The sequence below is a fragment of the Vibrio tasmaniensis genome (assembly GCF_024347635.1).
GTDB classification, from domain to species: domain Bacteria; phylum Pseudomonadota; class Gammaproteobacteria; order Enterobacterales; family Vibrionaceae; genus Vibrio; species Vibrio tasmaniensis.
In genome coordinates this window covers 1,960,019-2,017,689 of sequence record NZ_AP025510.1, presented here as the reverse complement: position 1 = coordinate 2,017,689, position 57,671 = coordinate 1,960,019, and the positions used below count along the sequence as shown (strand labels likewise).

Sequence of the window (57,671 nt, the reverse complement as noted above, 5' to 3'; positions counted from 1 at the left end):
GAATTGAAAGCGTTAATTGAACAACAGAAGCAACACCGTGTCGGACGTGCAGAGATGATTGCTCAACGTCTTGAGAAAGCGACCCGTGAAGGTGTGTTAGAAGAGGTTAAGTTGATTGCAGGTGATGCACCAATTACTCGAGCACACTTTGCGAAATGGTTAGTCGACAATGGCTACGCGAAAACCATGCAGCAGGTGTTTAAAAAGTTTCTTACGCGCAACAATCCAGGTTATGTGCCGCCAACATGGTGCTCAATGAGTGATGCTGTAACGGCTATTCATGCGGCTGGTGGTCAAGCGGTATTAGCTCACCCTGCGCGATATGGCCTTACAGCCAAGTGGGTTAAACGTCTGCTCGCTGCATTTGTTGAAGCAAATGGTGACGCCATGGAAGTGGCTCAACCTCAGCAAGCGCAACAAGAAAGACGCACACTTGCGGATTATGCTATACAATACAAACTATTAGCCTCCCAAGGCAGCGACTTCCATTACCCATCCCCATGGATGGAACTTGGACGTAATCTCTGGCTACCTTCTGGGGTCGAAGAAGTATGGAAAGATTGGGAGTTTCAAACGGTTTCACCATCTGATACCGATGACAGTATTTAGGTGAGCCAGCTCCTTCTGATGATAGAGTCGAGAGATTCGATAACGAGGATCAACAATGAGCCAGTTTTTTTATGTACACCCAGATAACCCACAAGCACGCTTAATTACTCAAGCGGTTGCGATCATTCGCAATGGCGGCGTTGTGGTTTATCCAACAGATTCAGGTTATGCACTGGGTTGTCAGCTTGAGAATAAACAAGCACTCGAACGCATCTGTAAAATTCGTCGAATCGATGATAAGCACAATTTCACTTTGTTATGCCGTGACCTTTCTGAGTTGTCACTGTATGCGCGAGTAGATAATGTGGCTTTCCGTCTGCTTAAGGCGCACACGCCCGGTGCTTACACGTTTATTTTCAAAGCAACCAAAGAAGTGCCGAAGCGTTTGATGAACGCGAAACGTAAAACGATCGGTATTCGTGTACCAGACAACAAAATTGCCCTAGACCTTCTAGAAGCAATGGGCGAGCCATTGATGTCGACGTCTCTGATTCTTCCGGGTAACGAGACAACTGAATCAGATCCTGAAGAAATTCGTGACAGCTTAGAGCATGCGGTTGATGTCATTTTGAATGGCGGCTACTTAGGTGAGCAACCTACTACGGTTATTGACTTCAGTGACGATGACGCCGTTGTTTTACGTCGTGGTGCCGGTGATCCAGCGCCGTTTGAATAATAGCGTTACTGATTAACAGTCTGTAACGAAACAGCAAACCTGCCAGAGTAAATAACAAGTGCTTTTTGGCAGGTTATTTGCGATAATACGCGACCGCGATTTGGTCGCGAAAAATTCATTCGACGTCTGTGAAGACGACAATTAGGTAGAAAAGAGTAAATGAGCGAAAAATTACAGAAGGTTTTAGCGCGAGCTGGTCACGGTTCTCGTCGTGAACTAGAAGGTTTAATCAAATCTGGTCGTGTAAGTGTTAACGGTCAAGTTGCGAAATTGGGTGAGCGTCTTGAAGACGAGAACTCAGTGATCCGTATCGATGGCCACACAATTACAGGCAAAGCCTCTGAAGAAGTGGTTTGTCGTGTACTTGCTTACTACAAACCTGAAGGTGAGCTTTGTACTCGTCACGATCCTGAAGGTCGCCGTACTGTTTTTGATCGTCTACCTAAGATCCGTGGTTCTCGTTGGATTTCAGTTGGTCGTCTTGATGCAAACACATCAGGCCTGCTGTTGTTCACAACCGATGGTGAACTAGCAAACCGCCTAATGCACCCAAGCCGTCAGGTTGAGCGTGAGTACCTAGTACGTGTATTTGGTGAAGTAACTGAGCAAAAAGTTAAGAACGTGACTCGTGGCGTTCAACTTGAAGATGGTATGGCTCGTTTCGAAGATGTGGTTTACGCTGGCGGTGAAGGTATGAACCATACTTTCTACGTAGCAATTAACGAAGGTCGTAACCGTGAGGTTCGTCGTCTTTGGGAATCACAAGAAACAACAGTAAGCCGTCTGAAACGTGTACGTTACGGTGATATCTACCTTGATAAGAAACTGCCTCGTGGCGGTTGGAAAGAGCTAGATCTTCAAGAAGTAAACTACTTGCGTGAGCTTGTTGAACTTCAGCCAGAAAAAGAGACGCTGTTGGATCTTGATCCTGCAAACACTTCTCGTAAGCGTGAGCGTTCTCGCAGCCAGAAAATTCGTCGTGCTGTTAAGCGTCACGAAGAGCGTGCAAATGCTCCTAAAGGCCGTAGCAATCAGACTAAGCGTAAGAAGCCTGCAACTCGCGGTACAACAACACCTGATTCAGGTCGTAGCGCTCCAGCGGCAAATGGTAAACCTCAGTCTACCAAAAAGCCTAAACTGAACAACGGACGCCCGGCTAAACCGGCTAAGCCAAGATCACGTAAGTAATTACACCAGTAGTTGCTACAGTTCTTAAGCTTAATCCAGCGTTTCGAATACTAAAAAACCTGCTAACTTAGCAGGTTTTTTTTCGTCTTGAATATGGCGCAGTTCAAATCATGTAGAAGTGCTTACCAAGTAGAAACGATTAACCAAGTAGAAACGATTAACCAAGTAGAAACGATTAACCAAGTAGAAACGATTAACCAAGTAGAAGTGAATAACTAGATAGAAGCGCTCAACCAACTCGGCTGACTAGTTATTTACTACGCTAGTTATTTATTACGATTGGTTTAGGTCACTTTCAAATGATTCGAGAAGTTGTCACCCTTTGCCATGCGGTCATACAAAATAACATTAACCGCGGCAGCAAGGTTCATGCAGCCATTAGTCGGAACGTAGATGGTTTCACGACAGAAGTCGGTGATCTCTTTTTTCAGAGTCCCATCTTCAGGGCCGAAGATATAAAAAGCACGAGGTGGGTGCTTATAATCAGGCAAAGGCTTAGCGCCTTCTATCAAATCAACCGCGATGGGCACGCAGCCAACAGGAATAATGTCTTTAAGAGCTTCAACACCAATCAAAGGCAATTCAAGATGCTTTTCTTTGGTGTCGGTATGAAATTGTCGAGCGTGGTCATAACGGGTGCCAGTATAAAATACAGAGTTTGCTCCGTAGCAACCAGCAGCTCGCATTACTGAGCCAACATTTTCAGGTGTTTTGGGGTTTACTAATCCAACACAGGCATAGCCTTTGGATAGGGTATCTGTCTTTGCTTTGGTCATAATTTTGTAGAGTTGCAGTTTGGTAAAGTGATGAGGCTATGAAGTCGTAAGAAAATCAGCTCAGTACTCTGAGCTGATTTAAGAAGAGCCTAGTCGCGTTTCCACAACATGTGACAGAACTTGTGTTCAGGGTCACGGCTGATCAGTAGACGAGCGAATACGTCATCTAAGACATCATCAGCTTCATTTACAAGACCAATGCGTACTTCAGCGTAGATCTCTTTGTCGACTTCAAAGCCAACATGTTCAACCCAATCGTCACCAGTTTCAACAAGTTCTGCAGCGCCACGATCTTCAAACTGAGCCGTGAATAGGATCACGTCTGCAGGTTCAAGATTATCAGCAGCCATCTCTAGAAAGATGTCGTATGCAGTGTCAATTGCGTCGTCGTAAGACATTAGGTCGTTAGCTTCGGTCATAATCAGTATCTTAGCTTGCGCGGTTCATGTATTTACGTTCAGCTGTGTTCACAACAACTTTGTCGCCAGTTGCAATGTACTCAGGAACTTGAACAGTCAGGCCTGTAGACAGACGAGCTGGCTTAGTACGAGCTGAAGCAGATGCACCTTTGATTGAAGGGTCTGTTTCTTCGATTACTAGCTCAACTGAAGTTGGTAGTTCAAGAGTCGCCGCAGTACCGTCGATAAGAATCGCGTACATACCTTGCGTATCTTCGTTGATGAACAGCAGTTCGTCTTCGATCATTTCACCGTTGAAGATGAATTGTGTGTAATCTTCGTTATCCATGAAGATGTACTCGTTGCCATCAACGTAAGAGAACATTACTGCACGCTTAGTTACGTCGATAGTTTCAACGATTTCGTCAGCCTTGTGACGAACTTCTGTTTTAACGCCAGTTGCTACATCGTGACCACGGAAGCGGTAAATCTTTTGACCGCCACGGCCACCTGGTGTTGTTACTTCGATATCTTTAACTAGTACTGTTTTGCCATCAACATTGATCGCAAAACCTTTTTTAATCTCACTTGCTCTAGGCATTTTGTGTTTGTCCTTATTGGGTCTATCCGGTGATTATATCTCGTAGACGCTATAAATAGGAATAGCTTGAATCATAAAGTCACCTAAGCGATCATAGAGAGACAGTTAAATCATTATTTTATTTACCGAAACGACCTATGCAGCTACCTGTTATTGACCCAACACAGCCATTTCAACCTGAATTTCAACCTGTGGTTAACGATCTGATTACCTTTCTAAAAGGTGGGTTAGGTTCTAATCTGCACAGTGTCTATGTTTATGGCAGTGTGGCACGTAAGCAAGCCGTTGTCGGTCGCTCGAATCTAGATGTGGTTGTGGTTACCCATCGTTCTTTCCCAGATCAACGAACCACACTGCTGAATACCATTAAATGGCGCTTCCAAAAGAGCTTCCCTCAGGTCACACAAGTGGCGATTAAAACTACCTTAGTGAGTGAAATAGTTGATTTCGACAACATCTTTACATGGGGCTTCATGCTCAAGCATTTAGCTGTGTGTGTACATGGTGAAGACTTATCAGACTGCTATGGTGATTTCGAAACGAGTTGGGAAATTGCTAAGCACTGGAATATGGATGCAGAAAATTGGTTAGCGGTTTATCGTAATAAGATTGCCCGAGCAACAACGCCAGAACAACAAGTCGCCGCGCAGATGATTATTGCCAAGAAGCTTCTGCGAGCCAGTTACTCTTTGATCATGTACCGAGACAAGAACTGGTTCGATGCGCCTATGGAGTGCGGTCAACAGTTCTTGAGATATCACCCAGAGAAAGAAGTTGAGATTCAAAGGTTGGGTATTTTGCTGTCTGGGCGTGCGATTCCCAAACGTTCGGTGATAGGGATTCTTGATGGCTTTGGTGAATGGCTGGTTAAGCAGTATCAGAAAACTGAGTTTCGAATCGGGTAGAGATTCGTAAACTCCCAATGAATACTAAAAAGCAGAGCGGGCTGAGTAACACAGCACTCCTCTGCTTTTTTCGTTTTGATGTCTGGTTCGAGTTTTAATAGATATCTCGAGTCTAATGTCGCCTCGAAAAGATAATTCAATCTAGAACAGACCTAGCTGCTGGCCGCTGACTCTTTCAAAATCTAATCCTATAAATGGCAGAATCGCTTCTGCGACCGGTTTAATCTGCTTATCGATGTAATGTTGATAATCGATGCCACTCTTCAAATGCTCTTTGGGCTCAGGGCCACTCAGCGTAATCAAATATTCAATACGTCCTTTATTTTGGTATTGAAGAGGGCGTCCTAGCTGAGCATTGATCTCATCGGCCATTCGAGCTGCGCGAACCTGTGGCGGAATGTTCTTTTGGTATTCGTGTAATTTACGGCGTAAGCGCTTTTGATACACCAATAAATCATCATGCTTGCCAGCAGAGGTTTCATCAACAAACTGTCTGACATAGTCGGTTGGATCTTGGTCGTGAAACACCATCTCATACAGGGTTTGTTGAAACTGCTGTGCGAGGGGGGTCCAATCGGTTCGTGCACTCTCCAGTCCTTTAAAGATGATCTTCTCTTTGTCACCTAGATTGATCAAGCCTGCATAACGTTTCTTCGATCCTGTCTCTGAGCCTCGAATGGTCGGCATCAGAAACTTGCGATAGTGAGTCTCATATTCCAATTCAAGTATTGAGGTGAGGTTGTAGGTCTCTTTGAGATGATTTGTCCACCAGTCGTTGATATAAGTCACGAGAGAGCGGCCAATTTCGTCCGCTTGCTCTTGCTCAAAACTGCCATTCAGAGACACGAAGGTTGAATCGGTATCGCCATAAATCACCTGATAGCCTTTATCTTCGATCAGAAGCTTGGTTTGCTTCATGATCTCATGCCCGCGCATGGTGATTGAGGATGCCAAGCGTGTATCGAAGAAGCGACAACCAGAAGAACCAAGTACGCCATAGAAAGAGTTCATGATGATCTTAATCGCTTGAGAAAACGCTTTTTCGTTGTTCTTCTTTGCGACATCACGCGCTGCCCAGAGGTTTTCGATCATCTCTGGTAGAAAGTGCTTAGATCGGTGGAACTGACCGCCACGAAACCCAGCTACTGCTTGGTCTTCTTCAGAGCCTAACTCTAACTTTAGCCCTTCAATCAGCCCCATGGGGTCAATCAAGAAAGAGCGAATGATTGATGGGTATAGGCTCTTAAAATCGAGAACTAACACAGAGTCATAAAGGTTGGGGATTGAATCCATTACATAGCCACCGGGGCTCGCAATCCAGTTCTCCGGCTCTAAATTAGGCGCGACGTAACCTGCTCGGTGTATTTGAGGCATGTATAAATTAGTAAAAGCCGCAACAGAGCCACCAACACGATCCAGCTCTACACCAGTTAATCGAGAGCGCTCAATCGCGAAGTCGAGTAGGTGAGTGTGTTCGAAGATGCGGTTTACTAGCACGCAGTCTTGAAGGTTGTACTTGGCGAGCGAAGGCTTGTCGAACTTAAACATTCGATTGATTTCATCCATGCGGTCATGAACATTATGTATGTCTTTACCTTCGCCCAGCAACTCTTGTGACACGGACTCAAGAGACCATGAACGGAAATGGTAGGTTGCTGTTTTAAGCATATCGATACCATCCAAGACAACACGCCCTGGAATGGTAATGAAGCCCTGCTGATTTTGTGCGGAGCTGCGAAAGAAGCTCGGTTGATTGTCGCGACCAATACTGAGTTTCACTTCGTTCCATTCTGAACGCTTGTGCAGCAGCCTAAAGTCGAAATCAATGACATTCCAACCAATGATGATGTCGGGGTCAAATTCGGAGAACCAAGCAATCATGGCTTCAAGCAGCGCTTTCTCATTCGCAACCCATTGGATATTGGTGTCTGCTTCTTGTGGTTCGCCGACCATGATCACTCGGCTATCCATTGGGCTGTCTAGGCCGATGGAGTAAAGCACACCTTTTTCTGAACATTCAATATCAAGCGATACCACAGATAAACTGGGTAAGTAATCGCCCGCTCGGCACTTTGCGTTCGAAACTCTGAGGTGCTGTTTTTTTTGAGTAATAGCGCCTGTGAATTCGATGCTGCCTTTGATAAAGCGTTCCATCAAGAAACGATCGGCCAGTCGTATATCGCTTTCAAAGGTTTGGATCTCTTCACCGTTAAAGGCTTGCGCTAAACCAAAGCTACTTCTCGACAGTGAGGTGTAACATGCGGCGAGAGGAGTTTGATCGAATGTAACCAGCTCGAGAGGCTTGAATTGGCAATCGATCGACTCTTTCGCTGCGATAACCTGACATGCTTCGACATCAGATTGAGCGACAAAAAATACAGGTTTTTCATTTTGAATGGTCAGTAGATTAGGGCCTTTAGGGGTACTTAACCACAAGTCGATTTGTGTGCGCCCTGAAAAGTCTCTTGCCTGTCTTGTGAGTACAAAGCCTTGCTGAATATCCAATGTAGTAACCTGTTGAAACTGGGAGTCGAATACTAACATCTAGCGTTCAATTTCGCACAATAGGCTGGGTAAATAGTCACTAATTTATCGTTAACGGGGTTTAATAACGGGACTTAATAAGCAAATAAGTGAATTTGTCACGAATGGTTATTCAATGGTATTGAAAATATCTTTATCTTGTGTAATTTTATTGGGTGTTGTTTTAACTGGTTGATTTTTAGAAAAAGCTTGTTGTTTTAGTTGCCTTATTTGTTAATAAGTCCTTGCTAAAGTTCGTGTTTCAGCACATATTCAACAGAGATTTTTTTTAGCAATTAAGTTAAGATGTACTCAATGCTGCGATTCACTGTTCCTTTATTCAATTGTTTCAAATAGATGAAACGACACAGTGGTTGCAGAGCCAATTAATAGTGTGGAGATACAAGTTTGATAAATGTTTTCCTTGTAGATGATCACGAGCTGGTTCGCACAGGGATACGACGTATTATTGAAGACGTCCGTGGAATGAACGTAGCAGGGGAAGCTGAAAGCGGTGAAGATGCTGCAAAATGGTGTCGTACTAACAATACTGACGTTATTTTGATGGATATGAATATGCCTGGTATTGGTGGCTTAGAAGCAACCAAGAAAATCTTGCGTTTCAACCCTGATGTTAAAATCATCGTTTTAACTGTTCATACGGAAAATCCGTTTCCAACTAAAGTGATGCAAGCTGGGGCTGCTGGTTACCTTACTAAAGGGGCAGGTCCGGATGAAATGGTCAATGCAATTCGAGTGGTTAATAGCGGCCAACGATACATTTCACCAGAAATAGCGCAGCAGATGGCTTTGAGCCAATTTTCTCCTGCGTCTGAAAATCCATTCGCAGACTTATCTGAACGTGAACTTCAAATCATGATGATGATTACCAAAGGTCAGAAAGTGACGGATATTTCAGAACAACTCAATCTAAGTCCTAAAACAGTCAACAGTTACCGCTACCGCTTGTTCAGTAAGCTGGATATCAGTGGCGATGTAGAGCTGACGCATTTAGCGATTAGACATGGAATGTTAGACACTGAGACCCTTTAACACTGAGATCGTATAGTGACCAACTTGTTTGACTCAGTCTCATTCCTCAAGACAGTAACAGAGCAGCCCGGCGTTTATCGAATGTATAACGCCGAGGCTGTTGTTATTTACGTCGGTAAAGCTAAGAACCTCAAAAAACGCCTTTCCAGTTATTTCCGTAAAAAAGTCGACAGTGAAAAAACACGCGCTTTAGTCAGCAATATTGACAAGATCGATGTCACTGTAACGCACACGGAAACAGAAGCGCTCATCCTTGAGCATAACTACATCAAGCAGTACTTGCCTAAATACAACGTACTTTTGCGTGATGATAAGTCGTACCCTTATATTTTTATTAGCGGTCACAAGCATCCTCGTTTGTCGATGCATCGTGGTGCTAAAAAGAAAAAGGGCGAATACTTTGGTCCTTACCCTGATTCCGGCGCTGTGCGTGAGACGTTGCACCTACTACAAAAAATCTTTCCTGCTCGCCAGTGTGAAGATACGGTTTATGCCAACAGAACGCGCCCGTGTTTGATGTATCAGATTGGCCGTTGTGCTGCGCCATGTGTCAGCTCAATCATCTCTGATGAAGAGTACAGTGAACTTATCGACTACGTTCGTCTATTCCTGCAAGGGAAGGATAAGCTCGTCCTTGAAACGCTTATCGACAAAATGGACAAGGCTAGCCAGGAGCTTCGCTTTGAGCAAGCGGCCGCTTTCCGCGACCAAATCCAAGCGATTCGACGCGTGCAAGAGCAACAGTACGTATCTGACGATTCAATGGAAGATATGGACGTGTTGGGTTTTGCTCAAGAGAATGGCGTGGCTTGTATTCATATCTTGATGATTCGCCAAGGCAAGGTTTTAGGCAGTAGAAGTCATTTTCCGAAAATTCCCAACAATACGGTGCGAGAAGAGGTTTTTTCGAGCTTTTTAAGCCAATACTATCTTGCGCATAATGAAGCAAGAACCATCCCAACGCGTTTGATTCTCAATGCCGATTTGATGGAAGATATCACACCGATTCAAGAAGCTTTGTGTGAAGTGGCGGGTCGTAAGATTTACTTCAATACCAACCCTTCAGGTACTCGAGGTCGTTATCTTAAACTCTCGAATACCAATGCATTGACGGCTATTACCACCAAGATTAATCACAAGATGACCATCAACCAGCGCTTTAAAGAGCTTCAAGAAGTGTTGTCGATGGATGCGATTAAACGAATGGAATGTTTCGATATCAGTCATACCATGGGTGAAAGCACAATTGCGTCTTGTGTGGTGTTCAATCAAGAAGGGCCGGTTAAACCCGAATACCGTCGTTACAACATCACCGGGATTACTGGTGGTGATGACTATGCGGCCATGGCTCAGGCTCTTGAGAGGCGTTACTCGAAGCAACTTGATGTCGATAAAATTCCAGACATCATCTTCATCGATGGTGGTAAGGGGCAACTGAATCGCGCTCACGAGATTGTTTCTCAATATTGGGGTGATTGGCCATTTCGACCAAGAATGATGGGTATCGCGAAAGGTGTGACCCGTAAGCCGGGTTTAGAAACCTTAGTTACTCTTGAAGGTGAGGAATTTAACTTACCCAGTGATGCACCAGCGTTGCACCTTATCCAGCACATTCGTGATGAAAGCCATAATCACGCGATAGCAGGGCACAGAGCGAAACGAGGTAAAACTCGCCGAACCAGTGCTTTGGAAGGAATCGAAGGGGTAGGACCGAAACGTCGTCAATCTTTGTTGAAATATATGGGTGGCTTACAAGAACTTAAGCGTGCAACTGTCGAAGAAATAGCCAAAGTGCCGGGCATTAGTCATTCTTTGGCAGAAAACATTTATCAAGCATTGAAACAATAGTAAAAATCCCGCACCATTAAAGCGCAATTAATAAGAGCCCAATAATATGCGTTTGAATATACCTAACATTTTGTCCTTACTGAGACTATTTTTGATCCCAGTATTCGTTGTTGTTTTTTACCTACCTTATCAATGGGCTCCTTTTGCTGCTGCAATGGTGTTTTGGGTAGCGGGTTTTACTGATTGGCTAGATGGCATGCTGGCTCGTAAACTCGGACAAACTTCTCGCTTTGGTGCCTTTATTGACCCTGTGGCGGATAAAGTGCTGGTTGCTACGGCTCTTATCTTAGTTACCGAGCATTATCACTCGATCTGGGTGACTATTCCTGCGGTGACCATGATTGGTCGTGAAATTATCATCTCGGCGCTTCGTGAATGGATGGCTGAAATCGGTAAACGCGCAAGTGTTGCGGTGTCTTGGGTTGGTAAAGTAAAAACCGTTTCTCAAATGTTTGCTCTTTGGGTACTTATCTGGCGCTATGATGATTGGATGGTTTGGGTAGGTTATATTGCACTCTATGTTGCCACCGTTCTTACTTATTGGTCTATGGCGCAGTACTTGATGGCCGCCAAAGACGATTTGTTAGACGAAAAACACCATTGATTAAGAAGCGAGCTGAGGCTCGCTTTTTTGATCTTTAACCTACGGTTAAGTTATCAATAGTGGACATCTAATGTGATATAGATCTCTTTTGAATAACCTACTAACAGTGTGTTTTGCACATAAAGTCAGCTATTTGGCCTGTTTCGTATGAAATCTATTCAAACGAATTAAAAATACAAAAATAATATTGACTCAATCGCCTGAATCCGTAGAATGCATCCCGTACCCAAAAGGATGGCAATAAGCAATCTGATTGGAGTTACTAAGGCGCCTTGGCAGAGTGGCTATGCAGCGGATTGCAAATCCGTGGACCTCGGTTCGACTCCGGGAGGCGCCTCCATTATCTCTTTCTCTTTTTAAAAGAAGAGGCAGGAATAATGAAAATGCGATACTAGCTCAGTTGGTAGAGCGCAACCTTGCCAAGGTTGAGGTCATCGGTTCGAACCCGATGTATCGCTCCAAAATTTGTAATGTTGATTGGCGTCTGCATTAAGATGGTGTTTTACTTTTCAGTAATCGGCATCGCAATAAAGAATTGCGTGCCCTGGTGGTGGAATTGGTAGACACAAGGGATTTAAAATCCCTCGGCGTTCGCGCTGTGCCGGTTCAAGTCCGGCCCGGGGCACCATCTATTAAAGTCTACGTCTTAACGGATGTAGCAAATGCGATACTAGCTCAGTTGGTAGAGCGCAACCTTGCCAAGGTTGAGGTCATCGGTTCGAACCCGATGTATCGCTCCAAATTAAAAAGCCCGAACAGAAATGTTCGGGCTTTTTGGTTTCTGCTGTTCTGATTTTTATGCGTTATTCCTCTTTCTGTTTGAACACACCCAAACTTCCTTTTATATCTCAAAATGTTGCTATCAAGTTCGTTTACATTACTTAGCTTTTAAAAGCGAGATTCCCTATGAACTCGTTCCTCGTGCTAGGGAATGACGCCATGACCTCAAAATCACTAACACCGCCTGTATACCTGCCTCGTCATCCTCGGGCATGAGGGACGAATGAACCGGGGATCTCCTTACCTAAAAATTAACTTGACGATATTTTCAGCAATTTGTCAGTTACCGCTCCTATTTATCAAGCGATTATTAAAAACTATTGATCGTTCATTTCACTTTATGTTACTTTCCCGCGCAATCTCGGAATGAACAATGTTCAAGAAGAGCAACGATTGCTTCTGGGGGATACGCGTAGTGACCATTCTTGCTGATTGGGACATTACGTAGGGTAGGTATCAGCTAGCCTTTAGCTGATAGACGGGATACTTATGGCGCAATTCGCCATGCTAATGGGAAACCCAACATTGAACACACTAATAACAACATTGCTAATCAGCTCTGCATTTCCAAAAGGGCCAGTTCTTCATAGCTGTCCGATACTGCACAAATGTCCAATTCTTCAAAACAGTAGCATCACTGAACCTTGAGCTCTCGCTAAATAATTTTTGCTGTCCTAAGACGGCCTAATTTCGTATTTGTCATTTGACTTATGCGAGCATACAGCTATATCTCATTTCTAGACAATACGCGTGCTTCACTATGAATTCTCTCTAAATCAATAGAGAGACGGTGTGCAATTAAGTCTGATGGAGGTGAGTATGAACACATTCAAGGGGACTTTTATGACTACCGCCTTTGAAGTCGATATTAATACTATCGCAAATTCATTTTCAACTATGGTTCCTATCGTAGAGGGAACTTACGACCTAACACCCGACGCTATTTTGCTTGAGCAAGAGCAGCATGAGTCGGATGTTCGCTCTTACCCAAGACGCCTACCGATTGCTATTAAACGAGCATGTGGTGTTTTAGTTGAAGATACTCGTGGCCAACTCTTTCTCGATTGCTTAGCCGGTGCAGGTACACTTTCTCTGGGCTACAACCACCCTGAGATTAACCAAGCACTTAAAGACCAACTCGATTCTGGTTTGCCATATCAGACACTTGATATTACGACTCAAGCAAAAGAGACGTTTATCAAGCGAGTTAAAGCTTTTCTCCCTCAAGACTTTTCAACGAACTCGGTTCTTCAATTCTGTGGCCCGTCTGGCGCTGATGCTGTGGAAGCCGCAATCAAGCTAGCCAAGCAAACCACAGGTCGCAACACCATGTTTGCTTTCCGTGGTGCTTACCACGGCATGACTAACGGCACTATGGGTATGATGGGTAACCTTGGCACTAAAGAACGTCGTAGTGGCTTAATGTCTGACGTACATTTCATGCCTTTCCCATACAACCTTCGTTGCCCGTTTGGCATTGGTGGTGAAGCGGGTGCTAACGCGAGCATTCGTTACATCGAGCGTATGTTGAATGACGATGAATCTGGCATCATGAAACCTGCAGCGATGATCGTCGAGCCTGTACAAGGTGAGGGCGGTGTGATTCCAGCTCCTGCATCTTGGCTACAAGGCCTACGTCGCATCTGTGATGAGCATGGCATCCTACTGATTTTTGATGAAATTCAGTGTGGCGTGGGTAAAACGGGCCATCGATTCGCGTTTGAAGAGTCAGGCGTTAACCCTGATATCTTATGTTTATCTAAAGCGATTGGTGGCGGACTGCCTATGTCGCTGCTTGTGTTCGATAAGAGCATCGATACTTGGAAAGCGGGTGAGCACACTGGCACATTCCGTGGTAACCAATTAGCAATGGTGTCTGGCGCTAAAGCACTGGAAATCATTGAACGCGATGGCTTGGTTGAGCATGCGAACATTGCCGGCCAATACTTACGTCACGGGCTCGAGAAAATTCAAGCACGCGTGAACTGTATTGCTGAAGTTCGTGGTAAAGGCCTGATGCTTGGCGCTGAGATCAAGCAACCAAACGGTGAGCTCAACAAATTTGGCGAGCCGCAATCCGACGGCGAACTGACGTTAGCGATTCAACGAGCAGCATTAGAGCGCGGCTTGATGGTTGAAAAGGGTGGTCGTGATGGTTCGGTTATTCGTTTCCTTCCACCAATGATTATCTCTTTCGAGCAGATCGACTTTGCATTGCGAGTGATGGAAGAAGCCATCATCGCAGTGGGTGGTGGTTTACAACAAGACCAAACACAAAGCGAAGAACCAAATCAGGAATGGAACAAGCATTTCATCCAGACAGGTTTAGGCGGTAGCGACGAATTTGCTAACGTGATGAACCAAACCACTCAGGCGATGAAAGCCGTTTTTGAACAGGTTGAAACTCCTTATTCGGGTTTAGATCCAAAAGTGTTAGAAGCAGCTATCAATGCTGTCGATCTCGATAACAACCAACACGCTTTGGTTGATGTTGTGGATAGCACTGCAGACCTTGTCGCTGCAAACTCCATCTTCGTGCAACACCCAGACTGTATTGCACACCTCCACACTCCACCTCTTATGGCTTCTGTTGCTGCGGAATCGATTATTGCGGCGTTGAATCAATCAATGGATTCATGGGACCAAGCATCTGCTGCGACTTATGTTGAGCAGCGCGTCGTGGATTGGATGTGTGACAAATACCAACTTGGCGCACAAGCTGACGGTGTTTTCACTAGCGGCGGTACGCAAAGTAACTTAATGGGTTTATTGCTTGCGAGAGACTGGGTTGCGGATAAGCACAATGGCCACTCAATCCAAAAACTTGGCTTACCAGAATACGCTAGCAAGCTTCGTATCTTATGTTCAAAGAAATCTCATTTCACAGTTCAAAAGTCTGCCTCGCTACTCGGGTTGGGTGAAGCGGCAGTGTGCTGCGTTGATACCAATGCAAATGGTACCATAAAGCCAGATTTGCTAGACGCAGAAGTGAAAGCACTTAAAGCTCAAGGTTTGATTCCTTTTGCTGTGGTTGGTACTGCGGGTACTACCGATCACGGTGCTATTGATGACCTGGAAGCGATTGCTGACATCGCCAATCAACAAGGCCTTTGGTTCCATGTTGACAGTGCTTACGGTGGCGCGCTTATCTTAAGTAGCCATAAAGCTCGTCTGAAAGGTATCGAGAAAGCGGACTCAGTGAGTGTCGACTTCCACAAGTTGTTCTTCCAAACCATCAGTTGTGGTGCTGTGCTTCTCAAAGACAAAGCGAACTTCAAGTACTTACTGCATCACGCAGATTACTTGAATCGCGAGCACGATGAGCTGCCAAATCTAGTCGATAAGTCTATCGCTACCACCAAGCGTTTCGATGCACTGAAAGTCTTCATGACGATGCAAAGTGTTGGGCCAAAGCAGCTAGGTGATATGTACGATCACCTTCTAGAGCAGACGCTTCAAGTTGCCGATTTGATTCAGAAGCATGACGATTTTGAGCTGCTTGCTGAGCCGTCTCTTTCGACTGTGCTATTCCGTTCGGTTCCTAGTAATGGGCCATCAGCAAACGGTGTTCTTGATTTAGACAAACTGAATCAGACGTTAAGACTGGAGGCGCTGACTCGTGGCGTTGCCGTGCTTGGCGAAACGGTCGTTGATGGCAAAAGTGCGCTGAAATTCACTATCTTGAATCCGTGCTTAACGACATCAGATTTCAAATCTCTAATTAACAAAATTCAAACTTTAGCTATTGAGCTAGCAGAACAACAAGGGTAATTAAAACTATGGCTATTCTACAAATTGGTGCAGGCGGCGTCGGTTGGGTTGTTGCACATAAAGCAGCACAAAATAACGAAGTACTGGGTGATATCACGATCGCTTCGCGCACAATCTCGAAGTGTGAAAAAATCATCGAATCTATCAAGGGTAAAAACAACCTTAAAGATTCAGCTAAGAAACTAGAAGCACGTTCAGTAGACGCTGACGATGTTGATGCGCTTGTTGCTTTGATTAAAGAAGTTAAGCCAGATCTAGTGATCAACGCTGGTCCTCCTTGGGTAAACATGGCGATCATGGAAGCGTGTTACCAATCTAAAGTCTCTTACTTAGATACATCGGTAGCGGTTGACCTATGTTCTGAAGGCCAACAAGTACCACAAGCTTATGATTGGCAATGGGGTTACCGTGAGAAGTTCGCTGAAGCGGGTATCACAGGTATTCTTGGTGCTGGTTTCGATCCAGGTGTGGTATCAATCTTTGCTGCGTACGCGGTTAAGCACTTGTTCGATGAGATTGACTCAATTGATGTAATGGACGTGAATGCTGGCGACCACGGCAAGAAGTTTGCGACAAACTTTGACCCAGAAACAAACATGCTTGAGATCCAAGGCGACTCTTTCTACTGGGAAAACGAAGAGTGGAAGCAAGTTCCTTGTCACTCTCGTATGCTTGAGTTTGAATTCCCTAACTGTGGTTCTCACAAAGTTTACTCAATGGCACACGATGAAGTTCGTTCGATGAAAGAGTTCATCCCAGCTAAGCGTATCGAATTCTGGATGGGCTTTGGTGATGCTTACCTGAACTACTTCAACTGCATGCGTGACATCGGTCTTCTTAGCCCTGATCCGTTAACACTGCATGATGGCACTGTGGTTCAGCCTCTTCATGTTCTTAAAGCACTACTACCAGATCCAACATCTTTGGCTCCGGGTTACACGGGCTTAACGTGTATCGGTACTTGGGTTCAAGGTAAGAAAGACGGTAAAGAGCGCAGTGTCTTCATCTACAATAACGCAGACCACGAAGTGGCTTACGAAGACGTAGAACACCAAGCGATCTCTTACACAACCGGTGTACCAGCGATTACTGCTGCACTTCAGTTCTTCCGTGGTGAATGGGCTGATAAAGGTGTGTTCAACATGGAACAGCTAAACCCAGACCCGTTCCTAGCAACCATGCCGGAAATCGGTCTAGATTGGCATGTTCAAGAACTTGAAGCAGGCCAAGGTCTTCCTGTGATTCAAGAGCTGAAAAAATAAGAACTGATTTCTTGTTTTGATTGCTAATTAAAGGGGACATGGATTGTTCCCTTTTCGATGATGATAGCCTTGAAGCTTTGGTATCATTTATTTTGATTTTGTAACTCACTGCGCTCGGACAGGACAAAATCAAAATAAATCACACCAAAATTGTTAATTTACCTTTCCATCTATAGATGCTGCTTGAGTGTTTACAAAAATGACGTTTAAGAAAGAAGAACTGAAAACCCCATATTTCATGATCAACGAAGACAAGTTGATTGCGAATTTAGAGATAGCTAAACAGTTGAAAGAGATTTCAGGTGTGAAGTTGGTACTGGCACTCAAGTGCTTCTCGACATGGGGTGTGTTTGACATCATCAAGCCTTACCTCGATGGCACGACAAGCTCTGGCCCATACGAAGTGAAGCTTGGCCACGAAACCTTTGGTGGTGAAACGCACGCTTACAGTGTCGGTTACAGCGAAGATGACGTGAGAGAAGTTGCGGATATCTGCGACAAGATGATCTTCAACTCTCAAAGCCAACTTGCTGCTTACCGACACATCGTTGAAGGTAAGGCTTCGCTGGGTTTACGTTTAAATCCAGGTGTGAGCTACGCAGGACAAGACTTAGCAAACCCTGCGCGTCAATTCTCTCGCTTAGGTGTTCAAGCTGATCATATCAAACCTGAGATCTTTGATGAGATTAATGGCGTGATGTTCCACATGAACTGTGAGAACAAAGACGTCGATGCATTTATCGGCCTGCTTGATTCAATCTCAGAACAGTTTGGCGAGCACTTGGATAAGTTAGACTGGGTGAGCATGGGCGGTGGTGTGTTCTTCACATGGCCTGGCTATGACATCGAAAAACTTGGCCTTGCGCTGAAAGCCTTCTCTGAGAAACACGGCGTCCAGATGTATCTTGAACCGGGTGAAGCTATCATCACTAAAACAACTGACTTGGTTGTGACAGTGGTTGATATTGTTGAAAACGTGAAGAAAACCGCTATTGTGGATTCAGCTACCGAGGCACACCGCCTTGATACGCTTATCTATAATGAACCAGCATCGGTATTAGAAGCGTCTGAAAATGGGAGCCATGACTACGTGATTGGTTCGTGTTCATGCCTTGCAGGCGATCAGTTCTGCGAAGCTAGCTTTGACGAGCCACTTAAGATTGGTCAAAAGCTTCATCTGTTGGACAGTGCGGGTTACACCATGGTGAAACTGAACTGGTTCAATGGCCTAAAAATGCCATCGATCTATTGCGAGCGCAGCAGTGGCGAAATTCAAAAGTTGAATGAGTTTGGCTATGAAGACTTTAAACGCTCATTGTCACAATGGTCGGTTAAGTAACGGAACATTGCGTTAGAGCCATATTTAGGACGGTACAGAACAATAAAAAGAGCAGCCGATGAGCTGCTCTTTTTAATTTTTGCTCTTAAATTACTTAAACTCTTTAACTAATCGAATAAGAGGGGAAGGGGCGTTACTTGGATCGGTTATGGTTTCCAGTGCCTCTTCGAAATCGATGATCAAACCATCATAGGCTGTGTTAATTTTGTGTGCATCTGGAGTATTCGTCCAGTAAGGCTCATTGGTTGTCGTTGGGAAATGTGCAAGGTTAATGGCAGGTTTAGTACAGCTATACTCTACGATTGAACTGAGCTCTTTGATATTTGGCAAACGAAAGCCCGTTTGACCAGCAATTGTGGTCAGTTTTGTATCTTTAGTTGCATTAAGTGCATCTTGCCAGCTTTTGTACTTAAACGCTGTTCCATCACACGTATTTTTTGCAGAATTATAGCTTTCACCTAAGTTGCATTTAGACCACAGCAAATTAGTGGTTACGTCCAGTAATGTGCCATCTTTACGGTCAATTAACTGCCCATCTTTAATAGATGCTAGCTGTGTCGTTACACACGTTTGTGCCAATGCGTTGCTGCAAAGTAGGGCGGTCAGTGTCCCTAAACATATATGTAGTTTCATTAGTCTAAGCCTCCGCTCACAGCGACAATACCCGTTGAGCTTGAAATGTTTTTATTACAAAGCTCTAGCTCACCCGTAGTAGTATCAACGCATCGTGCGCTACCATTTTGTTTTACTGAACTTGTCTTCGTAAAGATCTTGCTGCCTAGGTTAGGGAAGTAATCCACATGTCCTGATGGTTTGTTACCCACATTAAAGTTTATGAATGAACGAGCTTCAATAGGAGAGGGCAGGCGCCAATCCGTGATACCGCAGATAGCATAACTGTTTAGGGCATTAATATAGCTACTGGTATTACAGTGGCGATTACCAGACTTGTCATTGGGATAAGCGCATTGAGAAGATATAGGCCCTTCGTTATATAGCAGGTCGTTAGGTGCCCCTGCATAACCGCCATTGGTGGTCGCATCAGAATCGTACCAAGTGTAGGTGTATGAAGCACTTCGCCAAGAGCTTGATTCCGCTCCCCAAGGGTAAGGGTGTGCGTTGGCATTTAGCTTGTGTTCGTTTACCCAAGTGTCGATGGCACTTGTCGTTGGCAGAGCTTTAGCGGCTTGCTTTGTTTCAATGTACAACCCTGTATGTTCGTCTTTTACACAACTCCAGCTAGAAGCTGTTGAAATTAACGGGTTACTATTTGCATCTCTTTTGGTATAGCGGAAGCCATACTCTCCATCAGCGTGCTCACTTCCATCTGTTTTATCTAAACCAAAATCGGCATCTTGATTAGGGTGCGAGGCTGGAGGAGTGACGCTGTCGTAAGCTGTGCCATCAAAATAGGTGACATAACCAGTATCGTTGAAGTTTTTCTGTCCAGGTATATAGAATGCAAGCGCGTTTTTACTTGAGTCAATGGCTGCATTTCCAGCGGTAGCTATGGTGTAGATTACGGATTCTCCGCCTTCATTGAAGCTGTCAGCAATCGCAGAAAACTTGATGCTTGTTGACAGGGTTTCAGCGGCTATCTTGATACTTGAACCAGCGATATCAACACTAAAGTCTTTAGCTGTGGCGATTCCCGTTTGAGCGAGTGTCACCGTAACCTCTTTAGAGGTGTAGTGGCTTAAAGTTGCTTGCTGAACAACGCTGTCACCCTCTACAACGGTACTTAAGTCTTTGCTAAACCGGACAGTTGGCTGAGCGTCACTATCATTAATGGTTACTTCGGTTTGCTTGTTGGTCAGAGTGTAATTTGCACTGTTATCCACACCAATGGTGTAGTGAAAGGTCTTGTTCCCTTCGTAAAGATTATTATGGGTAAGATTCAAAGGAAGAGCTGCACTAGTTGCACCCGCCGAAACCTTGACGTTTTGGCTAGAGATAGCATCGTAGCTTTTAAACATACCAGTAGAGCGTGTTGTGATATCGCTGGTGACGATAGTTAGAATGAGCTCTTGGCTTAAGGCTTTGGAAAAAGAAACTGTAATTGACTCTGTCTTCGACCCTGATTGTGGTTCAGAAAATGAAACACTTTTCGGGATGCTAACGTTAATTTGTGATGATGACGAAGTAGACGTTGTTTTACCATTATTCTCATGACCGCTTTTACAGCCACTGAATAGTGTTATGAGAAGGATTACTGAGATGGTATTGAGCTGCCAACTCGACCTGTTTCTTTCCATGTTTGAACCTAAATCATTAAATTGTATAAGATAATCTATGGTAACAAAAATATTATACGAATGCCTGAATTCATATGGTTAGGTTATGTATTTCGAATGTTTCCATATGGTTTTTTGTAAGTTATGTAAGAGGAGGGGGGCTTTCTGGAGGGGAGCCTCCCAATGATGAATTTATCATCAGGAGGCTAGCTTGTTAGCTTTCAATCATCACTCGAGTATCTTCACTGAGCGTTTCTAATTCATTCACGACATCATCAATCAAGACTTCAATTGGCAACTTCACAGCGATCTTGGAAGTAAATAGACTTGAGCTAACACCACCGCCACCAGCGATAAATACTCGGTGGCAATCCATATCTAGAATGCTAATCCCTTGTCTGTCTAGTACATGTGTCACTTCGTTGACGATGCCAGCTCGGTCGTTAGAGTCGAGTCGTAAGTGATGTATTGTGTCTTGTGCGTTGTGAGTGTGGTCTGAATCAACAAACTGCACGATCAAGTCAGCATTGGCACTGAAAGCATCCTTAACAATTGATTCGTTGATGGCAGGAAGTTGAATCTTTAATACGCCTGCAACTTGATCTTCAATAAAGTTAACTTTACTGATGAGCCATTTTCCGTCGTTTTCGTGAGTAACCGCAGCAAGTTGCTTGATTGTTGCTGGTGATGCTTGTCCGATAAAGTTTACGATAAATGTACTGTTCATATCAGCCCCCAAAGTCTCAATTGTTCGTTGCTAATTAAATGTTTGATATCACGTGATAAAGTTCTTTAATTTCAGTGTAGAAGGTTACATCGAACAATGTTTGACCTGTGTCAATTTTTGAAACTAAGCTGTGATGCAAAAAAAGAGAATGAAGAGTAGGGCACAAAAAAAGCGGCTAGAGAGCCGCTTTTTAGAAGAGTTGTCGCTTTTATTTGGAATGCAGTAACTTAGAGTCCAGTAACACGAAAGCGCATTAGAAGGTTACTTTGAAGTTCATACCGACAAACTGAGCGTCGTATGTTGCCCCAGCATCGTAGGCGAATCGGGCTGCGTCTTTGTTATCCCACCAAGGGTTAGTGTTCAGATTAACCTCTGCGTCGCCCCCCCATGCATCACTTACCCAGTAGTGGATATGACCAACAGGGTTGAGGAAGAATAACGAAACATCACCCATGGTTTGAGAGCCCATCACTTCGCCACCTGAAGCAACAATGTCTTGCTCTGCTTCTAGCATCAATTCACCGACAACAGCCCCAAAGAATGGTGTAATAAAGATATCTTGCCATGATGGTACTTCAGCAAACGCTTCTACGCCGTATTCCCAGAAAAATGTCGACATAGTCCAAGAGTATAAGAAAGATTCAAACTCGTCATAACCAGCATGTCGAGCTGCAGTGTAGTAAACACCGCCGAAGTATGGGTGCATCACGTAGTTTAGAAAATGTTCGTCTCGGTCCCATACTGGACCTTCAGAAACGTTATCTTTCCATTTTTTACCTAGTGCGCTGATGTCACGTTGGTCATCATCCCACTTAGTGATACTTTCGGGTAGCAGAGTCATTAAACCCACCGTTGCGACACTTAAGCCAAGAATGGTGTAAGTTTGACCCATAAGGTAATCCCAATCCTTACCATCACTTACGGTAAGGTAGAGCGGTTGTTTTTCGATCGTTAGATCATACTGATCGCTTGTTTCGCTTAACGCATAGTTGTTACTAGGCTTATAGGTGTACAAGCTTTCATTAACACAGTAATCTTGAGCGCATTCATCCGAATAAGAAAGGTTGATTGGTTGGTCGAAGTCGTATTGGCTTGCAACCGAGTTAACTGACATTAGCATTGTAAATGCAGCAGTAACCTTCGTTAGTAACGGTGATTTGGCCACAAGGGTCTCCATGAGAAGTTAATAATTGATCCGAGTCACAATTATCTATTAAATGCTGAGTTTAGGGAACTAATAATTTATTGCTTTTCCTAAGAAAACCTTAGATTTAACATTAGTAATATTTGTGAAAAGTGAGTGCCTCAAACTCAACCTTAGACCAGTTTGTAAATAATGCCGTGTCTTTTAATGACCACAAGGGATATAAATATGACGAAAATCGCAATGTTAAGCACTGGTGAAGAAGTTCTTCATGGGGACATTGTAGACACAAACGCAGCTTGGATGTCTGCTGAGTTTTATCAGCACGGCTTTGCTCTAGCGAAACGTTCAACGGTGGGCGATCAAATGAATGCTCTGGTTGAAGAATTGCTGATGTTGAGCTTCAACTATGATGTGGTTATCGTCAATGGTGGTTTAGGACCGACAACGGATGATATGAGTGCAGCAGCAGCAGCGGCAGCCTCAGATCAAAAGCTTGTCATTTTCCCTGAGTGGCTGGCTCGTATGGAAGAGATGTTCTCTGGACGTGGTGTACCGATGCCTGACAGCAACCTTAAGCAAGCTTTATTACCCACGAGTTCAGAGATAGTTGATAACCCTGTGGGGACGGCTTGTGGCTTCAAGCTAAAAATCAATGAGGCGACGTTCTATTTTACACCGGGCGTACCGAGTGAATTCAAACGCATGGTCACGTTTGAGATTCTTCCTGATTTGTCACGTACCTACCCTCAAGTCGTTGCCTCTGAATGTAGCCGACTGTTTACATTTGGTTTGTCTGAATCGGGTATCTCGGATGTGTTAGACCAGCTTAAGCTTCCTGCTGGTTATGAACTTGGCTACCGTTCTTATCTGCCGTTCATTGAGGTCAAACTGTTTGGCCCTAAAGCGGATTTAGAGACTCGCGTTAAGCTGCTGCAAATGGTTTACAAGCTGTTAGAGAGTAATGTTGTCAGTGTTGATGAGCCTATGATTGATCATATTGGCCACATCATGGCCGAGAAAAAGAAGACTTTATCTGTGTCTGAAGTGTCCACCAAAGGTGCATTGTCGGCTTGGTTGCAATTGAATGAACAGGTAGAAGACTGTTTTGGGCATTCATGGGTCATGGCTGAGCCAAAAGAGAGTGAACTTGAAAAGAGCGAGCCATTAGCCGCAACCTTTGCACTGGCTGGCGCGACAAGAGAGAAGTGCGGTACAGAACTGGCTTTGGTTACTGGTAAGTTAGAAGGCAACACATTCAGCGTCGCATTGTCGACTGAAGCGGGAGAGTGGGGACAGGTACTTGAGTTTTATCGTCAGTACTCACGCGAAGACCAACGCAACGTGATTAAGACTGTTGCCGCCGATATGCTGAGAAGGCATCTAGACAACAAACCGATGTTTGGCACTTACTCTTCGGTTAAGCGATTGAAAGATATGTTTATTCCTAAAGCGGTACTATAAAACCAAGTCAACGCTATAAAGTACAAGTGAAAGCTATATATGTATAAATCATATACATCAATAAAGCCGAGTTGGTGCAATAAGCGAGTTATCTGATTGAGCCAACATGAAATACAAAAAGGGCCTGATAATGAAAATTATCGGGCCCTTAAATTTTTAAGCTTTCTGTTAACGATTCAACATTGTACTAATCGCGTTAAGTAGCTAGTTATCAAAGTATAAGATCTAAGTACAAGTATTAAGCACTTTTTTGCTTATTTCTGTGAATAACGTTACTCAGCGATAGTTCTGTTTTTGCTTTACAGATACAAGGTAATATTTCATTGCCTTGCGTGTAAGCCATAGCAAAACCAACGTACTCAACTTCACCGGAATCCAACGTACAGCGGCAAGCGCCACAGTGGCCATCTCGGCAGTTGTATTCTGGCTCTAACCCTGCTTGTTCCATTGTTTCCAATAGAGTATTTGAAGGGTTAGATTCAATAGAAGTCAGCTTGTTGATTTTGATTGTTGGCATTACAGCTCAAACCCTTCAAAGTCGTCAGCTTTTACTTCGTTGTCGATTTGGCCAACTAGGTAAGAACTGATTTCAGCTTCTTGTGGAGCAACTTGAACGTTATCTGAAGACAACCAAGCGTTGATCCATGGAATTGGGTTCGACGTTGCTTCTGGGTAAGCCGTACCTAGACCAACTGCCTGCATACGGATGTTAGTAATGTACTCAACGTATTGGCAAAGAATGTCTTTGTTTAGACCAATCATAGAGCCATCTTTGAATAGGTATTCTGCCCACTCTTTCTCTTGCTCTGCTGCTTCTTTGAATAGGTCGAAACACTCTTGCTTACACTCTTCAGCGATCTGCATGAATTCGAAGTCATCTTGGCCATTACGCAGCAAGTTGATCATGTGCTGTGTACCAGTAAGGTGAAGAGCTTCATCACGAGCGATTAGCTTGATGATCTTCGCGTTACCTTCCATTAGCTCACGTTCAGCGAATGCGAATGAACATGCAAAACTTACGTAGAAACGAATCGCTTCCAGTGCGTTTACAGACATTAGACATACGTAAAGCTTCTTCTTCAGGTCGTGAAGTGAAATCTTAACGTCTTCGCCGTTGATGTTGTGGTTGCCTTCACCGTAGCGGTGGTAGTCAGCCGTCAGCTTGATCAAATCGTCGTAGTAAAATGCGATGTCTTTAGCACGCTTCAGGATCTCTTCGTTTTCAACGATGTCGTCGAATACTACGCCTGGATCATTTACGATGTTACGGATGATGTGCGTGTAAGAACGAGAGTGGATCGTTTCTGAGAATGACCATGTCTCAATCCAAGTTTCAACTTCTGGTAGTGATACCAAAGGAAGTAGGGCAACGTTAGGGCTGCGGCCTTGGATAGAATCTAGAAGTGTTTGGTACTTCAGGTTAGAGATGAAGATGTGCTTTTCATGCTCAGGAAGCTTGTTGTAGTCGATACGGTCGCTAGACACGTCTACTTCTTCTGGACGCCAGAAGAAAGAAAGCTGCTTCTCGATCAACTTTTCGAAGATTTCAAATTTTTGTTGGTCGTAACGTGCAACGTTTACCGACTGACCCAAGAACATAGGTTCTTTTAGTTGGTCATTTTTTTGTTGAGAAAAAGTACTGTAAGCCATAAATGCCTCAAATCCTTTAAAGACCCGCAATAAAACGGACCCTGTTAATGCTTTAAACCCAGAGAAGATAACTTCTCTGGGGTCTTAGTGTTTATTGCGGTTTAGATCTTACAACCGCCGCCTTCACAATCTTCTTCCGGCACTTGAACTGCATCGCCTTGGTCGTCTTTAGCACCATCACGCGTGTTATGGTAGTAAAGCGTTTTAACACCATACTTGTATGCTGTTAGCAGGTCTTTAAGCAGCTGCTTCATTGGTACTTTACCGCTGTCGTAAACACTTGGATCATAGTTAGTGTTTGCAGAGATAGCTTGGTCAACGAACTTTTGCATGATACCCACTAAGTGTAGGTAACCGTCGTTATTGCCAATGTTCCAAAGTAGCTCGTAGTTGTTTTTAAGATTTAAGAAATCAGGAACAACTTGCTTCAGGATACCGTCTTTCGACGCTTTCACTGATACATAACCACGTGGTGGCTCGATACCGTTAGTCGCGTTCGAGATTTGAGACGAAGTCTCAGAAGGCATAAGCGCTGTTAGCGTAGAGTTACGCAGACCGTGCTCCATGATCTCTTCACGTAGCGTGTCCCAATCGTAGTGCAGTGGTTCTTCACATACTAAGTCGATATCTTTTTTATAAGTATCGATTGGCAGTAGACCTTTCGCGTAGTTGGTCTCGTGGAAAGACGGGCAACGGCCTTGCTCTTTCGCTAGTTCAACAGACGCTTTTAGCAAGTGGTATTGAATTGCTTCAAAAGTGCGGTGAGTCAGGGCATTGGCGCTGCCGTCAGAGTACTTAACCCCATTCTTCGCTAGGTAGTATGCATAGTTGATGACACCCACACCTAAAGTACGGCGATTCATTGTCGATTTGTATGCTGCTGGAAGCGGGTAGTCTTGGTAATCAAGCAGTGCATCAAGTGCACGAACAACCAACTCAGAAAGCTCTGCTAGATCGTCGAGTTCATTGATTGCGCCAAGGTTGAACGCTGAAAGCGTACACAGTGCAATCTCACCTTCGTCATCTTCTACGTTAGAAAGCGGCTTAGTTGGTAGCGCGATTTCTAGACATAGGTTCGATTGACGAACAGGTGCCACTTCAGAGTCGAACGGGCTGTGTGTATTACAGTGATCAACGTTCTGAATGTAGATACGACCAGTAGAAGCACGCTCTTGCATGAGTAGAGAGAACAGTTCAACCGCTTTAACCGTTTCACGCTTCACTGAAGGATCGTTTTCGTACTTAACGTACAGCTCTTCAAAACGTTCTTGGTTTTCGAAGAACGCATCGTAAAGGCCAGGTACGTCAGAAGGTGAGAACAGGCTGATGTTGCCACCTTGAACAAGACGAGAGTACATAAGCTTATTAAGCTGTACGCCGTAGTCCATGTGACGAACACGGTTCTCTTCAACACCACGGTTGTTTTTCAGTACTAATAGAGACTGAACTTCACCGTGCCATAGTGGGTAGAACACGGTTGCTGCACCGCCACGAACACCACCTTGAGAACAACATTTTACTGCTGTTTGGAAGTATTTGTAGAAAGGGATACAGCCAGTGTGGAACGCTTCACCACCACGAATTTCAGAACCAAGCGCACGGATACGACCTGCGTTGATACCAATACCAGCACGTTGAGATACGTAACGAACAATAGAGCTTGCTGTTGCGTTGATAGAATCAAGGCTGTCACCACACTCGATCAGTACACAAGAACTGAATTGACGAGTAGGCGTACGTACACCAGACATAATTGGTGTAGGTAGAGAAATCTTAAACGTAGACGAGGCGTCGTAAAAACGTTTGATGTAATCCAGACGAGTTGATTTCGGGTATTTACCGAATAAACAAGCAGCAACTAGGATGTAAAGGAACTGAGCACTCTCGTAGATTTCTTTTGTTACACGGTTTTGCACGAAGTATTTACCTTCAAGCTGCTTGACCGCTGCATAAGAGAAGTCTAAGTCACGCTTGTGGTCGATGTACGCGTCAAGCTCGTCAAACTCAGCTTTCGTGTAGTCTTCCATTAGGTGGCTATCGTATTTACCCATATCAACCAGTTTTGCAACGTGGTCATATAGAGCCGGTGGCTCGTACTCGCCGTACGCTTTTTTACGTAGGTGGAATACTGACAGACGTGCTGCTAGATATTGGTAATCAGGAGTCTCTTCAGAGATTAAATCCGCTGCTGACTTGATGATAGTTTCATGAATGTCAGTAGTGGTGATGCCATCGTAAAACTGAATGTGAGCTTTCAATTCTACTTGTGATACAGAAACATTGTGCAAGCCTTCAGCAGCCCATGTGATCACTCGATGGATTTTCTCTAAATCGATTGTTTCTTTGCGCCCGTTACGTTTGGTAACAGTAAGTTGTTGGTTCATTCTGCTTAATTTCCCTAACAAAACTGAACAAAGCCGTGTTTTTGTGTATTTCTGTGTAATTTTTGTAAATTACGTTTCGGCTTTGTGATCTTGGTCTACCCATACATTGTAGTTCAAACACAACATATAGGGGTCATTTGTTTGTTGGGTTACAAGATAGTGCTACAGCTTATATTTTTCAAGGTAAAGAAATGGGAGTGCTTGTGGATAAGTGGTGGATTGAAAAAAAACTGTAAGTGACCACTAACTGACGAGGTTCGATGTGACTTGATTGTATAAAAATAGGCTTTTAAGGTTGCTTTATTTTTGCGCGCTCATAAAAAAAAATCCCTTGATCTTTGAGCAAAATGGGCAATGGATTTTGGATGATTAAAATTAAATCTAGGTGGTCAAAATGGAAGCGAGCGCACGAAATTTAGACTGAAAAAAGTCGCAAAGTTATGTTAATTGCAACTCTTTTCAATCGTCTATTTCTAAAAGCTTTTAAGGTAGAGTTACTGGTATAGATACTAATAGTTATTGGGCGATATTTTGTGTGTGGACTATGTAGTTAACATCTACATTTGTGCCTAAACGGTAAGTGTCCGTTAACGGGTTGTAGTGCAGTCCTGTAATCCCTAACTCTTGTAGCGGAGTGTTGTCTATCATCTTGATAAGTTCAGCTGGGCGAATGAATTTTTCGTGGTCGTGAGTGCCTTCTGGAACAATCTTTAATAACTTTTCTGCACCGACAATAGCGAATAGGTAAGACTTAAAGTTACGGTTCAATGTAGAGAAGAATACGTGGCCGCCCGGTTTCACTAGTTTTGAACAAGCCGAGATAACCGATTGTGGGTCAGGGACGTGTTCCAACATTTCCATGCACGTCACCACATCGTAAGTTTGTGGGTTTTGCTCTGCATGGTCTTCAATGGTGCTTTGAATGTAATCGAGCTTGGTGCCAGTTTCTAATGCATGTAGACGAGCGACTTCTAGCGGTTCTTTACCCATGTCTAAACCAGTGACTACCGCACCTTCAATGGCCATGCTTTCAGCCAAAATACCGCCGCCGCAGCCAACATCGAGAACTTTCTTGCCAAATAGGCCTTCGGTTTTCTCTAGCACGTAATTTAGGCGCAGTGGGTTGATTTGATGTAGTGGCTTAAACTCGCCTTCTAGATCCCACCAGCGCGACGCCATGTCTTCGAATTTTTTGATTTCTGCTGGGTCTACGTTTTGTGATTTAGTCATAATCGGCATTTCCAAGTTAAATAATGCATCCATGAAATTGCAGGCATTATAACTTGCCTTTTCCTGCTGACCAGAAGATCTACAATTTTGCTAGTTTATTGAGTGTAAAGTGACCATGTTTCAGCAAGATATGACGCTGAGGTGCAATTTCTCATCAATAGATTGGCTACAAGGGTCACAAGATGGTAAAAGGAGAGGGAAAGTGATGCCTCCGTAGGTAAATTTGTGTTATATTTTTCGGTCTTATACGTATTCAAAAATACGATCTGACTATAGAGGGAAAATGGCTCTATGAGCGATCTAGCGAAAGAGATCACGCCCGTAAATATTGAAGATGAGCTTAGAGGTTCATACCTAGACTACGCGATGTCCGTCATCGTTGGTCGTGCCCTTCCAGATGTGCGTGATGGCCTAAAACCAGTACACCGCCGCGTTTTGTTCGCGATGAATGTATTAGGTAATGATTGGAACAAAGCATATAAAAAGTCTGCTCGTGTAGTAGGCGATGTAATCGGTAAATATCACCCACACGGTGATAGTGCGGTATACGAGTCAATTGTTCGTATGGCTCAGCCGTTTTCACTACGCTATATGTTAGTCGATGGCCAAGGTAACTTTGGTTCGGTTGACGGCGATTCAGCTGCGGCAATGCGTTATACCGAAGTTCGTATGTCAAAAATAGCTGGTGAGCTATTAACGGATCTTGATAAAGATACGGTTGACTTCGTTCCTAACTATGATGGAACCGAGCAAATACCAGCAGTTTTACCAACAAAAATACCAAACCTATTGGTTAACGGTGCTTCTGGTATCGCAGTAGGTATGGCTACCAACATCCCGCCGCATAACCTTGGCGAAGTTGTTGATGGCTGTTTAGCATTTATCAATAATGAAGACATCACTATTGATGAGCTAATGGACTACATCCCGGGTCCAGACTTCCCGACAGCAGCATTAATCAGTGGCCGTAAGGGCATTGTTGATGCATATAAGACTGGCCGTGGCAAAGTTTACATGCGCTCGCGCGCGAACATTGAAATGGAAAAGAACGGTAAAGAAACAATTATCGTTACTGAAATTCCATATCAAGTGAACAAAGCTCGTCTGATCGAGAAGATTGCAGAACTTGTAAAAGACAAGAAAGTTGAAGGCATCAGTGCACTGCGTGACGAATCTGATAAAGATGGTATGCGTATTGTTATTGAATGTAAGCGTGACGCTGTCGGTGAAGTTGTACTAAACAACCTTTACTCACAAACTCAACTGCAAACAACTTTCGGCATCAACATGGTTGCTCTGAACAACGGCCAACCACAACTTTTCAACATTAAAGATATGTTGAAGTGTTTTGTTGATCACCGTCGTGAAGTTGTGACTCGTCGTACTATCTTCGAATTGAAGAAAGCGCGCGACCGTGCACATATCTTGGAAGCTCTATCTTTAGCGCTTGCAAACATTGATGAAATCATTGAACTGATCAAGAACGCACCAACACCAGCAGAAGCTAAAGTTGGTCTAGTATCTCGTGGTTGGGATCTTGGTAACGTTGCATCAATGCTTGAACGTGCTGGTACTGATGCCGCTCGTCCAGATTGGCTTGAAGACCAATACGGTATCCGTGATGGTCAATACTTCCTAACGGAAACTCAAGCGCAAGCTATTCTAGAACTTCGTCTTCACCGCCTAACTGGCCTTGAGCACGAGAAGATTCTAGACGAATACAAAGCACTTCTAGAAGAGATCGCTGAGCTAATGCATATTCTTGCAAGCACTGAGCGTTTGATGGAAGTGATCCGTGAAGAACTTGAAGCGGTACGTGATATCTATGGCGACGAACGTCGTACAGAAATCACAGCAGCGGTTCATGACATCGACATGGAAGAGCTAATTGCTCAAGAAGACGTTGTAGTAACGCTTTCTAACGCAGGTTACGTTAAGTACCAAATCCTAAGCGACTACGAAGCTCAGCGTCGTGGTGGTAAAGGTAAGAGTGCAACTAAGATGAAAGATGAGGATTACATTGAGCGCCTGCTTGTTGCTAATACTCACGATAACATCTTATGTTTCTCTACTCGTGGTAAAACGTACCGCCTGAAAGTTTACCAGTTGCCTCAAGCAAGCCGCACCGCTCGTGGTAAGCCTATCGTTAACATTCTTCCTCTAGAAGAAGGTGAGCGTATTACGGCTATCCTGCCTGTTTCTGAATTCTCAAACGAGAAATTCATCTTCATGGCAACAGGCGACGGTACAGTTAAGAAGACATCACTGGATCAATTCGCAAACGTACGTGCTAACGGCCTAATCGCAGTTAACCTACGTGACGATGATTCACTGATTGGCGTTGATATTACTGACGGTAATAGCGACATCATGCTGTTCTCGAAGTCGGGCAAAGTTGTTCGCTTTAACGAGGACAAAGTACGTCCAATGGGTCGTACTGCCTCTGGTGTTCGTGGTATGAAGCTTCCAGAAGACGATCAAGTGGTTTCACTGATTGTTCCTTCAAACGAAGGCGATATCCTAACTGTGACTCAAAACGGTTACGGTAAGCGTACTGAGCTGGCTGAATACCCAACGAAAGGCCGTGCAACGCAAGGTGTAGTATCTATCAAAGTCTCTGATCGTAATGGCCCAGTAGTTGGTGCTGTTCAGGTTGAAGAAGGCGATGAAATGATGATGATCACCGACGCAGGTACATTAGTACGTACTCGCGTAGCGGAAGTAAGCCAAGTTGGTCGTAACACTCAAGGTGTAACACTGATTCGTACTGCTGAAGACGAGAATGTTGTAGGTCTACAACGTATCGACGAAGTAGAAGAAGCTGAGATTGTTGAAGGCGAAGAAGCTGAAGAAGCAAATGCTGACGCAGTAAACGCTGAAACGGCTGTTGTTTCTGAATCAAGTGAAGAGCAAGCATCTGATGCTTCTGACTCTGAAAGTGATAGCGAGCAAGACACTGAGTAATCTCGATTACGTTAAGTAATTAAGCTTACCAATGAAAAAACCGAGCCTAAGTGCTCGGTTTTTTATTGCCTATCGTTTTTTATTATTCCGATCATTTTGCTTAGTGCTTAGTGCTTAGTGCTTAGTGCTTAGTGCTTAGTGCTTAGTGCTTAGTGCTTAGTGCTTAGATCTTGTTTTTGGGAAACTTTGAGTACTAAATCTCGAACGCTAAACTTTGATCAATAACGAGATAACACAAAAACGATAAAGTAGTAGATAGAGCTAAACAAAAGGGAAGTGAGATGGACATGTGGTTACTTGTAGCGTTGATATTGATGAGCTTCTTTCTAGTTGTGGTTGTTATTGCCGCGAGTAAAAATAACAGTAACCTCAAAGGTAATATTCTCGTATCACTTATTGCAGTGCTTCTCAGTGTTACGGTCTGGTCTCAACTGAAACAAGAGTTACCTCAACTTCCTTTGGATGATAGCAATAACTACACGGCGACAGATTTCGAAGATGAGCTTCAACAAAGCCTCAAACAAGACCCGAATCAATCCGACTTGTGGTTTAAGCTTGGTGGTGTGTACATGCAGAGAGGGGAGTTTGATGCAGCGTTCACTTGCTACGATTATGCGATTCGCTTAGATCCTCAAGCGCCTTCTGGCCTCTATGCTGCCAAAGCAACAGCACTTTATTATCTTAGCTCTCAAGCGATGAGTGATGATGTTAATGCGTTGTTGGAGCACTCCATGCAGCTTGATCCCAATGATCGTACGGCATTGATGTTGATTGCGACCGATCACTTCATCAGCATGCGCTATCAACAAGCGATCGATGCGTGGACTCAAATCTTAGATTCCAACCAGAAGGGCATTGATCGTGTCTCTATTATTCATTCGATCAACCAAGCCAAACAGATGATCCGTTAAGCTTGGCTAATTGCTAAAGAGGCGACCTTACTTAAGCTCTCATCTCTAAGACTATTGGTTTTCCTGCATTTCGATTAAGCCACCAGCATTGTGGATTTGAGTAAACCCTTGAGCGTGCAAGAATTGATAAGCTTGCCCTGAACGATTGCCACTGCGGCAATACAACACGATGGGCTGGTCTTTATCTATCTTAGCAAAGTGAGTAGCCACTTCAGAAAGAGGGTAGTTGATGGCGTTGTCTAGATGCCCTTGTTCGAACTCTGCAGGTGTTCTGACATCAACCAATAATGCGCCTTTCTCTATTAATTCCCACCCTGTCTCAGCACGCTCAGATGCGTGAACGCTTGAACTGAGTAGTGCAATACATAATGCCGAAAGCGAAAGTAAGATTTTCATTGTTTATCCCTTGAATTGGCGAGTGGATCGGGGCGGCGATATTGATGTGTATTCCCCCAAAACCTAAAAAAACCAGCCACACAACAATAGTGTGACTGGTTTTTACTTAATGGTCTAATGGAAGAAACTAGTATTCGTAGTTGGCTTCACGCTTTTCAGCTTGCTCTTCCCATTTTGGAACAACCGTGTCTAAGAAGTGCTGTTTCTCTGCGTTCATCTTATCCATGTCCATTCCAAGCGCTTTTTGAGCCGCTTCTTTTGTCGAGATATTTGGAATCTCGATTGGATCGGTGATGCCTTTCTTCGCCAGTAGACGAACAATCTTAGTACGAGCATCGGCGGCGCGGTCAACGGCAGTACCAAGCACTTCTAGAGCGATCTCAGGCGCGTGCATGTGAATACCGTGAGACGCGATAGCGTAGTCCCAGCGCCATTGAGCGTGACGGATATCGAGTAGGATAGGTTCCATCTCTTGCTCTGTCGCACCCGCTTCCCATGCTGCGCCTGCTTCAAAGTGAGCAGCAACGATTTGTTTCTCTGCTGTCAGCTTCATGTTCAGTACTTGCGCTTTACGGCTTGATACGATGTTACGCATGGTTTCTTTCGATTGAGTGTGGCAGTTTGCACACGTATCTTCGAAGCGGTCGAATGGGTTACCCACTTTATGGTCGGTATAAACGGTGCCATCTTCTTTGGTCACTTTCGGCATATGACAATCAGCACAAACGACTTTGTTCTTACCGTGGATGCCTTCGCGCCATGTTTCGAAGCCTGGGTGCTGTGCTTTCAGCATGGGTGCTTTCGATACTTTATGCGTCCAATCTTTAAAGTTGATTGCATCATAGTAACGTTCCATGTCGCCAACGGTTGTACCTTGGTCCCAAGGGAATTTCACACCTTTGGTTGGCCCTGTGAAGTAGTATTCCACGTGGCACTGAGCACAAACAGAAGCTTGTTGGTCTAAGCGGCTTTGCTCATCAAACTTTTTACCAATCGTTTCAAATGCACGTTCAACATAAGGACGAGTCACCTTCAGTGCTGGCTCACCATTCTTAAAGCCTTCACTTTGGGTGTCGTGGCAGTCTGAACAGCCAATAGGGTTAATGATCTCGTTGCCAAGACGCGCCCATTTACCTTCAAAGTAACCATCTTCGCCACGCTCTTCAATAACACGTGCTACGTCTGGGCTCTTACAGCTCCAACACGCCATTGGCATTGGGCCAGAGCTTTCGTCCGTTGGGCCGCCAGTACGAAGTGTTTGTCTTACATCGTCAATGGCATAAAAGTGGCCGCGTGCTTTGTTGTAATCTTTTGCGAAGCCGTAGCCAGCCCACATGATGACCATGTTTGGATCTTCTTTTAGTGCGTCTTCAATAACTTCGCTTTCTGAAGTCTGTCTCCATGAATGATATTGATCTGGGTGGTTTTGCTCGAACTGGTCGTTACGAGGATCGCCAATTTCTTTCTGTTCAGACGCAGCAAAACTGGTCGCGCTTGCTAGTGATGCGCTAACCATTAATAGTGCTGTGACCGAATTACGTATCCAATGCTTTTTCACAGTGATATCTCCAATATACTGATTCTTATACCAAGCGTTGTGAGTTTGCTATTCAAATTAAGAACTGGAGAATTCCTGTTTATATTAATTCATAAATAAACACATTTTGTTACGTGTTGGATATAGCTTGTCTTAGATCAATTAACGGTAGTGACTTCAATCACGTTGAAGTTTATATACCCCTAAAGGGGTATTGGTGGTTAGTGGCATCAAAATTCAATTGAGAATTATTATCATATATAACAACCAATTACCTAAATTGACCATGATATAAATAGGGTGATTGCGTTCACAGATTAACCCATCCAAATTTCGTATTACCTAATTAGAGGTATATTCTGATTATAGAAAGCGTTGTGGCTTATCCAAAATAAGAATTGATATCATTTAAGCGGTAATAATATCGTTTAAGGGTACTTTTGTTTAACCGGAATATTATTTAGTTGAGAGTTAAATAATACCGGTATAAGGAAAGGATAAAATGGGCAATATTAAATTGGCCATAGTCATAATGCTTAAATCCCTTCTAGCATTCTGCCTCTATGGTTATTCCATTCATGCTGTTGCTGAGCCTGCTGTTACGCCAGTAGGAGAATCAACAAGACATGAAGTCGAATTAATCCGCGACAAAGACTACAAGTGTGTTCAATGCCATAAAGATTCAAAAGAAACGGTATTGGGTTCACATGGTGAAAGTGCACACGCTTTACTTGGCCGTGAAGTAAATTGTACCGATTGTCATAGTTCAATTAGCCCCGATCACCGTGAAGGTGCACCTGAAGTGGTGAAGTATCGCGCGGCTCAATCACAACCAGGAACCGAAACGGTTTTCCTCGATCCTAGCTTAATTTTGGATGCCAATAGCCAATGTATCGATTGTCACAAACCTGATGATCTGCGTGAAGCTAGCTGGACCCACGATGTTCACGCGCAAAACTTAACGTGTTCAAACTGCCATGATGTTCATGCGACTGAAGCAAAGGTGTTGGGCTTAGATAAAAAGCAAACCATTAAGCTGTGTGTGGATTGCCATTCAGACTTCAACCAGAAGAAAGAAGGGGAGTAATCTATGAGCTGCTCAAGAAGAAACTTTTTAGCAGGCGCTGGTGCCGTTATTTTTACCACGGGTGTAGCGGGAACTGCGGCGGTGACAAGTCGTAAAACGTTGGCCAATGTTCAAGAAGACGGTGCTAAACGTTATGGAATGATTCATGACGAAACCGCGTGTATTGGTTGTACTGCTTGTACAGAAGCATGTCGTGAAGTGAATAAAGTACCTGAAGGCGTGTCGCGCTTAGAAATTATTAAGAGCGAACCCCAAGGCGAATATCCAAATGTTGATTACCGTTTTACTCGTAACTCTTGCCAACATTGTGATAACGCGCCGTGTGTCATGGTTTGCCCAACAGGTGCTGCCTACAAAGATGAAAAAACGGGCATTGTCGACGTTCATCAAGAGAAGTGTGTCGGTTGTGGTTACTGTTTGCTAGCGTGCCCATATCAAGTGCGCTTTTTCCATCCAGAGAACAAGTCAGCCGATAAATGTAACTTCTGTCGTGATACCAATCTAGCACAAGGGAAGTTGCCTGCTTGTGTCGAATCTTGCCCAACCAAAGCGCTGACATTCGGCGATTTAAATGACCCTAAGAGTGAGATAAACCAAGTACTTCAATCCGAGGTGGTTTACAGAGATAAAGCCTATCTAGGCACTCAACCAAAACTCTATAAAGTGCCACACCAAAAAGGGGAGATTTGATTATGAGTGCATGGGACGCAGCTTTTCAGTCTGGTACCGTGGTATGGGACTGGATTATAGCAATCTATTTATTCCTCGCGGGGATGTCGGCGGGTGCCGTAATGATCTCCATTTACCTTAAGCGCAAGGTTATTGAAGGCGATCCTGCTCATAATGGTGTGTTAAAGGCGACAGCTTTTCTTGCGCCATTTGGGATCATTTCAGGTCTGCTGATCTTGGTTTTCCACCTGACAAAACCGTTATCCTTTTGGAAGATCATGATCTTCTATAATCCAACGTCTGTGATGTCGATGGGTGTGATCTTATTCCAAGTGTATATGGTGATCTTATTTCTTTGGATCGGCATTATATTTAGAAATCAAATCGTCGTGTTCTTGAATGATCAAGAATGGTTAAAAGGGCGACTTGATTTTGTCGGTAATTGGATTGGCAAAATAGAAGTGTTTGAGAATGCTCTGGAAATATTCTTAGCAGTTCTTGCTCTTATGCTTGCCGCTTATACCGGATTTTTGTTGTCAGCTTTAAATACTTTCCCACTATTGAATAACCCAGTGTTGCCGATTTTGTTCTTATTCTCGAGCTTATCTTCGGGAGCGGCGGCGTGTATTTTATTTGGTGTGTTGGTCTTTAAAGAATCGCCACACAGTCCGAGTATATCTTGGATACATGGATTTGAACGTCCGGTTGTGATGTTTGAGCTGTTTGTTCTTATTACTTTCTTTACTGGGCTTATCTTCGCTGGTGGTCAAAGTGAACAAGCAGTATGGAACGCAATTGGCAGTGGCTTCTGGGCAAGTTGGTTCTGGTATGGCGTCATCGGTGTGGGCATGGTTTTACCGTTGTTGCTGAATGCCGTTACACCAACTTCAATTCGCCATAGCTCGATGTATATTTTCTCCGTGACTTCGCTAAGCCTAATGGGCGTATTAATGCTGCGAACTTTTGTTCTTTATGCAGGGCAGTTAACGATAGCTTAATTTTGCTCAAGTGAGCAGATGTTGGATACTGAACATCTGCTTACTAGGCACTGTTTATTGGAATAATATAAGCAAATAAACGTTTAACTTGGCTCTGCTCTAGCGGAGCCTTATTGAGGTGATATGGTCGGTTCTTTGGGGCTGTTTAGTTTAGTGTTGGTTGCTGTACTCAGTAGCATTATTGGTGTGCATTCGTTTTATCAAATGCTAAACAAACGGACGCAAAATATAACTTTAATCCGCAGTTTCTCTCTTTCAAGCGCACTGTTTTCTCTCACTTCTGTCGCATTGCTTGGCTATGCATTTGTCAGTGATGACTTCTCTATCCTCTATGTCGCTGAACATTCAAATACTCAATTACCCTCATTTTTTAAGCTTGCGGCCGTATGGGCAGGACATGAAGGTTCCTTGTTGTTTTGGGTACTGACGATCAGCGTCTGGTCTGGCGTTATTGCCTTACAAAAACACTATTCGAATGAATACCAAAGCCGTGTGTTGTGGGTAATGAATTTACTGCTCGCGATATTTGCTTGGTTCACCTTATTCGCATCAAACCCATTTGAAATGAATTCGATCTTGTCGCTAGAAGGGCGTGACCTTAACCCAATGTTGCAAGACGTCGGCCTGATCTTTCACCCTCCATTACTTTACCTTGGCTATGTCGGCTTTTCTGTGGTGCTGGCATTTGCAGTTGCCGCTTTGCTGGTTGATCCTATTGAGTTTGATTGGGTTGCCCATTGTCGCAGTTGGTGTCTAGTTGCTTGGATCTTTCTAACCGCAGGGATCATTCTTGGCTCTTGGTGGGCGTATTACGAATTAGGCTGGGGCGGCTGGTGGTTCTGGGATCCTGTTGAAAATGCCAGCTTGTTGCCGTGGCTTACTTCGACCGCCTTGCTGCATAGCTTAGGCGTCGCTAAGGGCAAACAACAGCTCCTGAAATGGTCTCTCAGCCTTGCTTTCATTACGTTTTGCCTGAGTATCTTAGGCACGTTTATTGTTCGTTCTGGCGTACTCACATCGGTACACGCTTTTGCCGTCGACCCAACCAAAGGTATCGCACTGCTACTTATATTAGTGTTGGTGCTCGTGAGCTCATTTTCTCTGCTTATCGTCAGAGGGGAGTCTTTTGAATCAAGCCCGATTACCAGCTTCGCCAGTAAGAGCTTTTTGAGTTTAGTTACGGTGCTTATTTTTGTTCTCGCAACTGCTGTCGTGGTGTTCGGTACGTTTTATCCAATGGTCTTTGAACTGCTTGGGTTGGGGAACATATCGGTAGGTGCGCCTTACTTTAATCTGTTGATTGCACCTTTGGCTTTGCTTGCGTTAGCCGTCGTCGGCTTAGCCCCTTTGCTGAGTATTAAACCTCAAGCGACTAAAGGTGTTATTTCATCCTTAGCTCTGGTGTCGTTGGTATTGGGTTACGCTTGTTATTTTTGGCAAGTAGAACCGGCGCAAGCACAAGTGATGGTTGTTATTACTTGGGGGCTCGCGTTCTGGGTGTTACTGACCCATGTTTATGGCTTAGTGGTGACGCGCAGCTCTAAGTTCCAACGCAAAGTCTGGGTGATGACTTTTGCTCATGTCGGGGTTGCGATACTCGCCGTAGGTGCTGCAATGAATAGCTATCACTCGTTTGAGCGCAGCTATAAACTAAGCCCAGGTACACAAGTAGAGTTCATGGATTGGACGCTTTCTCATCGGGATACTGAGCTTTATGTCGCCTCAAATTTTACCGCAGAGAAGGCGATACTTAAGCTAGAAACTGGTGAGCAAAGTTTTTCCATTACACCTGAAAGAAGACATTATCAAGTTCGAGTGATGAACATGAGCGAGCCCGCAATGAAATGGTTCTGGCATGGCGATGTGTATATCACCATGGGTGAGAAAGTTGACGCTACCGCTTACGCATTTCGTGTTCAATACAAGGCGTATGCGCGCTGGATCTGGTTTGGCGGGTTGTTCTCCATTATCGGCGCTTTACTCTCATTGACTCATCGTAAAAAGAAAACTGATAAGGCTGCACAGTATGCATACCAGCGTTCGTAACAAGCTAATTACTCTCATTGTCTTGGCATTAGTAGTGGTGTTGGGATTTGTCTTTGCGCTTGACAGTAAGCAACAAACGACCAACGTTTCAGAGCAAAAAAGGGCATTTCCAGAATTCATATCTACTGCGTTAGTGAATAGTGAAAGCGTCAGTGGTCAGCAGGAAATTACGCTCGCTGATGTCACACAGCATCCTTACCAACTGGTCAATGTATGGGCTTCTTGGTGTGGAATATGTAAAACCGAGCACGCTTTTTTACTCGAACTGCAGAAGAAAGGCATTCCAATTGTTGGTCTCAATTATCGAGATAATTCCGGGGCAGCGATCAATGTTTTATCGAAAGACGGAAACCCGTACTCTGCAGTAATCAGTGACCCTCAAGGTAAGTTAGCGTTAGAACTCGGTGTAATCGGCACTCCTGAAACGTATCTGGTCGATGCTGAAGGCCAAATAGTTAAGAAGTTGTTGGGTGTGATTAATGAATCCTTGTGGCAAGAAGAACTTGCGATGTATTTTGATGGTACTAATGGATGATGAAGCTTTTAATACAAACACTCATTATGCTGTCTACGTTAATGGTTATTAGTTTTCCGACCTTGGCGGAAGATCTGTTTACTGCCAGTAATAAGGATACGAGTATTCAAGTTGAACTGTTTGAATTTGAAAATTCAGAACAGCAACAGCGCGCCATTACATTGGCCAAAACGCTACGTTGCCCGCAATGCCAGAATCAAAACCTGATTGAATCGAACTCCCCAATAGCAAAAGATTTACGTCTCGTTGTCTTTAATATGGTTAAGTCAGGCAAGAGCAATAATGAAATAACCCAATATATGACACATAGATTCGGTGAGTTTGTTCTATATAAACCAAAAATGAACCATTCAAATCTATTACTTTGGTTACTTCCGGTTGTTATGTTGATCATATTTATATATATATTGGTTGTGAGTGTTAAGAATAAAATATAAAAAAAACACATATTGCTGTTTACCAATTGAGCTATATTTTGTATTATTGACAGATCGTAAAGGTTAAATAGTATTAAGGATGTGTCTGTGGATAACGTAACCTCAAGTTTGAAAAAAGAGTTCCATACTCATGTTCAATCCGATAAATGGGCTGAAAAATACAGTGCGAAATCGAGCATATCCATACTGACACACGAAGAGTTAGCAGAATTAGAAAATGCTTGGGTTCAGCTTATTATCTGGAAGCAAGCACAAGTAGGCTAACTGTTCAGCAACAAAGCATCACTAAAACCTTTACTGATTGATTTTTAACCCCATGTTGGTCATCCCAATGTGGGGTTTTTTATTACCTGGGAAATTAATTGTTATAATATAACAATTTGTGCGTGGTCGACCTTGAAAAAAATTGTTAACAGCCTCATAGTGTCTATCATTAGATAGTTAGCTACAAAATATTGCCTAGACATATCGTGTAGTGTTGTTAAATACATCGAATTTTCAAGTGAGTATAGCTATGGCGGAAGTGCGTGCCAGAATAGATTTCAAAGTAGGGGTAACAAGCAGTATTGATGCTGAACTTCTGTCTTTCCATGGATTGAAAACAGATAAAGAGCATGTTGCTGTGATATTTAAATCAGCGGATAAGACACAAGACATACCTCTTGTTCGTATGCATTCTGAGTGCCTGACTGGTGATGTTTTTCATTCTTCTCGCTGTGACTGTGGTGAGCAGTTAGATGAAACCATCAGAATTATGGGTGAGACGGGTGGAGTGATTCTTTACTTACGGCAAGAAGGTCGTGGTATTGGTTTGTACAACAAAATCGATGCGTACCGACTGCAAAGCGAAGGCATGAACACTTACGAAGCCAATAACCACCTAGGTTTTGGTGATGATTTGCGCGACTTTACCGAAGCGGCAGAAATGCTTCGCGCTTTAGGAACCACAAAAATTCGCTTGGTAACTAACAATCCTAAGAAGATCAATGAGCTGAAATCTTTCGGTATTGAGATTGAAGAAGTGGTGAACACATCTGCTCATATCAAGTCGGGTAATGAAAGCTACCTGAAGGCGAAAGTCTCACACGGTAAGCATAATCTGGATATTTGATAAGCTTTCTTTTATTGCTATAGCACAAAAGTATTTAAAGACCTCACAAATGTGAGGTTTTTTTGTATTTATCTTGCAATAAAATTGTAAGTTTGTATTATTCAAATCTGTAGTGTAAATGATAATGGTTTGCACTATTACTACGAATAATAATTCAAAGCTCAACAAGGATGCTTCATGACCATTAAATCTTTAGTGACAAAAGCCGTAACTTCGTCACTCATTTTTGCCTCTGCTTCTTCTTTTGCAGCAGTAACTCAAGATCAAGTTGTAGAACATTACGCCGATATTGCTCATGCAGTGTTTGCAGATTCAGTAATTACAGCAAAAGTGTTGAACTCTTCTATTGATACCTTCTTAGCTTCTCCTTCTGCTGGCAATTTCGAACAAGTAAAGCAAGCTTGGCTAGACTCTCGTGTACCTTACCAACAGTCTGAAGTATTTCGCTTTGGTAACGTTGTTGTAGATGATTGGGAAGGCCAATTGAACGCATGGCCGCTAGATGAAGGCCTTATTGATTACGTTTCTACTGATTACCAATACGAACTTGGAAACGAAGGCGCTAGTGCAAACATCGTTGCAAATAAGACTTTCCAAATTGGTCAGACAACAGTAGACGCAACTAACATTACTCCAGAGCTAATTGCAGACCTAAACGAGATCGGCGGCTCTGAAGCAAACGTAGCGTCTGGTTACCACGCGATTGAATTCCTACTTTGGGGTCAAGACTTAAATGGCACAAACAGCGGTGCAGGTGAGCGTGCTTACACTGATTTCGTTGTTGGCACTGAGTGTACAAATGGCAACTGTGACCGTCGTGGCGCATACCTAAAAGCATCAGCTGAACTCCTTATCCAAGACCTAGAGTGGATGGAAAAGCAGTGGGCTGAAGGCGAAAAAGGCAACTACCGTCAAGAGCTACTTTCTGAATCTAGCGAGAACGGCCTGCGTAAAATGTTATTCGGCATGGGCTCACTATCTCTAGGTGAACTAGCGGGTGAGCGTATGAAAGTTGCACTAGAAGCAAACTCTACTGAAGACGAGCATGATTGTTTCTCTGATAACACGCACAACTCTCACTACTACAACGAGCAAGGTATCTACAACGTATACACTGGCTTGTACAAGCGTGAAGATGGTTCTCTACTTTCTGGTCCTAGCCTGTTTGACCTTGTTGAGCAAAAAGACGAGCAAGCGGCGAAAGAGATTCAAAAGCAGTTTGACCTAGCACGTGCACAAGTTGGTCAACTTGTTGTGTCAGCAGAGAAAAATAACCAGCACTTCGATCAGCTAATTGCTGCTGACAATGCTGCGGGTAACGCATTAGTAAACAAAACTATTGTTGCGCTAGTGTCTCAAACCGCTGCAATCGAGCGTGCGGCTGGTGTTATTGGCATTGATAGCCTAAACCCAGACACGGCTGATCACGAGTTCTAAGAACCCGAAGCGAAAATCAATAAAGGGCTCTCATTGAGCCCTTAATTGTTTGTCACTTAAGAAAGTGACACCCTAATAAAAACTAAAATCAAAAACACAGCAAGGCAATGTATGAAGTCGTATCTCTCAGCCTCACTATTAACCGCACTGTTTTTCTTATCCCCATTACATGCACATGAAACCTACTCGGGCGGAAAAACAACGGTGAAGAAAGAAGGAGCGAATGCTTTTTCTCTTCCAGCAGCCAATCTTCCAATGAGCAAACGTTTGGATTTCAGTGTAGGTAACAGCTTCTTTAGAAACCCTTGGGTACCCGCACCGTCATCAACCGATGCACGTGATGGGTTAGGCCCACTATTTAATACTAACGGTTGTCAAAACTGTCACATCAAAGATGGTCGTGGTCATGCGCCTGAAAAAGGTGACCAGAACGCAGTTTCATTGTTGGTTCGCTTAAGTATTCCTGCTGAAACGCCAGAGCAGAGACAAGCCTTCATTCGTGATGGCGGTATTCCTGAACCAACTTACGGCGGCCAGTTACAAGATTTCGCGCTTCAAGGTGTTAAACCAGAAGGTAAAGTGAACATCAGTTACACCGATGTTCCGGTTACCTTCAAAGACGGCACGGTCGTTACTCTGCGTAAACCCACATTAAAAATCACGGAACTTGCGTTCGGCGATATGCACCCTAAAACTGAGTTTTCAGCTCGAGTTGCGCCGCCAATGATTGGTCTCGGTTTGCTTGAAAGCATCCCACAAGAAACAATCCTCGGGTTTGCTGAACAGCAGCTGGCTGACAAGCAAGGTGTTTCAGGTAAAGCGAACTACGTTCTTGATGTTAAAACTAATGAAATGGCTTTAGGTCGTTTTGGTTGGAAAGCTGGTCAGCCTAACCTAATGCAGCAAAATGCGGCGGCGTTTAACGGTGACTTGGGCTTAACGAGTCGTTTATTCCCGAATGAAAACTGCACATCAGCGCAATCAACTTGTGATGATTTTCCAAATGGTGGTGAGCCAGAAGTCAGCGATAATATCCTAGACTTCGTTGAGTTTTATTCGCAGCATCTCGCGGTACCTATTCGTCGTAATGTTGATAACCCAGTGGTTGTTCAAGGTAAAAAATTGTTCAAAGATACGGGTTGCCAAAGTTGCCACCAAGCTGAAATTCGCACAGCAGAGCGAGAAGGTTTACCTGCGTTGTCTAAACAGCTAATCAGCCCATACACCGACATGTTGTTGCACGATATGGGTGAAGGCCTAGCCGACAATCGCCCTGAATATCTTGCCAACGGCCAAGAGTGGCGTACGACGCCATTATGGGGATTAGGCTATACCAAAGAAGTGAATGGTCATACGTTCTTACTTCATGATGGCCGAGCAAGAAACGTTATGGAGGCCGTGCTTTGGCATGGCGGTGAAGCAGAAATGGCGAAACAGAAAGTATTAGCTTTAAGTAGTAGTGAACGCGAAGCGCTACTGGCGTTTTTGAACTCGTTATAGGCTGAGTTGAATTCAGTTTAGTTAACGCGAGTTACTTATAAAGCAGTAATTAAACCACTTAGCACCGCTGAATTTGTAGCAATACGAGGTCAGCGGTCGTTTCGTATTTAATGAACTCGTATAATTAAAATAAAAATTAGGAAGTAAGGTAACAGCATGACGCATAAATTATTGTTAATGCCTTTGTCGGTATTAATTATGGCAGGTTGCCAATCATCGGGTGAGCAAGTGGCTTCATCTGAGGTTAACGGCGTGTCTTATCAAGCAGATTCGACTAACCATATTAGTCGCAGTGTCTATCAACAAGAGTTTGATTCAGCCGTTCTATTTGCCAAGCAAGCCAACGATCTAGAAGCCTTGATGCAGGGTTACTGCCAAACCAACAGTGTTGAACTGGGTGCCTTGAAAACTCAGTGGCAGCTCACCATGAATAGTTGGATGGCTCTTCAAGGTCAGGAAAGAGGTCCAACAGCGGCGCTTGAAGAGAGTTGGAATATTCAATTCTGGCCAGACAAAAAGAACACCACCGGTCTTAAAATGCGTCAGTTGACTCAGCAAGACAAATCTTGGTCTCAAGATGAAATTTCTCAGCAGAGTGTGACAGTACAAGGGCTAGGTGCGTTGGAATGGTCTCTGTATGACGAGCAATCACCACTGCTTCAAGACAAAGCTGCAGGTTGCTTATCTTCACAAGCTATCGCACAAAATTTGGCTGTGAAATCTGCCTCTATTGCTGAAGCCTGGCAGGTTAACCCTTGGCTAGCACTGGACGAGATGCGCTGGGAGTCGGAATACATCGCTTTATTGACCAACCAACTTGATTACAGTATGAAAAAGCTGAGTCGCCCGATGGCGAAAATCGGTCATCCCCGTCCTTACTTCTCAGAATCATGGCGTGCACAAACCTCGATGACGCAACTAAAAGCGAATGTAGCGGCGCTTGAGAAGCTTTACATCGCTGACGGTAATGGGCTTGATAGCTTATTGAGAGAAAAGGGCTTAAACAATCTTGCTGACCGTGTTGCTGACCAGTTCACATTGACGCTAGATACTTGGCCTACAGACTCAAGCTTGTTTGCTCTGTTGCAGAGCAAAGAAGGTTACCGAGAGGTGCTGACTCAATACAACAAACTAGAACGTTTGAAGTACCTCATTCATGAAGAAGTGGCGATAGAGCTTGGTGTCGTAATAGGATTTAATGCTACCGATGGTGACTGATACTACGCGAAGAGCGCTACTTAAGGCTGCACTGGGTTGTGCGGCTGTTCCTGTGCTTCCATTTGGCTGTACGAGTCGAAAGGATGGGGTGAGTGCGTCGAATTATCCCCAACTGATTGGTTGTGCGCTGAATGGTCGTGGTCAATATTCAGCGGTTGTGGCTGACGAATATGGTATGCCATTAACTCAGTTGCCGATTCCCGATCGTGGCCATGGCGTTGCGATTTGCCCTGCCTCATCGCATGCGGTGGTGTTTGCTCGTCGTCCTGGTGACTATTTTATGGTGTTTGACTATAAAAACGGTGAGCAAATCAAGCTCGCTGTGAAAGGGAATAATCGTCACTTCTATGGTCATGGCGTTTACTCATTAGATGGCAAGTTACTGTATGCTACTGAAGGGAAAACGGACAGCAGTCAAGGCGTGATAGGTGTTTACGATGTCGCGCAAGGGTATCGTAAGGTCGAGGAGTTCACGGGTTTTGGCATTGGCCCACATGAAGTGATCATCATGCCTGATGGCAATCTCGCGATAGGCGTTGGTGGTGTTCATACTGACGGTAGAACACCGAAAAATTTGAATTCGATGCAACCGAGTTTAAGTTATGTTTCTCCCCAAGGTGTGCTGCTTGATCAGGTTGAATTGCTGGACAAGAAGCTGAGCATCCGACACTTAGCGCATGATGGTGCTGAAACCGTACTATGTGGCCAGCAATATCGTGGCGAGCCCGATGAGTATCCTTCACTTCTGGCGATGCATACCAAAGGCGGGCAGTTTGAAGCACTGAATGCAGAGCCAGAACAGTGGGCAAGGTTCAATCACTATATCGCCAGTATTGCGGCGTCAGATGATTGGATTATTGCGACCTCACCACGAGGTAATTGCTACGGTATTTGGTCTAAAGAGACTAAAGAACTGGTGGAACTCTCTGCGCTGTCTGATGCTTCTGGCGCAGTGCTACTTGATGGTGAGTTTCGACTCAGCTCTGGAGCGGGTAGTGTGGTGAGCCAACACAAGCCTTATGAAAAATCAATTCAGCAATCATCCATCCAGTGGGATAACCACTGGAGTGCAATTTGATTCATAAAGCTCCTTAAAAAATAACATGCTTACTCCAATTTCTTTGCCATACTTATGAAATTGTTGGTGATGGGATTAAGCATGTTAGCGAAATACTTCTGTGGATTATTGATGTTAGTTTCTGTGCATGCATGGAGCTATGCGAGTTCTGGCGAGGGTCGATTTATCCCGGCTGATTCAGAGCTCTCTTTTATGTTGATTTATCCAGAGCTCACCCAGAGTCTTTATCAAGACTCTTCGCTTCCTATTCTATGGGATTCTCCAGAACTTGTTAAAGCGTTTGAATTCCAGTTATCTCTTCTCGAACAAGCGCAAATGGCACCGCTTTTTGAGAGACAGCTGAAACAAATCCGTCAGTATCAATCCCGAGGTCAATGGCAAGAGTTGGACATTTTGCTAACCGACACCTTTATCTACTATTTAAGTTACGTTGAAAACGCGCCACTTGCAGGTAAAGAGTGGTATTTTTCAGGTAAGCTGCATTCCAAGTTACCTGCGCCTTCCCCGCATATTCTGATGAGACTGAAAAGCAGTGTCGCCAATGATTACTTATTGGAGATGGTGTTGTCTTATGCGCCGCCTGTCGGGGATTTCGACCAATTCAAGGCGACCTATTCCGTGTTAGAAACCGCGTCTGAACTTAATATCGAGCGATACAGACAGAAAGGATTGAAACGCTTGGGGGATCAGCTTTCAGACAAAGCTATTCTTGTTGAGCGTATTGCTTTAGTCGGTGTTAATACCTCGATGATCGCGGTCGATTTCCCTGAGTTCGGCCGAGATCTGCAAACGGCGATTAAATCTTTTCAGCGTATGCATGGCCTTACAGACGATGGGATCATCGGGCCAGATACGATCAAATGGGTCAACATGAGCTTTGATGATCGATTAACTTCTTTGGCTCTGAATGCGGAACGCGTGCGTTTGTGGCCACGAGACAGAGACTCTCTCATTGTCGTCAACGTCCCTAGTTTTGATATGAAGTATTGGGAAGATGGTGAAGAGGTCTTTGAGTCCAAAGTTGTCGTGGGCAGAAAGTCGCGAAAAACACCGCTTTTAGAGATAAACCTAGATTCGGTTATCTTAAATCCAACTTGGAATGTGCCATGGAAAATCATGGTCAAAGACATCTTACCTAAGGTAAAAGCGGACGAAAGCTACCTAGAAACACACAACTTCCAAGTGATTGATGGTTGGCGCACCATGGAAACCGTCGACACCACAGATATCGATTGGCAGACCATCAATTTCAATTCGTTCCCATATCGAATGCGTCAACAGGCAGGCTCACGTAATGCGCTAGGTCTGTACAAGTTCAACACACCCAACAAGCGAGCTATCTATCTGCACGATACGCCAAGTAAAGGCCTGTTTAATGATGACTTCCGTGCTTATAGTTCAGGTTGTATACGTGTCGAACATGCAGAGGAATTGGCTGAATTGTTGTTTGCCACCAAGGTAAGGAAAGTACCTAACCAAAGTAACGACCTTGCTCCTAATACTAAGGTTCGCCTCAAGAAGCGAATCCCCGTGCATATCATCTATCAAACCGTGCTGTTTGAAGAAGGGGGCATACAGTATCGTGGTGACATTTACCAATATGATAAAGAGGGTGGTTAATTATCAGTGAAGCCAATAAGAGTGATCTTGACCAAAAAATGACAACTAAGCTTCTATTGATAAAATTATAATGTGGATCAATAACTAACCGTGCAAAGGTTACAAATACTAACCTTTTGGGCGGTTTTTGTACGTTGACGCAGCAATTCCCATTATGTATCGTGCATTTTTTGTTCGATCTAATTGGTTTTTTTGCTGTATGTCTCAAAGTTTATTTTCACGCCGTCAGTTTCTGACTTACGCTGGTGGTACCGCTGTTGTCGCCTCAATTACTCCTTCTATCGCTTTTGCTTCATACCCTGATCAACCAAGAACGATTAGCATGAACAATCTTCACACTGGTGAACGATTAGAGACCTGTTATTTCGATGGCACTAACTATGTTGGTGATGAAATGGCTCGTTTAAGCAAACTGTGCCGTGATTTCCGTCGTAATGAGATTCATCCAATGGATAAGAACCTGTTTGATCAGATCACTCAGATTCAAAATGTACTGGGTATTCAAAAAGAAGTTCAAATCATCTCTGGTTACCGTTCTCCAGCGACCAATGAAGCATTGCGCTCAAAGTCGAGTGGCGTAGCCAAGAAGAGCTACCACATGTTAGGTAAAGCGATCGATTTCCGTATTGATGGCGTTAACCTAAAAGAATTAAGAGATGTTGCTAAAAGCTTGAATGCGGGTGGTGTCGGTTATTATGCACGTAGCAACTTTATCCATATTGATACAGGTCCAGCACGCAGTTGGTAGCGTTAAGCTGAATTTACGAGCGAATGCTAGGTACTTGTCAAAGTAGACATCCAATGTCATAGTTTGCCCAAATTTCAGTTTGCCCTCTAAGGTTTGTATATGTCTCTTAAGTATCAAGTTGTCCCTGTTACCTCGTTCTCTCAAAACTGCTCAATTGTGTGGTGTGATGAGACAATGGAAGGCATTGTTGTCGATCCGGGCGGTGATGTTCAGCAACTGGCGGCTATCATCGAAGAGTTAGGTGTTAAAGTGGTGAATTTGGTATTGACTCACGGCCACCTAGACCATGTGGGCGGAACAGTACCGCTTGCTGAAATCTTGAACGTGAACATTGTTGGCCCACATAAAGCCGATAACTTTTGGCTTCAAGGCCTAGAGAATCAAAGCCAGATGTTTGGTTTCCCACTGTGTAAAGCTTTTGAACCAAACACATGGTTAGAAGAGGGGGACAAAGTGACTTTTGGTAACCAAGTTATCGATGTGATTCACACGCCGGGTCATACTCCGGGTCACGTCGTGCTATTCAGTGAGCAAGCTCGTTTGGCGTTTGTGGGTGATGTTTTATTTAACGGTGCTATTGGTCGCACGGATTTCCCGCAAGGCGACTTCAACACTCTAATTGCTTCAATCAAGACTAAGCTTTGGCCGCTAGGTAGTGATGTAACATTCGTACCGGGTCATGGTCCTGAGTCAACATTTGGCCGTGAGCGCGCATCAAATCCATTCGTTGCCGACGAGATGCCTATTTATTAATTAAATCTTTGATTTAATATAAGAACGATTGAAAATGAAGCTTAGCTTTTCTTATAAAAGCTAAGCTTTTTTTATGGTTCATCGTGGATTAGCGTGCGAGTTTATTTCTAATCTGTTTAATTTTAATCAGAATGACGCTCAGCTGCTGCTAAATAGCGTCGAGCCAATCCGATAAACTCCTCTCCACTGATATTCAGATCATGGGTTGATATAAAAATATCGTAGCCGTGAAACCCTCTTTGATATTTCATCCTGTTCGCAAGCATCGCCTGTAATCCTGAATAATCTTTGATCAACGCGTTTTGAGTGTTCGATTCATTGGTTGAATCAAGGTCAGTCTGTGGCTGGTAATCACTGACGTTATCGTCGTCGATATTCTCTGACTCTTTATATTGGCTCAATTCAACACAGCCGTTTTCGGTACAACGTGCATGGTAATGCGATGAGTCGAGCACCATATCTTCAAAGTTTGATTCTTTACCCGCTTGTTTCGCTCCTAGATACAAAAGTGCTCGCTGGCTCAGCAATAATTCGCAGGTTATTTTTGGGCAAATAGAGTCAAGGTAGGGAGAGTAATCTTTCATTTTAATGCCGACCCAAGGGAGAGGTTGATGCCACCCCTCTTGTTCGTAGGTACACATGCCAATCTTCTCAATATTGCTCCACTTTAAAACCCATCCACCTTTATAAAAATGCTGTTGAAAGTGAGTGGGGGTGAGCGTGAACATCACTCTGCTACGAAGCATCAAATAATAACCAGTGCCCAAAAGCGCGCTAATGCAAAATGCACCCACGATCAGCAGTTTTGAGTTATCAATGTATAACGCCATGATTAGGCAAGCGAATCCTAAAATGATGGCGATAATTCGATATGATTGCGTAAATGCAGGCAAAGAGAAATTTGTAAGGTGACGAGTGTCCATAGGCAACACCAAGTTTTCATATTTTTGTCTGGATGGATAACCAGTGTATATGACCCCAAATTGATAAGTCTATGTTTAAATAATAGACGGTAGTAGACAATATCGGTATTTTTCGTCGACTTTCGACGCTTCACTCTACAAATAGCTCCCGTTTTTTGGTATAAATCGCGCTTCAAATTTTCACCACTGCGAAAAGAGCAGTGAACTGGAGAAATATTCAATGAGACTTGCTCATAAGCGTAAGGTGCAGGCTAAACTGCAGAAACGCACTAAAGCGGCTGTAGTTAAAGCAGTGGCAACGCCGAAAAAAGCGAAGCCTGTCGCAGAGAAAGTTGTAGCAGAAAAAACTGTAGCAGCAAAACCAGCGGTAGAGAAAGCAGTAGCAGCAACGAAAGAAGTTGCAGTAGCACTGACTCCTAAGCAACAACAAGTTCTAGACATCGTTGTTAGCAATGCTGAAGGCATTAACCCTAAAGGTATCGGCCTAGCAGCTGGTCAAGAAGACGCGAAAGCAGCTTCATGGGCAACAGGCGCATTGAAAAAACTTCTTGAAGAAAACCTAGTAGCGAAAGAGCAACTTGCAGGTAACAAGGTTATCTACAAAGCTATCTAATCCTTCGGGATTACATTCGCTTCGTTAAAGTTTTTAAGCCTCGATTATCGAGGCTTTTTTGTATCTGGTGGATCATGCTAATCCCATATCCCATATCCCATATCCCATATCCCATATCCCATAACCCAAACTCAGCCCCAAAAGCTTTGTCCAACCGATTGACACCTTACGGTATTAGTTTGTCTTTCGTGTATCCCATGTTTCAAATCAGCAAGCACTAAAGTAGGGCGTCTAATTCTCTGAAACCTTGATTCTTATGGATTAAAAGCACCTGTATGCATATTGAGTGTGTGGTGAAAATAGGGCTTCATCACGAAATGCCAATCAATTGTTAACGGTGTTTAATTATTAATACTTAGGTATTTATCAATAAGCATTCTTACAGTGAATAAGGTGAGTCCTTTAAAACCGGACATTACTCAATGATCTCCTACGTAGTTCTACGTAATCCTTTGGTCTAATACGCAGTTTGTGTGAGTCCGTCGTGCGTGCTCTCCCTGATATCTAGTTGCCTCATCAAGGTGCACTCTTATGTTGAATCATAAAAAATACTCAAAGAAAGAGTGTTAACCCAACAAAAGGACGTGAACATGAGTCTCATTTCTAACTCCCTCACACGAGTTTTTAAAAACGTTGCGGTAACGGCAGCGGCTTGTTTAGCTTTGGTCGCTACTGGTGCAACTGCTGCTGATAAGGTTTATCGCTTGAAGCTTGCTGAAACATGGGGACCAAACTTCCCTGTATTCGGTGACGCGACGAAGAACATGGCTGCGATGGCTGAGAAGATGTCGAATGGTCGACTGCAAATCAGAATCGATTCAGCGAACAAACACAAAGCACCGCTTGGTGTTTTTGACATGGTTAAGTCTGGTCAATACGACATGGGTCACTCAGGCTCTTATTACTGGAAAGGTAAAGTTCCAAACACTCTTTACTTCACTTCTATGCCTTTCGGTATGACGCCTGCAGAACAATACGCGTGGTTCTATCACGGTGGTGGTATGGAGTTGATGGAGCAGGTTTACTCTCCACACAACCTAATGTCGTTCCCAGGTGGTAACACGGATATCCAGATGGGCGGTTGGTTTCAAAAAGAGATCAACAGCGTTGAAGACTTACAAGGTCTCAAAATGCGAATCCCAGGCTTTGCTGGTGAGATTCTGGCTGAGCTAGGCGCTAAACCTACCAATATTGCCCCAGGTGAGCTTTACACGTCTTTAGAGCGTCGCACGATCGATGCACTAGAGTGGGTTGGTCCATCACTTGATTTACGAATGGGCTTCCACAAGATTGCGCCTTACTACTACACAGGTTGGCATGAGCCGGGTTCAGAGCTTCAATTCCTAGTGAACAAACGCACTTGGAACAAGCTTCCTGAAGATCTACAAGAAATCTTGCGTGTTGCAATGCGTACAGCGGCTTACGACATGTACACACAAGCAACACATGAAAGTGGCAAAAACTGGGTTTCAATGAAAACAGAATACCCAGATGTACAAGTGAAAGATTTCCCGCCAGAGGTTATGTCTGCACTGAAAGAAGCGAACGATCGTCTGCTTGCTAAGCACGCTGAAAAAGATGCATTGGCAAAAGAGATTCAAGCTTCACAAGCAAGCTACCTAGAGCAAGTTCGTTCATGGACGGATATTTCACACAGAGCTTATTTAAATAGCCAAGCGAAATAGTCGACAGCGGTTGATCTAAAAGTTAAATGAACCCAAAGCAGATAAGCGGCGGGTTCATTCTAACCATAATAATTAAGCAGGATAAATCCTGTAATACGTCTAAGAACCCTTTCTACGTCGTACATCTTGTTAGCGCTAATTGTTTTAGCTGAACTAGCTCTATGGCGCGATGTCTTTTCAAATTCCATGGAGTCGGGAATGCGAAGTCTAATTTATATTGAACGCCTATTTAATCGTATCGGTGATGCACTGGGATGGCTTTCCAGTATGTTGTTTATCCTTCTTGTTGCTAACGTTGTGTATGACGTTGTGATGCGATACGCCTTTAACGATGTGTCTATCGCCTTCCAAGAGATGGAATGGCACCTTTTCTCAGCCGTATTCTTGCTAGGTGTTCCTTATGCCATCAAAGCGGGTGGCCACGTACGAGTTGATGTTTTCTACGAACAACTCAGCTTCAAGGCACAAGCGATTATTGACCTAATAGGCACCGTTGTCTTCCTGCTTCCTTTCTGTTTGCTGGTTGCTTGGTTTGGAATCGATGTTGCGAAAGAAAGTTATAACCTCGGTGAAACGTCGGGCGATCCCGGAGGCCTTCCTTACCGATGGATCATTAAAGCGATGATTCCACTTTCATTTTTCTTGATGGCACTCAGCGGAGTCGGTTTGATCCTGCATTCGCTCAACAAGATTTTTAATCCGCATCTTATCCATGCAAACAATACTCATACAAAGAATAAGTAGAGGCTGAACATGATTGGAATAGTAATGTTTTTCGTAGCCTTGTTTGCACTTTTACTTGGCTTCCCGGTTGCGTTCACCTTTGGTGGTATCGCGTTAATCTTTGGTGTTTGGGCTGAGGGCATCGAAATGTTCGCCTTCATGCCATATCGAATTCAATCGATCATGGAGAATACGGTGCTGATGGCCGTTCCATTGTTCGTTTTTATGGGCCTTGTTCTACAAAAGACCAAGCTTGCTGAGCAGTTACTTGAGTCAATGGGGCGATTGTTTGGTGGTGTTCGAGGTGGTATTGCTATCTCGACCGTGCTGGTGGGCTCACTACTTGCCGCATCAACGGGTGTAGTTGGTGCTTCAGTAGTGGCAATGGGGCTTATCTCTCTGCCCGTGATGCTCAAGTACAACTATGACAAAGGCTTAGCCTGCGGCACCATCTGTGCGTCTGGTACGTTAGGACAAATCATTCCGCCATCCATCGTCTTGATTTTATTGGGTGATGTATTAGGTGTACCTGTTGGGGACTTGTTCCAAGCGGCAATTTGGCCGGGCGTGATGCTAGTGGGTGCTTACATTGTTTATATCTTGATATACGCAAAGCTCAACCCTGAATCGGCTCAACCGATTGAACGTGATGACTCCATTAGCCGTAAGCAAGAAGTGTTTAATGCGCTTAAAGCGATTCTTCCACCATTAGCGCTGATCATTGTTGTTCTGGGCTCTATCTTTGCGGGTGTCGCTACGCCAACAGAATCGGCAGCGTTAGGTGGTGCTGGTGCATTGGTTCTCGCACTGTTATACGGTCAATTTAGTTGGTCGATGGTGTTTGCTGCGTCGAAAGAGACAGTTAAAGTGACCGCGATGGTTTTTGCTATCTTGCTTGGTGCGACGGCATTCTCGATGGCATTCACTTATACGGGCGGTGATTACCTTGTTGAAGAGTGGATGCTGCAACTGCCTGGAGAGAAGTGGGGCTTCCTGATCATCACCATGTTGGTTATCTTGATTCTGGGTTTCTTCATCGACTTCGTAGAGATCTGTTTCATTATCGTACCGATCATTGCGCCAGTAGCTGAACTGATGGGTATCAACATGACTTGGTTCGCTATTCTTATCGCAATGAACCTACAAACCTCATTCTTAACGCCGCCATTTGGCTTCAGTTTGTTCTATTTGAAAGGGGTTGCACCAAAAGGCGTCACTACTAAGGACATCTACCGAGGCGTGATGCCGTTCATTCTGATTCAAATCCTCGTGCTTGGATCACTTCTCGCTTTCCCATCTTTCTATGGAATGTGAGTGAAGCCTAGAATGTGAATGATATGTTTCAACGGCTATCTATAAATTGATAAAGTAAAACGGCTTATTGATGTTCAGTAAGCCGTTTTTTGTGAGGGAAAGGAATGCCTCTAAAAGCTAAGCTGATTTTGCTGACGCTACTCCCGTTGCTGCTGGTAACGGCGAGCATAAGTTGGATCTCGTTACACCAGACCAAGACGTTGGGTGCGAAAGAGGTCGAGATCTTCAGAGACAGCTTAATCAAGTCGCGTGAAAACGCCCTCAAAGACACCGTCGATCTTGCATTCGATGCGATCGAACATATCTACAACGACCCCGACATCAAAGAAGCACAAGCCAAAACAGAAGTCCGAAGCATATTGTCTAAACTTAGGTATGGCTCTGATGGCTACTTCTTTGCGTACGACCGCCACGGAACCAATTTGGTTCATCCAATCCAACCAGAGTTGGTTGGCCAAAACTTACTTGAACTTCAAGATGAAGACGGTGACTTTCTGATAGAAGCGCTATTAAGAGAGGCGCAAACCGGAGGAGGGTTTCACCAGTATTTGTGGCAAAAACCGTCAACCGGAGAAGTGGTGTCTAAGCTGAGTTATGCCGCTTGGTTGGAACGTTGGGATTGGATGATTGGCACGGGTTTGTATATTGAAGACGTGCATCAAGAAGTGGCTTCGATGCAGGCTGCGATCAACAAGAATATTGAAACCACGTTCTTCTCCATTGTCGTAATTCTTAGTGTGACCGTGGCGGTTATTATCGTTCTGACCTTAGCCATTAACATGCATGAACACCGTATCGCGGATAACAACTTAAAAGAGCTCGCCCATAAAACGGTGATGTTCCAAGAAGACGAGAAGAAGCATTTAGCGCGAGAGCTGCATGACGGTATTAATCAATTATTAGTATCAAGTCGTTGCCACTTAGAACTACTTGGTAATAAGTTACAAAATGAAGACCTCAAAGCGCATTTGAATAAGTCGCAGCATTCGCTGATGCGAGCGATTGAAGAGGTGAGACACATCTCCCATCAACTTCGTCCAAGCTCACTGGATGATATTGGCTTAGAAGCGGCGTTGTCTTCATTGCTGTTAGATTTTCAGGCGCACTCGGGCATAGAAGTAGAAACCATGTTTGCTACACAACCGGGCAAGTTGAAGTCAGAAGCGGCGACGACCTTGTATAGAGTGGTGCAAGAGTCACTGAACAACATAGAGAAACACGCACAAGCGACCAAAGTGACGGTTATCGCGCAGCAAATCGGTAATGTGTTGCAACTGCTTATCCAAGACAACGGTGTCGGTTTCAATACTTATAAAGCGATGGAAAAACGAGGGATCGGTCTGCGCAATATGAGAGAGCGAGTGGAGTTCATCGGTGGTGATTTTGAATTGATGAGCGAGATTGGCCTCGGAACGGAAATTACAGTGTTACTGACACTAGAGGGATTAATGAATGAGTGAAGTTATTCGAGTTGTGATCGCTGACGATCACCAAGTGGTACTGGATGGCTTTATGGCGAGATTGGAACTCGAGCCAGATATTTGCGTGATAGGCACCGCCAGTAATGGTTTAGAAGCGGTAGAGATCGTTAAGTCTTTACGTCCCGATGTGGTGTTGATGGACATTAGCATGCCTATCATGAACGGCATTGACGCAACCCACCTGATTAAGGAAGAAGACCCAGAAGCGAAGGTGTTGATGCTGACCATGCATAACAACCGTGAATACATCATGAAGGTGATGCAATCAGGCGCAGTTGGCTATATGTTGAAAGAGATTTCCGCTGAAAAAATGGTGCAGGCGATCAAGACGGTCAATCAAGGCTCGACCTATTTTTGTGAAAAAGTGACGCAGAATTTGTTTACTCAGCCGATTGCTCCCACGCAATCCGTCAAGAATCCGTTGAGCAGACGTGAAGAAGCGGTGTTGAAATTGGTGGCAAAAGGGGAGAGCAGTAAAGAGATCGCGAAGGATTTAAATATCAGTTACCGAACGGTTGAAACCCACAGACAAAACATTAAGCATAAGCTGGATATTCACTCAACTGCAGAGTTGGCGAAGTATGCTGTTAATTCTGGGCTTGTGGAGTGATCTTACGCTAAATTACATTGAAAGTGTAATTCAATTACTAAATTTGCCATTTAGGCCTATGTTTTGGAGGTTTTTTTAGTATTTTTGCGACAGGTTGATATTCTTCTTATC

Annotated in this window: 50 protein-coding genes and 4 tRNA genes (1 of these 54 cut by a window edge); 39 read left to right on the top strand and 15 right to left on the bottom strand. The window is 44.0% G+C overall.

The window, feature by feature from the left end:
- The 4 genes from rnm to OCV44_RS09050 all read left to right on the top strand — a co-directional run.
- Positions 1–609, top strand: partial view of an RNase RNM gene (gene rnm / locus OCV44_RS09065; protein WP_139686145.1) — the 3' portion only. The gene continues 261 nt to the left of window position 1, outside the view; the window shows 609 of its 870 coding nt (coding positions 262–870); its start codon lies off the left edge, out of view; it ends in the stop codon at positions 607–609.
- A gap of 55 nt (positions 610–664) precedes the next feature.
- On the top strand, positions 665–1,285 hold the full coding sequence (locus OCV44_RS09060) for an L-threonylcarbamoyladenylate synthase (protein WP_009848751.1): 621 nt from the start codon (positions 665–667) through the stop codon (positions 1,283–1,285).
- A 159-nt stretch (positions 1,286–1,444) separates the two neighbouring features.
- Positions 1,445–2,473: a 23S rRNA pseudouridine(2605) synthase RluB gene (gene rluB / locus OCV44_RS09055; RefSeq protein ID WP_102542750.1), complete on the top strand. Its 1,029-nt coding sequence runs from the start codon at positions 1,445–1,447 to the stop codon at positions 2,471–2,473.
- A gap of 93 nt (positions 2,474–2,566) precedes the next feature.
- Positions 2,567–2,692 (top strand): hypothetical protein, encoded by a 126-nt coding sequence (locus tag OCV44_RS09050; protein WP_261900922.1) that lies wholly within the window; start codon positions 2,567–2,569, stop codon positions 2,690–2,692.
- 65 nt (positions 2,693–2,757) lie between these two features.
- Here OCV44_RS09050 and OCV44_RS09045 read toward each other — a convergent pair whose 3' ends face one another.
- The 3 genes from OCV44_RS09045 to efpL form a co-directional block, all read right to left on the bottom strand.
- Complete coding sequence (locus OCV44_RS09045; RefSeq protein WP_139685909.1) at positions 2,758–3,249, bottom strand: RNA methyltransferase; 492 nt, start codon at positions 3,247–3,249, stop codon at positions 2,758–2,760.
- Between the two features lie 89 nt (positions 3,250–3,338).
- Positions 3,339–3,668 (bottom strand): HI1450 family dsDNA-mimic protein, encoded by a 330-nt coding sequence (locus OCV44_RS09040; RefSeq protein WP_012604336.1) that lies wholly within the window; start codon positions 3,666–3,668, stop codon positions 3,339–3,341.
- A 10-nt stretch (positions 3,669–3,678) separates the two neighbouring features.
- Positions 3,679–4,248, bottom strand: a complete 570-nt coding sequence (efpL, locus tag OCV44_RS09035; protein WP_009848748.1) for an elongation factor P-like protein EfpL — start codon at positions 4,246–4,248, stop codon at positions 3,679–3,681.
- 137 nt (positions 4,249–4,385) lie between these two features.
- On the opposite strand from efpL, the gene OCV44_RS09030 reads away from it, so the two are divergent.
- Positions 4,386–5,153 (top strand): nucleotidyltransferase family protein, encoded by a 768-nt coding sequence (locus OCV44_RS09030; RefSeq protein ID WP_139685908.1) that lies wholly within the window; start codon positions 4,386–4,388, stop codon positions 5,151–5,153.
- 141 nt (positions 5,154–5,294) lie between these two features.
- Here the strand turns inward: OCV44_RS09030 and OCV44_RS09025 are convergent, their stop codons facing one another.
- Positions 5,295–7,658, bottom strand: coding sequence for a DNA polymerase II (locus OCV44_RS09025; RefSeq protein WP_139685911.1), 2,364 nt, complete (start codon positions 7,656–7,658; stop codon positions 5,295–5,297).
- A 426-nt stretch (positions 7,659–8,084) separates the two neighbouring features.
- On the opposite strand from OCV44_RS09025, the gene uvrY reads away from it, so the two are divergent.
- The 10 genes from uvrY (at position 8,085) to nspC (ending at position 18,333) form a co-directional block, all read left to right on the top strand.
- Positions 8,085–8,729, top strand: a complete 645-nt coding sequence (uvrY, locus tag OCV44_RS09020) for a UvrY/SirA/GacA family response regulator transcription factor (RefSeq protein ID WP_004729778.1) — start codon at positions 8,085–8,087, stop codon at positions 8,727–8,729.
- A 15-nt stretch (positions 8,730–8,744) separates the two neighbouring features.
- The gene (gene uvrC, locus OCV44_RS09015; protein ID WP_139685907.1) at positions 8,745–10,577 is read left to right on the top strand and encodes an excinuclease ABC subunit UvrC; all 1,833 of its coding nucleotides are present in this window, start codon (positions 8,745–8,747) and stop codon (positions 10,575–10,577) included.
- A 46-nt stretch (positions 10,578–10,623) separates the two neighbouring features.
- Entirely contained in the window at positions 10,624–11,181 is a 558-nt protein-coding gene (gene pgsA / locus OCV44_RS09010; protein WP_086049659.1) for a CDP-diacylglycerol--glycerol-3-phosphate 3-phosphatidyltransferase, read from the top strand.
- Between the two features lie 266 nt (positions 11,182–11,447).
- Positions 11,448–11,521, top strand: a tRNA-Cys gene (locus OCV44_RS09005).
- 45 nt (positions 11,522–11,566) lie between these two features.
- Positions 11,567–11,642, top strand: a tRNA-Gly gene (locus OCV44_RS09000).
- An 80-nt stretch (positions 11,643–11,722) separates the two neighbouring features.
- Positions 11,723–11,809, top strand: a tRNA-Leu gene (locus OCV44_RS08995).
- A gap of 36 nt (positions 11,810–11,845) precedes the next feature.
- A tRNA-Gly gene (locus OCV44_RS08990) sits at positions 11,846–11,921 on the top strand.
- Between the two features lie 859 nt (positions 11,922–12,780).
- On the top strand, positions 12,781–15,732 hold the full coding sequence (locus tag OCV44_RS08985) for a pyridoxal phosphate-dependent class III aminotransferase (protein ID WP_211349775.1): 2,952 nt from the start codon (positions 12,781–12,783) through the stop codon (positions 15,730–15,732).
- A gap of 8 nt (positions 15,733–15,740) precedes the next feature.
- On the top strand, positions 15,741–16,994 hold the full coding sequence (locus OCV44_RS08980; protein ID WP_139685906.1) for a carboxynorspermidine synthase: 1,254 nt from the start codon (positions 15,741–15,743) through the stop codon (positions 16,992–16,994).
- A 199-nt stretch (positions 16,995–17,193) separates the two neighbouring features.
- Positions 17,194–18,333 carry a carboxynorspermidine decarboxylase gene (gene nspC, locus OCV44_RS08975; protein ID WP_139685905.1) on the top strand — a complete coding sequence of 380 codons (1,140 nt, stop codon included), beginning with the start codon at positions 17,194–17,196 and terminating at the stop codon, positions 18,331–18,333.
- Between the two features lie 90 nt (positions 18,334–18,423).
- Here the strand turns inward: nspC and OCV44_RS08970 are convergent, their stop codons facing one another.
- The 4 genes from OCV44_RS08970 to OCV44_RS08955 all read right to left on the bottom strand — a co-directional run bounded on the left by OCV44_RS08970 (position 18,424) and on the right by OCV44_RS08955 (position 22,459).
- Positions 18,424–18,966, bottom strand: coding sequence for an Lcl C-terminal domain-containing protein (locus tag OCV44_RS08970; RefSeq protein ID WP_139685904.1), 543 nt, complete (start codon positions 18,964–18,966; stop codon positions 18,424–18,426).
- The gene (locus OCV44_RS08965; protein ID WP_139685903.1) at positions 18,966–20,588 is read right to left on the bottom strand and encodes an Lcl domain-containing protein; all 1,623 of its coding nucleotides are present in this window, start codon (positions 20,586–20,588) and stop codon (positions 18,966–18,968) included. Before OCV44_RS08965 ends, OCV44_RS08970 begins: the two co-directional genes overlap by 1 nt.
- A 193-nt stretch (positions 20,589–20,781) precedes the next feature.
- Positions 20,782–21,294, bottom strand: a complete 513-nt coding sequence (locus tag OCV44_RS08960) for a glycine cleavage system protein R (protein WP_009848853.1) — start codon at positions 21,292–21,294, stop codon at positions 20,782–20,784.
- A 253-nt stretch (positions 21,295–21,547) separates the two neighbouring features.
- Entirely contained in the window at positions 21,548–22,459 is a 912-nt protein-coding gene (locus OCV44_RS08955; protein ID WP_139685902.1) for a DUF3943 domain-containing protein, read from the bottom strand.
- A gap of 207 nt (positions 22,460–22,666) precedes the next feature.
- Here OCV44_RS08955 and OCV44_RS08950 point away from each other — a divergent pair, with 207 nt between their 5' ends.
- A complete protein-coding gene (locus OCV44_RS08950; RefSeq protein ID WP_139685901.1) occupies positions 22,667–23,902 on the top strand; it encodes a CinA family nicotinamide mononucleotide deamidase-related protein in 1,236 nt (411 codons plus the stop codon).
- Between the two features lie 238 nt (positions 23,903–24,140).
- Here OCV44_RS08950 and yfaE read toward each other — a convergent pair whose 3' ends face one another.
- The 4 genes from yfaE to ubiG all read right to left on the bottom strand — a co-directional run bounded on the left by yfaE (position 24,141) and on the right by ubiG (position 29,199).
- A complete protein-coding gene (gene yfaE / locus OCV44_RS08945) occupies positions 24,141–24,419 on the bottom strand; it encodes a class I ribonucleotide reductase maintenance protein YfaE (RefSeq protein ID WP_009848850.1) in 279 nt (92 codons plus the stop codon).
- Positions 24,419–25,552 (bottom strand): class Ia ribonucleoside-diphosphate reductase subunit beta, encoded by a 1,134-nt coding sequence (nrdB, locus tag OCV44_RS08940; protein WP_004733365.1) that lies wholly within the window; start codon positions 25,550–25,552, stop codon positions 24,419–24,421. The genes yfaE and nrdB overlap by 1 nt, the downstream gene beginning before the upstream one ends.
- 101 nt (positions 25,553–25,653) lie before the next feature.
- Positions 25,654–27,936: a class 1a ribonucleoside-diphosphate reductase subunit alpha gene (gene nrdA / locus OCV44_RS08935; protein WP_139685900.1), complete on the bottom strand. Its 2,283-nt coding sequence runs from the start codon at positions 27,934–27,936 to the stop codon at positions 25,654–25,656.
- 516 nt (positions 27,937–28,452) lie between these two features.
- Complete coding sequence (gene ubiG / locus OCV44_RS08930; RefSeq protein ID WP_139685899.1) at positions 28,453–29,199, bottom strand: bifunctional 2-polyprenyl-6-hydroxyphenol methylase/3-demethylubiquinol 3-O-methyltransferase UbiG; 747 nt, start codon at positions 29,197–29,199, stop codon at positions 28,453–28,455.
- A 258-nt stretch (positions 29,200–29,457) separates the two neighbouring features.
- Between ubiG and gyrA the strand changes: the two genes are divergently transcribed.
- Together gyrA and OCV44_RS08920 are read left to right on the top strand one after the other, a co-directional pair.
- A complete protein-coding gene (gene gyrA, locus OCV44_RS08925; RefSeq protein ID WP_139685898.1) occupies positions 29,458–32,130 on the top strand; it encodes a DNA topoisomerase (ATP-hydrolyzing) subunit A in 2,673 nt (890 codons plus the stop codon).
- A 281-nt stretch (positions 32,131–32,411) separates the two neighbouring features.
- Entirely contained in the window at positions 32,412–33,041 is a 630-nt protein-coding gene (locus OCV44_RS08920) for a TPR domain-containing protein (RefSeq protein WP_139685767.1), read from the top strand.
- Between the two features lie 51 nt (positions 33,042–33,092).
- Here the strand turns inward: OCV44_RS08920 and OCV44_RS08915 are convergent, their stop codons facing one another.
- Together OCV44_RS08915 and nrfA are read right to left on the bottom strand one after the other, a co-directional pair.
- Positions 33,093–33,437, bottom strand: a complete 345-nt coding sequence (locus tag OCV44_RS08915; protein ID WP_139685766.1) for a rhodanese-like domain-containing protein — start codon at positions 33,435–33,437, stop codon at positions 33,093–33,095.
- Positions 33,438–33,564: 127 nt separating this feature from the next.
- A complete protein-coding gene (nrfA, locus tag OCV44_RS08910) occupies positions 33,565–34,995 on the bottom strand; it encodes an ammonia-forming nitrite reductase cytochrome c552 subunit (protein ID WP_211349772.1) in 1,431 nt (476 codons plus the stop codon).
- Positions 34,996–35,476: 481 nt separating this feature from the next.
- Between nrfA and nrfB the strand changes: the two genes are divergently transcribed.
- The 15 genes from nrfB (at position 35,477) to OCV44_RS08835 (ending at position 50,211) form a co-directional block, all read left to right on the top strand.
- Positions 35,477–36,061, top strand: coding sequence for a cytochrome c nitrite reductase pentaheme subunit (gene nrfB, locus OCV44_RS08905; RefSeq protein WP_139685765.1), 585 nt, complete (start codon positions 35,477–35,479; stop codon positions 36,059–36,061).
- 3 nt (positions 36,062–36,064) lie between these two features.
- Positions 36,065–36,751, top strand: coding sequence for a cytochrome c nitrite reductase Fe-S protein (gene nrfC / locus OCV44_RS08900; RefSeq protein ID WP_012604317.1), 687 nt, complete (start codon positions 36,065–36,067; stop codon positions 36,749–36,751).
- Between the two features lie 2 nt (positions 36,752–36,753).
- Positions 36,754–37,728 carry a cytochrome c nitrite reductase subunit NrfD gene (gene nrfD, locus OCV44_RS08895; protein ID WP_139685764.1) on the top strand — a complete coding sequence of 325 codons (975 nt, stop codon included), beginning with the start codon at positions 36,754–36,756 and terminating at the stop codon, positions 37,726–37,728.
- Positions 37,729–37,851: 123 nt separating this feature from the next.
- On the top strand, positions 37,852–39,774 hold the full coding sequence (locus OCV44_RS08890) for a heme lyase CcmF/NrfE family subunit (RefSeq protein WP_139685763.1): 1,923 nt from the start codon (positions 37,852–37,854) through the stop codon (positions 39,772–39,774).
- Positions 39,755–40,309, top strand: coding sequence for a DsbE family thiol:disulfide interchange protein (locus OCV44_RS08885; protein ID WP_139685762.1), 555 nt, complete (start codon positions 39,755–39,757; stop codon positions 40,307–40,309). Before OCV44_RS08890 ends, OCV44_RS08885 begins: the two co-directional genes overlap by 20 nt.
- Positions 40,306–40,746 (top strand): heme lyase NrfEFG subunit NrfF, encoded by a 441-nt coding sequence (gene nrfF, locus OCV44_RS08880; protein ID WP_139685761.1) that lies wholly within the window; start codon positions 40,306–40,308, stop codon positions 40,744–40,746. Before OCV44_RS08885 ends, nrfF begins: the two co-directional genes overlap by 4 nt.
- Before the next feature lie 87 nt (positions 40,747–40,833).
- On the top strand, positions 40,834–41,010 hold the full coding sequence (locus OCV44_RS08875) for a hypothetical protein (protein WP_170213747.1): 177 nt from the start codon (positions 40,834–40,836) through the stop codon (positions 41,008–41,010).
- A gap of 250 nt (positions 41,011–41,260) precedes the next feature.
- Positions 41,261–41,857: a GTP cyclohydrolase II gene (locus tag OCV44_RS08870; protein WP_009848836.1), complete on the top strand. Its 597-nt coding sequence runs from the start codon at positions 41,261–41,263 to the stop codon at positions 41,855–41,857.
- A gap of 177 nt (positions 41,858–42,034) precedes the next feature.
- A complete protein-coding gene (locus OCV44_RS08865) occupies positions 42,035–43,294 on the top strand; it encodes an imelysin family protein (protein ID WP_139685760.1) in 1,260 nt (419 codons plus the stop codon).
- A gap of 111 nt (positions 43,295–43,405) precedes the next feature.
- Positions 43,406–44,794: a di-heme oxidoreductase family protein gene (locus OCV44_RS08860; protein ID WP_139685759.1), complete on the top strand. Its 1,389-nt coding sequence runs from the start codon at positions 43,406–43,408 to the stop codon at positions 44,792–44,794.
- A 156-nt stretch (positions 44,795–44,950) separates the two neighbouring features.
- Positions 44,951–46,012 carry an imelysin family protein gene (locus tag OCV44_RS08855; protein WP_139685758.1) on the top strand — a complete coding sequence of 354 codons (1,062 nt, stop codon included), beginning with the start codon at positions 44,951–44,953 and terminating at the stop codon, positions 46,010–46,012.
- Positions 46,002–47,090, top strand: a complete 1,089-nt coding sequence (locus OCV44_RS08850) for a DUF1513 domain-containing protein (RefSeq protein ID WP_139685770.1) — start codon at positions 46,002–46,004, stop codon at positions 47,088–47,090. Before OCV44_RS08855 ends, OCV44_RS08850 begins: the two co-directional genes overlap by 11 nt.
- Before the next feature lie 81 nt (positions 47,091–47,171).
- Complete coding sequence (locus OCV44_RS08845; RefSeq protein WP_139685757.1) at positions 47,172–48,710, top strand: L,D-transpeptidase family protein; 1,539 nt, start codon at positions 47,172–47,174, stop codon at positions 48,708–48,710.
- A 199-nt stretch (positions 48,711–48,909) separates the two neighbouring features.
- On the top strand, positions 48,910–49,458 hold the full coding sequence (locus tag OCV44_RS08840; protein WP_009848830.1) for a YcbK family protein: 549 nt from the start codon (positions 48,910–48,912) through the stop codon (positions 49,456–49,458).
- A 99-nt stretch (positions 49,459–49,557) separates the two neighbouring features.
- A complete protein-coding gene (locus tag OCV44_RS08835; protein ID WP_139685756.1) occupies positions 49,558–50,211 on the top strand; it encodes an MBL fold metallo-hydrolase in 654 nt (217 codons plus the stop codon).
- A gap of 122 nt (positions 50,212–50,333) precedes the next feature.
- On the opposite strand, the gene OCV44_RS08830 is transcribed toward OCV44_RS08835, so the two are convergent.
- The gene (locus tag OCV44_RS08830) at positions 50,334–51,134 is read right to left on the bottom strand and encodes a DUF2982 domain-containing protein (RefSeq protein WP_139685755.1); all 801 of its coding nucleotides are present in this window, start codon (positions 51,132–51,134) and stop codon (positions 50,334–50,336) included.
- Between the two features lie 220 nt (positions 51,135–51,354).
- Between OCV44_RS08830 and OCV44_RS08825 the strand changes: the two genes are divergently transcribed.
- From OCV44_RS08825 to OCV44_RS08800, 6 genes are all read left to right on the top strand, one after another.
- Positions 51,355–51,747, top strand: coding sequence for a hypothetical protein (locus OCV44_RS08825; protein ID WP_004733388.1), 393 nt, complete (start codon positions 51,355–51,357; stop codon positions 51,745–51,747).
- 590 nt (positions 51,748–52,337) lie between these two features.
- Entirely contained in the window at positions 52,338–53,432 is a 1,095-nt protein-coding gene (locus OCV44_RS08820) for a TRAP transporter substrate-binding protein (protein WP_009847138.1), read from the top strand.
- Positions 53,433–53,618: 186 nt separating this feature from the next.
- Positions 53,619–54,176: a TRAP transporter small permease subunit gene (locus OCV44_RS08815; protein ID WP_076669855.1), complete on the top strand. Its 558-nt coding sequence runs from the start codon at positions 53,619–53,621 to the stop codon at positions 54,174–54,176.
- Between the two features lie 9 nt (positions 54,177–54,185).
- Positions 54,186–55,469, top strand: coding sequence for a TRAP transporter large permease (locus tag OCV44_RS08810; protein ID WP_017078694.1), 1,284 nt, complete (start codon positions 54,186–54,188; stop codon positions 55,467–55,469).
- Between the two features lie 104 nt (positions 55,470–55,573).
- Positions 55,574–56,929, top strand: a complete 1,356-nt coding sequence (locus OCV44_RS08805; protein WP_139685754.1) for a cache domain-containing protein — start codon at positions 55,574–55,576, stop codon at positions 56,927–56,929.
- Complete coding sequence (locus tag OCV44_RS08800; RefSeq protein ID WP_139685753.1) at positions 56,922–57,560, top strand: response regulator transcription factor; 639 nt, start codon at positions 56,922–56,924, stop codon at positions 57,558–57,560. Before OCV44_RS08805 ends, OCV44_RS08800 begins: the two co-directional genes overlap by 8 nt.
- Positions 57,561–57,671: the final 111 nt, after the last annotated feature.

What these genes read in the sequence shown, in the direction of transcription:
- OCV44_RS08985 (WP_211349775.1), top strand. Translation starts at nt 12,781, where the DNA reads ATGAACACATTCAAGGGGACTTTTATGACTACCGCCTTTGAAGTCGAT.
- efpL (WP_009848748.1), bottom strand. Translation starts at nt 4,248, where the DNA reads ATGCCTAGAGCAAGTGAGATTAAAAAAGGTTTTGCGATCAATGTTGAT.
- nspC (WP_139685905.1), top strand. Translation starts at nt 17,194, where the DNA reads ATGACGTTTAAGAAAGAAGAACTGAAAACCCCATATTTCATGATCAAC.
- OCV44_RS09045 (WP_139685909.1), bottom strand. Translation starts at nt 3,249, where the DNA reads ATGACCAAAGCAAAGACAGATACCCTATCCAAAGGCTATGCCTGTGTT.
- OCV44_RS08915 (WP_139685766.1), bottom strand. Translation starts at nt 33,437, where the DNA reads ATGAAAATCTTACTTTCGCTTTCGGCATTATGTATTGCACTACTCAGT.
- nrfB (WP_139685765.1), top strand. Translation starts at nt 35,477, where the DNA reads ATGGGCAATATTAAATTGGCCATAGTCATAATGCTTAAATCCCTTCTA.
- OCV44_RS08840 (WP_009848830.1), top strand. Translation starts at nt 48,910, where the DNA reads ATGTCTCAAAGTTTATTTTCACGCCGTCAGTTTCTGACTTACGCTGGT.
- rluB (WP_102542750.1), top strand. Translation starts at nt 1,445, where the DNA reads ATGAGCGAAAAATTACAGAAGGTTTTAGCGCGAGCTGGTCACGGTTCT.
- nrfD (WP_139685764.1), top strand. Translation starts at nt 36,754, where the DNA reads ATGAGTGCATGGGACGCAGCTTTTCAGTCTGGTACCGTGGTATGGGAC.
- OCV44_RS08815 (WP_076669855.1), top strand. Translation starts at nt 53,619, where the DNA reads ATGGAGTCGGGAATGCGAAGTCTAATTTATATTGAACGCCTATTTAAT.
- nrdA (WP_139685900.1), bottom strand. Translation starts at nt 27,936, where the DNA reads ATGAACCAACAACTTACTGTTACCAAACGTAACGGGCGCAAAGAAACA.
- OCV44_RS08805 (WP_139685754.1), top strand. Translation starts at nt 55,574, where the DNA reads ATGCCTCTAAAAGCTAAGCTGATTTTGCTGACGCTACTCCCGTTGCTG.
- OCV44_RS09030 (WP_139685908.1), top strand. Translation starts at nt 4,386, where the DNA reads ATGCAGCTACCTGTTATTGACCCAACACAGCCATTTCAACCTGAATTT.
- OCV44_RS08965 (WP_139685903.1), bottom strand. Translation starts at nt 20,588, where the DNA reads ATGGAAAGAAACAGGTCGAGTTGGCAGCTCAATACCATCTCAGTAATC.
- OCV44_RS08980 (WP_139685906.1), top strand. Translation starts at nt 15,741, where the DNA reads ATGGCTATTCTACAAATTGGTGCAGGCGGCGTCGGTTGGGTTGTTGCA.
- OCV44_RS08855 (WP_139685758.1), top strand. Translation starts at nt 44,951, where the DNA reads ATGACGCATAAATTATTGTTAATGCCTTTGTCGGTATTAATTATGGCA.
- ubiG (WP_139685899.1), bottom strand. Translation starts at nt 29,199, where the DNA reads ATGGATGCATTATTTAACTTGGAAATGCCGATTATGACTAAATCACAA.
- OCV44_RS08885 (WP_139685762.1), top strand. Translation starts at nt 39,755, where the DNA reads ATGCATACCAGCGTTCGTAACAAGCTAATTACTCTCATTGTCTTGGCA.
- yfaE (WP_009848850.1), bottom strand. Translation starts at nt 24,419, where the DNA reads ATGCCAACAATCAAAATCAACAAGCTGACTTCTATTGAATCTAACCCT.
- gyrA (WP_139685898.1), top strand. Translation starts at nt 29,458, where the DNA reads ATGAGCGATCTAGCGAAAGAGATCACGCCCGTAAATATTGAAGATGAG.
- OCV44_RS08920 (WP_139685767.1), top strand. Translation starts at nt 32,412, where the DNA reads ATGGACATGTGGTTACTTGTAGCGTTGATATTGATGAGCTTCTTTCTA.
- OCV44_RS08825 (WP_004733388.1), top strand. Translation starts at nt 51,355, where the DNA reads ATGAGACTTGCTCATAAGCGTAAGGTGCAGGCTAAACTGCAGAAACGC.
- OCV44_RS08970 (WP_139685904.1), bottom strand. Translation starts at nt 18,966, where the DNA reads ATGAAACTACATATATGTTTAGGGACACTGACCGCCCTACTTTGCAGC.
- OCV44_RS08960 (WP_009848853.1), bottom strand. Translation starts at nt 21,294, where the DNA reads ATGAACAGTACATTTATCGTAAACTTTATCGGACAAGCATCACCAGCA.
- OCV44_RS08890 (WP_139685763.1), top strand. Translation starts at nt 37,852, where the DNA reads ATGGTCGGTTCTTTGGGGCTGTTTAGTTTAGTGTTGGTTGCTGTACTC.
- OCV44_RS08820 (WP_009847138.1), top strand. Translation starts at nt 52,338, where the DNA reads ATGAGTCTCATTTCTAACTCCCTCACACGAGTTTTTAAAAACGTTGCG.
- OCV44_RS09060 (WP_009848751.1), top strand. Translation starts at nt 665, where the DNA reads ATGAGCCAGTTTTTTTATGTACACCCAGATAACCCACAAGCACGCTTA.
- OCV44_RS09050 (WP_261900922.1), top strand. Translation starts at nt 2,567, where the DNA reads ATGGCGCAGTTCAAATCATGTAGAAGTGCTTACCAAGTAGAAACGATT.
- nrfF (WP_139685761.1), top strand. Translation starts at nt 40,306, where the DNA reads ATGATGAAGCTTTTAATACAAACACTCATTATGCTGTCTACGTTAATG.
- OCV44_RS08870 (WP_009848836.1), top strand. Translation starts at nt 41,261, where the DNA reads ATGGCGGAAGTGCGTGCCAGAATAGATTTCAAAGTAGGGGTAACAAGC.
- OCV44_RS08860 (WP_139685759.1), top strand. Translation starts at nt 43,406, where the DNA reads ATGAAGTCGTATCTCTCAGCCTCACTATTAACCGCACTGTTTTTCTTA.
- OCV44_RS09040 (WP_012604336.1), bottom strand. Translation starts at nt 3,668, where the DNA reads ATGACCGAAGCTAACGACCTAATGTCTTACGACGACGCAATTGACACT.
- OCV44_RS08810 (WP_017078694.1), top strand. Translation starts at nt 54,186, where the DNA reads ATGATTGGAATAGTAATGTTTTTCGTAGCCTTGTTTGCACTTTTACTT.
- OCV44_RS08800 (WP_139685753.1), top strand. Translation starts at nt 56,922, where the DNA reads ATGAGTGAAGTTATTCGAGTTGTGATCGCTGACGATCACCAAGTGGTA.
- OCV44_RS08845 (WP_139685757.1), top strand. Translation starts at nt 47,172, where the DNA reads ATGTTAGCGAAATACTTCTGTGGATTATTGATGTTAGTTTCTGTGCAT.
- OCV44_RS08835 (WP_139685756.1), top strand. Translation starts at nt 49,558, where the DNA reads ATGTCTCTTAAGTATCAAGTTGTCCCTGTTACCTCGTTCTCTCAAAAC.
- OCV44_RS08950 (WP_139685901.1), top strand. Translation starts at nt 22,667, where the DNA reads ATGACGAAAATCGCAATGTTAAGCACTGGTGAAGAAGTTCTTCATGGG.
- nrfC (WP_012604317.1), top strand. Translation starts at nt 36,065, where the DNA reads ATGAGCTGCTCAAGAAGAAACTTTTTAGCAGGCGCTGGTGCCGTTATT.
- pgsA (WP_086049659.1), top strand. Translation starts at nt 10,624, where the DNA reads ATGCGTTTGAATATACCTAACATTTTGTCCTTACTGAGACTATTTTTG.
- OCV44_RS08865 (WP_139685760.1), top strand. Translation starts at nt 42,035, where the DNA reads ATGACCATTAAATCTTTAGTGACAAAAGCCGTAACTTCGTCACTCATT.
- nrdB (WP_004733365.1), bottom strand. Translation starts at nt 25,552, where the DNA reads ATGGCTTACAGTACTTTTTCTCAACAAAAAAATGACCAACTAAAAGAA.
- OCV44_RS08830 (WP_139685755.1), bottom strand. Translation starts at nt 51,134, where the DNA reads ATGGACACTCGTCACCTTACAAATTTCTCTTTGCCTGCATTTACGCAA.
- OCV44_RS08850 (WP_139685770.1), top strand. Translation starts at nt 46,002, where the DNA reads ATGGTGACTGATACTACGCGAAGAGCGCTACTTAAGGCTGCACTGGGT.